The organism is Streptomyces sp. NPDC001492 (assembly GCF_053597275.1).
This window is the reverse complement of the sequence record NZ_JBSFHW010000054.1, coordinates 1-56,480: the sequence shown is the minus strand read 5'-3', so window position 1 is coordinate 56,480 and position 56,480 is coordinate 1. Positions and strand designations below refer to the sequence as shown.

Here is a 56,480-nt window from a genome sequence, read left to right as displayed (position 1 = left end):
GCCGGCCAGCAACGCGGCACGTCTCCTGCTGGTCCCTGTCTCCTGGTCGGCCGAAGGCTTGTAGACGGACATGAGCGACTCCACTCGGTTTGCATGAGGGCGGCTGGCGGCTCTGTCATTGCCGCCGCGGAAGAAATTAGCCGCCATGTCGAGAAGCTCGTCAAGAGGTGAGTATGTCTTTTTTTGGACGGGGGCGTAGACGATGCGGGGGTGATGCCAGGCTGAAGAAGCAGGTGAATCGGTACTTAAGCCCCAAACGGAGATCGATTCCGAGGCGAAGTCCGGTCGATGAGTACTACTTATCCTCGCCCTCCTGTACGATGACCGCGGCTTCAGGGCCGATCAGTCACCGTCGTCGCAGTCACCCCGGAGGCAGCACACATGAAGGACACGCCCGCCGTGGCAGCGGTGGTGAACGGTGCTGACGAGCGGCGCGACTACCGGCCCGGATACGAGGTCGTGGCGGAGCGGATACTCGAGTTCATCGCCGAGGCGCGCCTGGCCCCCGGTGACCGGATGCCCACGGAGAACGACCTGGCTCAGCGGCTGGACACCAGCCGAGCGGTGGTTCGGGAAGCCGTGAAGGTCCTCTCGGCGCTCGGCCGGGTCCGGGCGCACAAGGGGCGCGGACTGTTCGTCGCGAACGACGACGGCCTGCTGGTCACCAGCCGCTGGGGAGGTTTCTTCCGGCCTGTGGACCTGGATCACGTGTTCATGCTGTTCGAGTTCCGAAGGGTTCAGGAGACGGCCGCCGCCAGGCTCGCCGCCACCCGTGCCACGCCCGCCGAACTGCGCGCCCTTGAGGTCGCCATGGAGCAGTGTCGGCACGGGTATGTCCATGGCGAGGTCGGCGTCTTCAACCAGGCCGACGACGACTTCCATGCGGCGGTGGCCGCGGCCTCGCACAACACGTTCCTCGGCAGTGCGGTGCGGGACGCCCGCCGACTCCAGCGCCAGTCCAGCGCGATCGGCATACACGACAGCTTCGGTGAGGGCACCGCGGCCGCGGTGGAGGAGCACGAGGCGATCTACCGCGCCATTCGCGACGGCCGGCCCGAGGAGGCCGCCGAGGCCACCGCCGTACACCTCGACCGGACCCTGGAGGACTACCGGCGGGAGATCCAGCGCCGCCTGTTCGGATGACCTGCGGATTGGTACCTTCAACAGGCCCATCCCAGTCACCCGCGATCTCACCGCCGAGGAGTGTGCGAAGGGCTACGCGGACACACCGGCCGCGTCAGGCTATTCCTGTGCGGCCGCGTAACCGGCCACGGAAGGCCAGCGAACCGTCAGGACCACGGATTCCTCTTCCGCATACCACGAGTGGTCGACGCCGCGACCCCAGACGACATAATCTCCCTGCTTTTCAAGGACCACGCTGCGCTCCGGAAAGTCGACACGAAACCGGCCGCTGACGAGGACCAGGAGCGCCGTGCGCTGCTCCCCCTTCACCCACTCCAGCCGCTCGTCGCCGCGCGGATGGATGCCCCATTTGACCTCCACCGCTCGGGTGTGCCGAGGATCGTGGACCTCCTTGAAGTGGCCCAGAAGCCATCCCCGATCCAATGAGGCGTCATTTCCTGCATTCCCTACGTATATTCCATCAGTCATAAAGGGGATCTTATCGGCCGGGTTACTGAAAGTCCGGAGTGAGGAATTTCTCGGCAGTGCCTGGCATTGCGGGAACCGGTAAATGCCCGTGCCTGTGCCTCAGGCGCCGGGCTGTCCGAGAGGTCTTTCACCTGATCTGTCCCACATCCTCACGCCCCCCGTCATGGGGGCGGCCGTGAGAGATGAGAGGCTCTGACGAGTGAGCCAGACACCACCGATCACCCTGCAATACCGCTTTGACGGGCCGGACGACGCACCTGTCCTCATCCTGGGGCCCTCGCTGGGCACCACATGGCACATGTGGGACCGCCAGGTGCCCGAGCTGGCGAAGCAGTGGCGCGTCTTCCGCTTCGACCTGCCGGGGCACGGCGGCGCGCCCGCCCACCCGGTGGGCTCGGTGGCCGAACTCGCCACCCGGCTGCTGGCCACGCTCGACGGGCTCGGTGTGCAGCGCTTCGGCTACGCGGGCTGTGCGCTCGGCGGTGCGATCGGCCTCGAGCTGGCCCTTCGCCACCCCGAGCGGCTCGCCTCGCTCGCGGTGATCGCCGCCTCGCCCCGCTTCGGCACGGCCGACGAGTTCCGCCAGCGGGGCGTGATCGTGCGTACGAACGGGCTCGACCCCATCGCCCGTACCTCCCCCGACCGCTGGTTCACCGGCGGGTTCGCCGCCGCGCAGCCCGCGATCACCGACTGGGCCGTGCAGATGGTCCGCACCACGGACCCCGGCTGCTACATCGCCGCCTGCGAGGCTCTCGCCGCGTTCGACGTTCGGCCCGAACTCGGTCGCGTCGGCGTGCCCACCCTCGTCCTCGTCGGTTCGGAGGACAAGGTCACCGGCCCCGCCGAGGCCCGCACCCTGGTCGCCGGCATACCCGACGCACGCCTCGCCGTCGTCCCCGGCGCCTCCCACCTGGTGCCGGTCGAGCAGCCCGCCGCCGTCACCGACCTGCTAGTCCGGCACTTCTCCACCGCCTGGCAGCCCGGCTACGTCGAGTCGTCCACGGGGCAGATCGCCATCCCGGCGCTGCCCGCCAAGCCCGTGCTCGTCCCGTCCCCGCAGCCCCACCAGCCCGCACCGATCGCCGAGATAGCCCCCGCCGCGGTCGTGCCCCCGCCGGTGAACGGGCGTCCCGACCCCCACGACACGGGCATCAAGGTGCGCCGCGAGGTGCTCGGCGACGCACACGTCGACCGGGTGCTGGCGCAGGCCGACGAGTTCTCCGGGGACTTCCAGGAGTTCGTCACCCGGTACGCGTGGGGCGAGATCTGGGACCGGCCCGGTCTCGACCGGCGTGCCCGCAGCTGTGTGACCCTGGCCGCCCTGGTCGCGGGCGGCCACCTGGAGGAGCTCGCCGTCCACACCCGCGCCGCCCTGCGCAACGGCCTCACCCCGAGCGAGATCAAGGAAGTGCTGATGCAGTCGGCCGTCTACTGCGGGCTGCCGGCGGCGAACAGCGCCTTCAGGGTGGTCCAGCAGGTCATAAGGGAGGAAACGACCCCCACCGACTGACACCGGCTGATCGTCAACCGGGCAGCGAGAGCACCCGGCTCGGCTGCCCGAGCCTCCCGCGCACGGGGCAGGATGGGAGCCATGAAGCTCACGAAGAAGTCGCATGCCTGCGTCCGACTCGAGAAGGACGGGCGCACGCTCGTCCTCGACCCCGGCGGGTTCAGCGAGCAGGACGCCGCGCTCGGCGCGGATGCGATCCTCGTCACGCACGAGCACCCCGACCACTTCGACGAGGGCCGGCTGAGGGCGGCCATGGAGGCCGATCCGGCGGCCGAGATCTGGACCCTCGCCTCGGTCGCGGAACAGCTCTCCGCCGCCTTCCCGGGCCGCGTGCACACCGTCGGCCACGGCGACACGTTCACCGCCGCGGGCTTCGACATCCAGGTCCACGGCGAGCTGCACGCGGTCATCCACCCGGACATTCCGCGCATCACCAACGTCGGCTACCTCGTCGACGGCGGCAAGGTCTTCCACCCCGGCGACGCCCTCACCGTCCCCGACCACCCGGTCGAGACGTTGATGCTCCCGGTCATGGCCCCCTGGAACAAGATCGCCGAGGTCATCGAGTACGTCCGCGAGGTCAAACCGCAGCGTGCCTACGACATCCACGACGCCCTCCTCACGGACCTTGCCCGCCCGATCTACGACCGCCAAATCGGCGCTCTCGGGGGCTCCGACCACCTGCGCCTGACCCCGGGCGAGTCGGCCGAGGTCTGAGGACGGGATGCACGGCGGGCGGGCCGGCCGCGTTGTCAGTGCGGCCCGGTAGGTTGTGAGGCATGCGCATTGCGACCTGGAACGTGAACTCGATCACCGCCCGCCTGCCGAGGCTCCTGGCCTGGCTGGAGAGCAGCGGCACGGACGTGCTCTGCCTCCAGGAGGCCAAGCTGGCCGAGGAACAGTTCCCCTTCGACGCACTGCGCGACCTCGGCTACGAAGCGGCGGTGCACGCGACCGGCCGGTGGAACGGCGTGGCGGTGCTCTCCCGCGTCGGCCTCAAGGACGTGGTCAAGGGCCTGCCCGGCGACCCCGGCTACGACGGCGCCCCGGAGCCCCGGGCCATCTCGGCGACCTGCGGCCCGGTCCGCGTCTGGTCGGTGTACGTGCCGAACGGCCGCGAGGTGGACCACCCCCACTACGCCTACAAGCTCCAGTGGTTCGAGGCCCTCAAGGCCGCCGTCGCCGGCGACGCGGCCGGAAGCCGCCCGTTCGCCGTGCTCGGCGACTACAACGTGGCCCCGACGGACGACGACGTCTACGACGTGGCCGCCTTCGAGGGCCTCACCCACGTCACCCCCGCCGAGCGCGCGGCCCTGGCGTCCCTGCGCGAGGCCGGCCTCTCGGACGTGGTCCCCCGCCCCCTCAAGTACGAGCACCCCTTCACCTACTGGGACTACCGCCAACTCTGCTTCCCCAAGAACCGCGGCATGCGCATCGACCTGGTCTACGGCAACGCCCCCTTCGCCAAGGCGGTCACCGACGCCTACGTGGACCGCGAGGAACGCAAGGGCAAGGGCGCTTCGGACCATGCGCCGGTGGTGGTGGACCTGGACGTGTAGGCACCGGTCCGCGCATGCCGGGCTCAGCCACATCAGCCCGTCGCTCGTGCACGCACAAGGCCGTGCTCAGCCACGTCAGCCCGTCCGGCGTCTGAGGACGAGGCCGTTCAGGCCGAAGCCGGGTCTGGGGGCGCAGCCCCCAGGACGGTCACGGCACCAGAGCGCGCAGATCCACGGATCGGGCCATCGCGGCGAGCCCCGCATCCCCCGGATGCAGATGATCACCGCTGTCGTATGCGGTCAGCATCCGCCCCGGCTGCCGCGGATCCCGCACCACCGCATCGAAGTCGAGCACCGCGTCGAACACCCCGGAGCCCCGGATCCACGCGTTCACCGCGGAGCGCTCCGCATCGACGGCAGCCGTGCACCGCACCTCGCCCTCGCAGGGCAGGATCGTGCCGGCCAGCATCCGCAGGCCTCGCGCATGCCCCCGGTCCGCGATCTCCCGCAACCCGGCGACGATCTGCTGCGCCGTCGTCTGCCCCCGCAGGTCGTTCACGCCCTCGAAGACGACCGCCGCCCGTACCGAGGTCTGGGCGAGGACATCGCGGTCGAACCGGTGCAGGGCGCTGACCCCGGCCCCGTCCGTGGAGACCCCGTCACCGGGATACCGGTCGGTGACCACACGGTTCCCGGAGATCCCCTGGTTGAGCACCCCGTAGCGCGGGACCGCACGCTGCTTCAGCAGCCGTGCGGCCAGCACGTCGGGCCACCGCCGGTTCGCGTCCGTCGTGGACCTGTCCCCGTCGGTGATCGAGTCGCCGAGCAGCACCACCGACCCCGGCCCGCCGCCCACGTCCACACCGGTCAGCAGCGGCCACCTGGTCAGGGTCGTGGTGTACGCCGCCCCGGAGCCCTCCGCCGTGTGGTCGCCCGCCGTGCTCACATACGACCGCTGCACCGCCAGCTGGTGGACGGGCGCCGCCGCCACCGGCCCGGGCAGATGGAAACTGACCAGCAGATTCGCGTTCGAGGGCACCACGAAGCCGAGCGGATCGCTGAATGCCTGGGCCCCGGCCGGGATCTCCGTCCCTCCCGCCCCCCGGAACGACAGCGGCACCGGCACGCCCCGCGCCGTGGCCCCCTCCTCCTGCACGGCCACCGTCGCGCCACCGATCCGTACCGGCGCCGCCGCGAAGGTGTTGTCGAACCGCAGCCGCACCCGCGACCCGCCCACCGACGTGTGCACCACCAGCCGTACCGTCCGGTCACTCCACGGCCCCACGGCCCGGACACCGGAGGTCGCGGCCGCCCAACTGCCACTCCAGCCCGCGCCCGAGGACCGCACGGCCAGCGCGAAGACATGCAGACCGGCAGCGCGCGGCAGCTGCACGGAGGCCACCTGGAGCCCCCGGACCAGCGGCACGGTCACCACGTACAGCCGTGCCTGCTCGGCGAGCCGGCCGCCGGGTGTGTTGATGTGCGGCAGCGCCACCGCCTTCGTGGCGAGCGGTCCGGCGCGCCAGTCGGGAGCGGTCAGGTCGTACGAGGAGCGGGTGCCGTCCCGGTACGCGACCGAGCCCGTGCCGCTCGCTCCGGCCCCGCCCGTGCCCGCCACCAGGAAGGCGAGCGCGTCGCCGCGTCCGCCCACGCGCACGGACTGTCCGGCGGCGAGCACGTTGTCCCGCTCGCCCGGCAGCCGCCGCGGCCAGGTCAGCCGGGCTCCCTGCACGGTGAGGGCGCGTCCGGGCGTCCAGCCCGCGGCGGTCAGGTCCTGTGCCGACAGGGAACCCCCGTAGCCGTCGAGGTTCGCCAGATCCGGACGGGCGTCGTCGCTGACGGCAACGTTGTCGAAGAGCCGCTCCAGCGGCTGTGGTTGTGCCCCCTCGGCTGTGGCCCGTGCCGACACGGCAGGTGCCAGGAAGGCGAACGAGACGATGGCAACCGCGAATCCCCGCACACGTCGACGCACGGCCGACTCCTCCCGCTCACCGGTGGGACGAAAGACGCATCGCGAAGCTAGAGAGACGTGAGGGACCCGTCAACGCGCCATGCACGAAGTGGACGCGAAATCGCCCCGAAGTGACCGCCCGCGCGCCTGTGGTGCGCACGCCGGTGCGAATGACACGCTGGGGGTATGAAGATCCCTTTTCTGGGCCACCGGCATGAGAAGCACGGCATCCCCGACCCGGAGGGCATCGCCGAACTTCTCTCCGAGTGCGAACTGCTCCGCTCGCAGGCGTCCCAGGAGGGCGTCCAACTCGACGATTCCGCCGCCTCGTTGGAGGCGCTCGACCAGCTGCTGCCGCGCTGGCGGGACGACCCCGAGGTGCTGCACTGGCTCGGCAACGACGCCGGGCTCTATCTCGGCACCGTCATCGTGCGCACCGTGCCCGGAGCGGCCTGGGAGATCTGGCCGGACGGCCAGCCCGTCGTACGGCTCGCCTCGGGCCGCGAGTTCGACGTCGTGACCTCCGGCCACGAGTGGGCGGCCAGCGGAGTGCCCGAGCTCTCGCAGCTGTACGCCGAGGTCGCGGAGACCTGAGCGGAGCGCCCGACTTAAGATCGACGTAAATACGGCTTATGCCCGAAAAGTGCGTGTCGTGACGTAAGTCAACTCACGTCCGGATAGTTTGCGGCAACCACGACACAGCTGAGAGTGAGTAGGGCTGCGAATGGCCGTCGATCCACTGATCGAGCCGCATGACGTCAACAAGTACTACGGGGAGTTGCATGCCCTGCAGGACATCGACCTCACCGTCGGCAAGGGGGAGGTGGTCGTGGTCATCGGCCCGTCCGGGTCGGGAAAGGCGACACCGTGCAGGACGATCAACCGGCTGGGGACCGTCCGGTCCGGCACCATCCTGCTCGACGGGCAGCCGCTGTCCGAGGAGGGCAAGGCCCTCGAGCGGCTCCGCTCCGACGTCGGCATGGTCGTCCAGCCGTTCCACCTGTTCGCCCACAAGACCGTCCTGCAGAACGTCTCGCTGGGGCAGATCAAGGTCCGCGGAGGCAAGAAGGAAGAAGCCGACGCCCGCTCCCGCCGGCTTCTCGACCGCGTCGGACTCGCCGACCAGGCGCCCAAGTTCCCCGCGCAGCTCTCCGGCGGCCGGCAGCCGGGGGTACCTCCCGGGCCCTTCGGGCGCCGGGGGAGCGCGGCCGCCGCCCGCGCCCTCGCCACGGAGCCCCAGGCGCCCCTGTTCGACGAGCCCACCCCCGCCCGTTCTGCCGCGGGCCGCGTCGTCTTCATGTCCGACGGCCGCATCATCGAGGACCGCGCCCCGGAGGAGTCCTTCACCGACCCGCACGGCGAGCGCGCCGAAGACTTCCTGTCCAAGATCCTCAAGCACTGAGCGAGAGAGCCATGCCCGGCCGGCGGCAGCCGGAGATCACTGCTCGCGCAGCGGAATCGACACGTACGACGGGTCGTTCGCCGGCGAGGAGAAGGTCAGCTGAGCGCCGGACGGGTTGTGCTCGATGTAGAGCGGGTCGACCGTGTCGACGACCAGGGCCAGCCGGTGCCCTGCCGGGACGTCGTAGGCCGTGGAGAAGAGATCCAGGTCGAGACCGAACGGCTCTCCGGGCGTGCGCCCGTGGAAGGTGTACGGCGCGTTGCTGACCAGCTTGCCGAGGCCGAGCGGCCCCACGTCGTAGAGATAGGCGACGAGGGTGCCGCTCTCCTTGGTCGGGGTGACCGTGGTGTGCAACTCGGCCGTACCGCGGATCTGCTGGGCGGCGGCGTACTTCTCCGACTGCCAGACGGCCGCCCAGCGGCGGGGGAGCAGCGGGATCGAGGCCATCGGGGGCAGCTGGGCGATCTGGTCGAGGATGCTCGACAGGAAGACAATCCCGCCGTCGGCCCCCGAGTCGACGTTGGTGTGGATCGTGGTCGTGCCGGCGAGGGCGATCTTCCGCTCGGTCGCGGCGATCGACTTCCAGTCCGGGTAGCCCTCGTAGCCGCCCGTGGAACGGGACTTCAGCTGCACCGGCTCCTCGCGGTTGATGCCGTTGTCCTCGCCCTTGAGGTAGTGGTCGAACCAGCGCTCGGTGTCCGTCCACACATCGTTGGGCAGGCCGAACAGGCCGGTGAGCTCGGCGGTCGCGTGGTCGCCGGGGCGGAACTCCAGTCTCTTCGGACCGGTCAGCTTCTCGTAGAAGTCCGCGTACTGGTTGGGCGCGAAGACCGTGTCCCCCCAGGCGTTGGCCATCATGACCGCGGGGCCGTTCTCGTTCAGTTGATCCACGTATGTTGCGGCCGAACGTTTCTTCCCCCAATCGATCATCTCCTGTTCCTTGGAGAGGTTGGAGGCGTAGAAGTTGTCGAAGATCTCGCGGATTTCGGGGCTCTGTCGGCCGGTGACCAGGCTCGCGCCGTCCAGCAGGGCCCCGGCCTGGACGTGCTGGGTGCGGCCGGAGTAGATCGAGTCGATCAGGTCGGCCCAGCCGCTGAGGGAGGCGACCGCCTTGATCCGCTTGTCGTGCGCGGCGGCGATCAGGCTGATGCCTGCGCCGTACGAGACGCCTGCCATGCCGATGTGGGCCGAGTTCGCGGGGGTGTTGGCGAGCGCCCAGTCGATGACCTTGGACGCGTCGGCTATGTCCGGAGGTCCCGCCACTTCTATCTCCCCGCCGGACTGCCAGAAGCCCCGCACGTTGTAACTGACCACGATGTAACCGGAGTCGGCGAGCTTCTGGGCCTGGGCGAGGTACTCGACCTGGGGCAGGCCCCAGCTCGTGGGGAGCACCAGCAGCGGGTAGCGCCGGGTGCCGTCGGCGCCCGCGGGCATGAGGACGTTCGCCTTGAGGACGGTGCCGCCGTCACCGGTGATGTCGACGAAGCGGACGGCGTCCGCGGCCTGTGCGGCGGGGGCGAGCCCGAGGGCGCTACCGGCGATCAGAGTCGCGGAGACGGCGCCCACGGCGGTCGTGCGCAGGGCCTTGCGTTGGGTTCCCACGGGTCACTCCTCACTCGTGTCAGTGCAAAGTGACCAGACGGTAACCTCGTCTCTTTACCGGAGGTAACCCGTCGGTAAGTTACGTGCCAGTAACGATTGTTGTCGTGTGAATGAATTCAGGAGGCGCGGTGGGAGTTGCGGGGAGCGGCGGGCGTCGGCAGGGGTGCCTGTGCCGCGCGGGTCACGTCCGCGACGAGCTCGGCGACGTCCGGGCCGTACGCCTGTGAGTTGACCACCTTCAGCAGCAGGACGAACGTGTTGTTGCCGTACTTGCGGGCCAGTCGCTCGTGGTTGCGGGCGAGGTAGCGGGTCGCGGCCTGGTTGGTGATCGCGGTCTGGCCGCTGAACAGGAAGACGGGGCGGCTCAGGCCGGGCTGTCCCGCCGTCAGCCGTGCCAGCAGCACGTATTCGGACAGGCCCTTCTCCATGCGGTAGCGCTCGCTGCCGATCTGGAAGGCCAGCCGGTCCGGGCCCGGCTCCGGGTCGGTGTTCACCCGCACTCCGGGCAGCATGGCGTGCAGGTGGGCCGCCATGCGCCGGTTCGAGCCCGGCCCTCCGACACAGAACTCGGTCCGCTCGCCGAAGCCCTGCCGGGCCGCGTCCTGGGTGATCACCTCGGCGTGCGCGCCGCAGTCCTTGATGAGGGCGGCGAGTTCAAGGAGCGCGAACACGTCGTAGCGGTGCACCGCGAGATCGGGGCTGCCGGCGTCGCGGTTGACGACGAGCAGCGACTCGGAGTGGTCGGGCAGCCCGAAGAACGCCTGCTTGCGGCGGAGCTTCCGCTTCCACAGATAGGTACGGGCCAGCCAGCCGAGCGCGGCACTGATGCCCGCCGCGACCACGCCCAGGACGATGTTGCGCACGTCGTCATTCATGGGCGCGCATGCTAGCGGGCCGACATGGCTGGTACGTACCGGTGTTCGATCCATGGCATTCGTATGACAGCTGCCGGAATGGGGGTGTTGGGGCCCAGGAGGATACGGTTACGCTGCGCGGACGTCCCTGACTGGAGGTACGGATGCGTCGCCCTGTCGCGCGGAAACTCTCGGTCCTGGCGGTCTCGGCCGCCGTGGTGTCGGTGGGGGCGGCAGCACCGCCGACCGCCGCCACGACACCGCAGAAGGTGCCCGTCGCCGTCGGCTACGGCGGCGCCGTCGCCAGCGTCGACGCGGACGCCTCCGCCGCCGGCATCGAGGTCCTGAAGAAGGGCGGCAACGCGGTCGACGCGGCCGTCGCCACCGCGGCCGCGCTCGGCGTCACCGAGCCCTATTCCTCGGGCATCGGCGGAGGCGGCTACTTCGTCTACTACGACGCCAAGTCCCGTACGGTGCACACGATCGACGGCCGCGAGACCGCGCCGCTGACCGCCGACTCCAACCTCTTCGTGGAGAACGGCAAACCCCTCGCCTTCGCCGACGCCGTCAGCAGCGGACTGAGCGTCGGCACTCCGGGCACGCCCGCCACCTGGCAGACCGCGCTCGACCACTGGGGCAGCAGAAGACTCGGCACGGTGCTGGGGCCCGCCGAGCGGATCGCCCGCGACGGCTTCACCGTCGACGACACCTTCCGCTCGCAGACCGCCTCCAACGAGACCCGGTTCCGCTACTTCCCGGACACGGCCAAGCTGTTCCTGCCGGGCGGGCAGCTCCCGGTGGTCGGCTCCACCTTCAAGAACCCCGAACTTGCCAAGACCTACGAGGAGTTGGGCAAGAAGGGCGTCGGTGCGATCTACCACGGCGACCTCGGCGACGACATCGTCCGCACGGTGAACCACCCGCCGGTGGACCCGGCTTCAGGATGGAACGCCCGCCCCGGCAAGCTGTCCGACAAGGACCTGGCTGCCTACCGCGCCAAGCCCCAGGCGCCCACCAAGACCTCGTACCGCGGACTCGGCGTCTACTCCATCGCGCCCTCCTCCTCCGGTGGCACGACGGTAGGCGAAGCCCTCAACATCCTTGAGAAGACGGACCTTTCGAAGGCGAGCGAGGTCCAGTACCTGCACCACTACATCGAGGCCGGCCGGATCGCGTTCGCGGACCGCGGGCGCTGGGTGGGCGACCCGGCCTTCGAGGACGTACCGACGAAGGAACTGCTCTCGCAGAAGTACGCCGACTCGCGGGCGTGCCTCATCAAGGACGACGCGGTGCTGACCAGCCCGGTGGCGCCGGGGGACCCGCGCCACCCGGCGGCGTGTGCCTCCGGAGGCACGGCGGCCCCGACGACGTACGAGGGGGAGAACACCACGCACCTGACCGTGGCCGACAAGTGGGGCAACGTCGTCTCCTACACGCTGACCATCGAGCAGACGGGCGGCAGTGCGATCACCGTGCCCGGGCGTGGGTTCATCCTCAACAACGAGCTGACCGACTTCTCCTTCACTCCGGCGAACCCGGCGGTGCACGACCCGAACCTGCCGGGGCCGGGCAAGCGGCCGCGGTCGTCGATCTCGCCGACGATCGTGCTCGACAAGCACAACAAGCCGGTGGTGGCGCTCGGTTCGCCCGGTGGGGCGACGATCATCACCACCGTGCTCCAGGTGCTGACCGAGTTCCTCGACCGTCATCTGCCGCTGGTCGACGCGATCGCGGCGCCGCGGGCCAGTCAGCGGAATGCCGCGCAGACGGAGCTGGAGCCCGCGCTGTACAACGACACCAGTGCGGGGTCCCTGCGGGCGCGGCTGGAGGCCATCGGGCACTCGTTCAAGTTGAACCCCGAGATCGGGGCGGCTACGGGTGTGCAGCGGTTGGCCAACGGGGAGTGGCTGGCGGCCGCTGAGAAGGTACGGCGGGGCGGGGGCTCGGCGATGGTGGTGTATCCCGCGCCATAGTCGTCCGCGGGTGCGTGGGGGCTGGTCGCGCGCACGCGGCGGAGCCGCATATCGATACTGCCCCGCGCCCCTTCAGGGCGCGTCACAACTCGGGGGCGATGGGCAGGTCCTCCGTCCGGAAAGCCAGTCGCCCGTCCTCGACATCCACCGTCACGCGGCCGCCCTCCCCGACCCGGCCGTCCAGCAGCAGTCGCGACAGCTGGTTGTCGACCTCGCGCTGGATGGTGCGGCGCAGGGGGCGGGCGCCGTATTCGGGCTCGTAGCCGCGTTCGGCGAGCCAGTCGACGGCGGGGTCCGTGAACTCGACCGTGACGCCCTGCGCCTGCAGCAGGCGGCGGGTCTTCTCCAGCAGCAGGTCGGTGATCTGCCGCAGTTGGTCACCGGTGAGCTGGCGGAAGACGACGATCTCGTCGATGCGGTTGAGGAACTCGGGGCGGAAGTGCTCGCGCAGCGGACGCAGGATCTGTTCGCGCCGCGCCTCCTCGTCGGCGTCGGCACCGCCCGCCCCGAAGCCGATGCCGGCGCCGCGCCGGGTGATCGCCTCGGAGCCCAGGTTGCTGGTCATCACGATGACGGTGTTGGTGAAGTCGACGGTGCGGCCCTGGGAGTCGGTGAGACGGCCGTCGTCGAGGACCTGGAGCAGGATGTTGAAGACGTCCGGGTGCGCCTTCTCCACCTCGTCGAGCAGCAGGAGCGAGTACGGGTGGCGGCGGACGACCTCGGTGAGCTGGCCCGCCTCCTCGTGGCCCACATAGCCGGGCGGGGCGCCGACCAGGCGGCTGACAGTGTGGCGTTCCTGGTACTCGCTCATGTCCAGGCGGACCATGCGTTCCTCGCTGCCGAAGAGGGCCTCCGCGAGGGCGCGGGCCAGTTCCGTCTTGCCGACGCCGGTCGGGCCGAGGAAGAGGAAGCTGCCGATCGGCCGGTCGGGGCTGGCGAGTCCGGCGCGGGAGCGCATGACGGCCTCGGCGACCACGGCGACGGCCTCCTCCTGACCGACGACCCGCTTGTGGAGGTGCTCCTCCAGGCCGAGCAGCTTCTCCTTCTCCTCCTGGGTGAGGCTGGCGACCGGGATGCCCGTCTGCCGGGACACCACCTCGGCGATCGCCTCGGCCGTCACCTCCAGCTGTCCCTCGTCGGCCTCGTCACCGCCCGTGGTGTCCGCGATGCGCTTCTTCAACTCGACGATCCGGTCGCGCAGCTGGGTCGCCTGCTCGTACTGCTCGTCGGCGACCGCCTGGTCCTTGTCGCAGGTCAGCTGCTCGACCTCGCGCTCCAGGGCTCGTACGTCGGTGCCCTTCGTCCGGGCCCGCAGCCGTACCCGCGCGCCGGCCTGGTCGATGAGGTCGATGGCCTTGTCGGGCAGGCGGCGGTCGGTGAGATAGCGGTCGGACAGCTCCACGGCGGCCACCAGGGCCTCGTCGGTGTAGCGGACCTGGTGGTGGGCCTCGTAGCGGTCGCGCAGACCGCGCAGGATCTCGATCGTGTCCGGTACGGAGGGTTCGGGCACCAGGATCGGCTGGAAGCGGCGGGCGAGCGCCGCGTCCTTCTCGATCCGCCGGAACTCCTCCAGTGTGGTGGCGCCGACGATGTGGAGTTCGCCGCGGGCCAGCGCCGGCTTGAGGATGTTTCCGGCGTCCATCGCCCCGCCCTCGCCGCCTCCGCCGGCGCCGACCACCGTGTGCAGCTCGTCGATGAAGACGATCAACTGGTCGGAGTGGGTGCGGATTTCGCCGACGATGTTGTTGAGGCGCTCCTCGAAGTCACCGCGGTAGCGGGTGCCCGCGACCACACCGGTGAGGTCCAGGGCGACCACCCGCCGCCCGATCAGTACGTCGGGGACGTCGCCGTCGGCGATGCGCTGTGCGAGACCCTCCACGATGGCGGTCTTGCCGACGCCCGCGTCACCGATCAGCACCGGGTTGTTCTTGCCGCGCCGCGACAGCACCTCGATGGTCTGCTCGATCTCGTCCTCCCGGCCGATCACCGGGTCGATACGGCCCTCGCGGGCCAGCTCGGTGAGGTCGCGGCCGTACTTGTCCAGGGTGGGCGTGCCGGTGGCGCGCGCGTGCTCGGTACGGGTCTGGGTGGCGTCCGGCGCCTCGGGCGGCAGCCCGGTGGGCGCGAAACGGGCCGAGTTGAGGATGTGCCCGGCCGCCGAGTCGGGGTTCGCGGCCAGGGCGCTGAGCACGTGCTCGGGGCCGATGTAACCGGCGCCGCTGGCCCGCGCCAGGTCGTGGGCGTCGAGCAGCGCCCGCTTGACGGCCGGCGTGAGGGAGAGCGACGTGGGCGGCGGCGCCTCCTCCGCCGTGTGCTGGACCGGGCCGGAGCGCTCGTCGATCTCCGAAGCCAGCGAGTCGGGATCGGCGCCGGCCCGGCTGAGCAGACTCCGGGTCGGCTCGCTGGCCAGGGCGGCCCGCAGCAGATGCTGGGTGTCCAGGTCACGGCTGCCGTGCTCGGCCGCGTACTGGGCGGCCCCACGGACCAGTTCCCGGGCGGGCTGACTGAGCAGCCTCCCTATGTCGATCTGCCGGGGGCCCGGGCGCGGGCCGCCGAAGAAGCGGGCGAGGAATTCTCCGAAGGGGTCGTAGCCCTCGGGGCTGCTGAAGCCGCTGGTCATGGCCTTCCCATCCGGCGTCCCTGCGGGGCCCGGGACGCCCTCGCTGATCGACGTGCCGCAGTCGGGTAACCCGGGTGGCAGCCGGTTACACCCTGGCGCACGCCCGTAGAACACCTTCGCACGAAGGCAGGCCCGGGGCACCTCCAGCGCCCGCCCGGCAGGCCTTTCTCAGGCGTTCGTCCCACGGCCCCCGCGGCCGGTGGACGGTGTGCCGGGGCGCAGCATCTGGCTTGTGGCCAGGTCGCGGTACAGGGGGTTGTGGGCGAGCAGTTCCTCGTGGTCGCCGGCGGCGACGCTGCGGCCCTCATGGAGCACGACGATGCGGTCGGCGTGCTGCACGGTGGAGAGGCGGTGGGCGATGACCAACAGGGCGCATTCCTGGGCGATGTCCTTCATCACGGTGGTCAGCGCGGCTTCGTTGATCGCGTCGAGATGCGAGGTGGGCTCGTCCAGCAGGAGCAGTGCAGGGCGGGCCAGCAGGGCGCGGGCCAGGGCGACGCGTTGGCGTTCGCCGCCCGAGAGGGTGCTGCCGCGTTCGCCGATGACGGCGTCCAGGCCGCCGGGCAGCCGGTCGACGAGTTCCTCCAGCCGGGCCAGCGCGAGGACCCGCCGCACCTCGGCCTCGGGGGCGTCGGGGTCGGCATAGGTGATGTTCTCCCGCAGGGTGCCGTGGACGACATGGGTGTTCTGGTCCACCACGGCGATGCGCCGGCGGCAGGCGTCGCGGCCGAGCTCGGCGGCGGGGCGCCCGTCGAACAGCACGGTTCCCGCGTCCGGTTCGTAGAACCCCGCCACCAGCGCGAAGACCGTGCTCTTGCCGGCTCCCGACGGGCCCACCAGGGCGACGTGCCGGCGGTGGGGTACGGCGAAGGTCACGCCGGACAGCACGGGACGGTCCGGGTCGTAGCCGAACCGGACGTCGTGCAGCGCCAGCGCGGGCCGGTCGGCGGGCACGGACGGTACGGGCCGGTGGCGGGGGCGCGCCTGCGCGACCGGCGGCCCCGTGTGCTCCACGGGGAGGCACAGCGCCTGGTCGACGCGCCGGTATGCGCCCATGCCGCGCTGGACCAGACCCACCGCGTGGAAAACGCAGGACAGCGGCAGGACGAGATACGAGGCGTACAGCAGGAACGCGACGAGATCCCCGAGAGAGCCGGCGTGACCGCTGACGCGCAGGCCACCGACGACGAGCACGATGAGGAAGGAGCCCTGGACGGCGAGTTCGACGGCGGGACTCATGACGGAGGCGAGCTTCGCCGTGCGGACCCCCGCGTCGTAGGCCTCCTGGACCCGGCCCCCGATGCGGGCGGCCTCGCGGTCCTCGGCGCGGTGCACCCGGACCATGGGCAGGGCGCCCAGGGCCCGCTCCAGGTCGGCGGCGACGGCACCGACCGAGTCCTGCATATGCTCGGACGCTTTCCGCAGGCCCTGGAGCAGCGAGGTGACCACGGCCGCGGCGACGGCCACGGTGAGCGCGACCAGAAGCAGCAGCAGCGGGTCGAGCCACGCCATGAGGATCACCGCTCCGGCCGCGACGAGGCTTCCGGTCACCAGGTCGACCAGGGCCTGCGAGACGACCTCGCGCAGCAGGGTGGTGTCGGCGGTGACCCGGGAGATGAGGTCGCCGTTGCGGTGGCGGTCGTACTCCCGCATCTCCAGCCGGAGCAGCCGCCCCACCAGGCCGAGCCGGAGCTGCCGTACGACGCCCTCGCCCATCCGCTCCAGCAGGAAGCGCCCCGCCGACCCGATCGCCGCCTCTGCGAGGAACAGTGCGCCGAGGAGTGCCAGCAGAGGCCAGATGACCTGGCCGCGGCCGCTCGCGTCCACGGCGTGCCGGGCCACCAGCGGCTGGGCGAGCCCCAGCGCGGAGCCGGCCAGCGTCAGCGCGGTGGCCACGGCGGCGGCGGTCCGGTGCCCGGCGGTGAGCCCGTACAGCGTGGCCACGGCCGCGCGGGTCGACCGGTCCTCGTCGGCGGCCTCGTCGGACCTGTGGTCCGCGACCGTGCTGCCCGCCGCCGGCCCGGTGTCCGCAGCCACCCCGCCGCTCATCGGTCCGCCGGCTCGACGGCCACCAGCCGGGCGAAATAGCCGTCGGGCAGGCCCTCCCCCACGGCGTGGCCCTCCGCTTCGATCCAGGCATGCGCGGTGAAGGGCGGGACGACGCGGACTCCGGTGCACCAGGTCGGCCACGTCCCCCTCATCCGGCACAGCAGAGCGGCCCCCAGAGAGCGCGGCAGGCACCCCTTCGGGCCGGCGCAGCGCAGGCTGGCGGCGCACATGGCGTCGCGTGCGTCCTGGGCCTGCGCGGTGGTGGCGGGCGCGGCCCCGCGGCGCAGGAATGCGAGGACGGCGCGGATACGGCGCGGCGGCAGCAGGGCGAGCCCCACGGCGGGGAGCAGCACCAGGCGGGCGGCCAGCCGGCGGCCGAGCGGCACACCGGTGGGGCGTTCCAGCGCGCTGGGTGTCGTCATGAGGCCAGTCCCGCCTCACGCAGATGACCGACGAGCGCCTCCACGTCCCGCTGGGCCTGTGCCCGGTCGATGTCGAACTCGCGGACCAGTGCGGCAGTCGCGTCCGCCTCCTCGCCGCCGTCGAGCAGGGTACGGACCACAAGGGTGGCGGTCGGGTTCAACTCCCAGTAGGTTCCGGCTCGTTCGTCCAGCAGTACGGTGCCGTAGTCGGTCTCGGCCGTGGAGATGTGCGCGTCGAACCGCAAGGGCATGTGCTCGCCTTTCTGACGGGGTTCTCAGGGAGTGCGGGCACGGCTGTGGGACAGCCCCCGCAGCCACACCTCGGCGGCGATGGTCGAGTAGAGGATGGCGTCGGAGAGGCCCGGTGAGGTCGGGCGCTGGGCGAGGCGGCGCAGCTCGGCGCCGTCCACCAGGCCCAGCGCCTCCAGCCGTGAGCCCTCCCACAGGGCCAGCAGGTCGCCGCGGTGCTGGCGCAGTCCGTTGGCGGCGTCCATGGCGGCCGTCGCCTTGTTGGCCCGCCGCAGGCAGTCTTCGGGCACGATTCCGCGCATCGCGGCGCTCAGGACGGGCTTGTACTGCCAGGGAGTGACGCGCTCGCTCGGACGGACGGCGAGAAACGCCTCGATGACGTGGTCGTCGAAGAAGGGGGAGGCCATCGGCAGGCCCGCGCGCGCCGCCATCCGGTCCCACTGCCGGATGACGCGGGTGCACGAGCGGATCTGCTCCAGGTCGGTGTGCAGTCCACGGTCCGGGTGCAGCGGCGAGGCCGTGGCCGCCGCGTCGAGCAGTGCCCGGCGAGCCATCCGCTCGGCCTCGGGGGTCACCCAGTCGAACAGGCGCGGGGCCATGCCCCAGCCGAGACTCGTCGTGACGGACGAGGGCAACGGGCCACGCAGCCGGCCGGCTCCGTCGGCGAGCCACTTCCCGTACGGCCGGGAGTCGGCGAGGGCGCGGGCCGTGTCGCCCAGTGGCCACTGCCACAGCGCCCGGTACCCGCGCAACTGGCGCAGGGCGAACAGCGGACGGGTGCGCAGCAGCCGGTGGTAGTACGCGTCGGAGCACCATGCCACGTGGTCGCCGCCGATTCCGGTCAGGTGCAACCGGCTGCCGCGTGCGGCGAGGCCCGGCAGGTGGTGCAGGACCCGGGAGCGGTCCATGACGCCGATGGTGGGTTCGTCGAGGAGGTCGTCGATGCCGAGCAGATCCTCGTAGACCAGCGGCGAGGCGTCGGCGTCCCACACCACGTGCTCGACGTCCGGGAGGTGCGCCATGGCCCGCTGAGCCCAGTGCAGGTCGGTGTCCGCCGGATCGCGGCCCGGCCAGGTACTGGCCACCACGTGGGCGGGGGAACGGTCGGCCAGGAAGCAGATGGAGGTGGAGTCCAGGCCGCCGGACAGATCGCAGCTCACCACGCCGCCCTGCCGGGTCCGCGCGCCCACGGCCTCCTCCAGCGCCGTCCGGATCAGGGACGCCGCCTCGGCGAGTGGCCGCACCGGCTCCGGCGGCGTCCACCACCGGGTGTGCCGTACGGTGCGCCCGTCCGCGGCGACGATCACGGCGTCCTGCGGGGCCACAGCGGTGACCGGGCGCCACAGGGAGGTCTCGAACAGGGGGTAGGGGGCCGGCCACAGCAGCCGGACGGCCAGCTCCTGCGGATCGGGGTCGAGGCCGAGCACGGCGGCGAGCGTGTCGGCGCGGCTGGCGGCCACCCGTACGCCGTCGATCTCCGCGTGGAAGACCAGCCGCAGTCCCGAGGCGGTGCCCTGCACCCGGACCTGCCCGTCGAGGGCGGCGACGAGATGGAAGCTGCCGGGGAGCGAGCGGGCCAGCGCGTCGAGCTCCGCGAGGTCCCTCAGCCGTGCGGCCCTGCGCCGCAGTTCGCCCGCCTCGACGGGGCAGCAGCCGATGACCGCGAGGGCGGCGTCACCGGCGCTCGCCGTGACCATGTCCTCGTCGTGCCAGCGGCCGACCAGCCAGGGCCGGCCCGACTCGTGGGTGAGAGTGCGGCAGCCGGGCCGGGCGAAGGAGCGGGCCACGGCGGCCGCGTCCGCACGGTCGGTGAAGACCGCGAAGTCCGCGTCGCCGGGGCCCGTCCCCGCACTTTCGTGCAGTTCAGTCATGACGTCGGGTCAGTGCCGTCGCCCGTCAGTTCTTGCTGAAGATCAGCCGGTCGTTGCCGGAGCGCTGAAGGAGCCCCGTCTCCTTGCGGAACGTACCGAGCCGGACGAGCGTCGGCGCTTCGTATGCCTTCTTCATGACTTCTCCTCACTGCGGGTGTGTCCCAGATCCCCGGACGGGGAGTGGGCGCAGCACCAGCTAGCTGCGGAACCGGAGGGCGGGGCAAGTCGCAGCGCTAAAGTATGACGGTATGAAAAGGCAGATGCCGCTGGCCTGACGTCGGCGCACGTGCCCGGCGCGAGCGGGCGTGACTCTTGGCGATTTGCCGTATGCGTGCGCGAAGAAACGTTCCCATCTGCGCCTCCCCCCGACCGGCGCGTACCGCGCACAGAATCCGGCAAGGGAGCCGCCGGGGCGCGCGGCCTCACACTCCGCACGCACCACCTCCGGCGTCGGCGGGGCTGCCGGACGCCTCGCTCAGAGGGCTTCCCGGGCGGTGAGGATCCGGGGGCCGTCCTCCGTGATCGCCACCGTGTGCTCCACATGGGCCGCGCGGGAGCCGTCGTTCGTGCGCAGGGTCCAGCCGTCCGCCGCCGCGTGGTAGTCGTCCCGGCCGCCCGCGATGAGCATCGGCTCGATGGCGAGGGCCATGCCGTGGCGCAGGGGCAGGCCCCGCCTCGGGCGGCCCTCGTTCGGGACCCCGGGGTCCTCGTGCATACGGCGCCCGATGCCGTGTCCGCCGAAGCCGTCCGGGATGCCGTAGCCCGCCGCGCGGCACACCGTGCCGATCGCGTGCGCGATGTCGCCGATGCGGTTGCCGACCACGGCCGCCTCGATGGCCGCCGCGAGTGCCCGCTCCGCCGTCCCGATCAGCCGTACGTCCGCCGGGCGCGGCTCGCCGACCACGAAACTGATCGCCGAGTCGCCGACCCAGCCGCCCAGTTCGGCGCCGCAGTCGATGGAGACCAGGTCGCCGTCGCGCAGCCGGTAGCCGGTCGGGATGCCGTGCACGATCGCGTCGTTCACCGACGCGCAGATGACGGCAGGAAAGGGGACGGGTGCGAAGGAGGGGCGGTAGCCGAGGAACGGCGAGGACGCCCCCGCCTCCCGCAGCACCCCCCGAGCCACCTCGTCCAGCTCCAGCAGCGAAACGCCCACGTCGGCGGCTTTTCGTACGGCCGTCAGGGCACGTCCGACCACCTGCCCCGCCTCGTACATGGCGTCGATCGATGTGTCTGTCTTCAGCTCCACCATGCCAATTACTATACCGGTATTAGAATGACGGCATGGTGCGCACCCCTCTCACCCCCGAAGAACGTGAACGCGGCGAGCGGCTCGGACGGCTCCTCCGCGAGGCCCGCGGCGGACGGAGCATGACGGACGTCGCGGCGGACGCCGGCATCTCCGCCGAGACCCTGCGGAAGATCGAGACGGGCCGAGCCCCGACGCCGGCCTTCTTCACCGTCGCGGCGCTGGCCCGCGCGCTCGGCCTGTCGATGGACGAACTCGCGGGGGCCTGCGCACCGGTCGCGGTGTGAGTCCGGTAGGAGCCACCCCCGCGCACGTCACGTTCCGGCAGGAAGGGCGTACTCTGCGTCCCGTCGGAAAACTTCTCGTAGCGCTCCTGTAACGCGGCTCGTGTTGTCTAACGGACCGGAGTGCTCCGGTCTGGCAGGAGTTGGGCGATGGCTGTGGATCAACTCCCGGGCCGGGTACGGGAGTTCGTGAACTACCTGAATGGCCTGCTGGCGCGCCTTGACCAGGGCGGCGGCTGGTGCGCCGTCTTCTGGCAGCGCGACCCGGACGGGATGCGGGACTGTCTCGAGGGACGTGAGGTGCCGCCCTGGGACGTGGTGGAGGCGCTTTTGCAGGACCTCGCCGCGGAGTACGGTGCGGGGGCCGCGGCCCAGGAGAGGGAACGGGCCCGCGGGCTGCACAGCGCAGCGCTCGCGGCCCACGACGCCCGGCCCGGCGGCCGGGACGCCCTCGGTGACCGGCTCGACGTCATGCTCCGCGAGCAGCGCTACGCCGCCGAACGCCAGGCGGAACTGGGGCGCAGGCTCGCCGCCGCCGCCACCCGGCAGGAGGCCGACGCCCTCCGCCTGGACCTGGCCTGGGCCCGCGACGACCACGAACGGGCCACCGCCCGCTGCGCCGAACTCCGCGCCCGAATGGCCGACTTGGACAGCCGCACGGCAGACGGCCGGGCGGCGGCGATGCGCCGGGCCCGCATCGCGGAAGGTGCGGTCTACCGCATCGACAGGGAGTTCACCCCGGACGAGCCCCTGCCGACCGACACCCCGACGGACGCCGGCGGGACCCACTTCCCGCACCAGCGCGGCCCGCACACCCCGGCCGCCGCAGAAGGGCAACGAGGGCTGTTCGAGGCCGCCACCCCGGCCGGCCCCCAGCCCACGGACGCACCCGGCGGCGGCCCCGCGTGGGCCCGCAGCAACCCCTACGAGCCGGCTGCCTCCACCGAGGCGCGTCCGTACGAGCCGCACGATCGCGGTCCGGCGGGGGCGGCGCAGGGCTCGCACGGCTCCGGTGGGCCGCGTGGCGGATCGCATGATCGTGGTGTTCCGGAGGGGCAGCAGGGCGGCTCCTATGAGGTGCGGTCGTACGACTCGTACGGCTGGGGGCCCCTGGGGGCGGGGCACGGCGTGCGGGACTCCGGTTCTCAGGGCCCGCGCGCAGGTGCCGCAGACGGGATGCCCGGTTCTTTCGAGTCCGGTCTCCGCGGTGCGGCACAGCACCGTGGCCCGTTCGAGGCGGCGCGTCCTGTCTCGTCCGACGGCGGCTTCCCGAGCCCGCCCCAGCAGGGCGACGCGCACGCCAACCCCTCCGGCGAGGCACAGCCCGCCCCTGAACCCCAGGCCTCCGAACCTCCCGCCCCCAAACAGCGCAAGCGTCGTCGGGGCAGTGCACGGTTTGCCGGGATGGCCGAGGAGGAGGCCGCCCCCGTCGCCGTGCCGCCGACCGCCGCCCCCGCCCCGCCCACTCCGAAGGCCGCCGGACGCACCCCGCGCGGAGCGCGGTTCGCCGGGGCCGCCGAGGTGGCGGAGCGGCCGCAGCAGCCGGCGGCCGAGCCCTTGGACACGGCGGGGCCGCGGGAGGTCGCCGGGGCCGTCGAGCAGCTGGTGCGGCTGCGCGCCGAGGGGCGCAGCGGCGAGGCCCACGCCCTGCTCGTCGACGCCGCCCACTGGCCCGCCGCCCGCTTGCCGCTGCTCGCCGCGGCACTGCAGCGCGCCGGGCTCGGCGCCGACTGGGCGACCCTGCTGTGGGAGGCCGCCTCACTGCCCGCCGAGCGGCTCGTGGCCGCCGCGGACGCCCTGGTCGCGGCCGGGCGTGGCGAGGACGGCGAGCAGATCCTGCGGCAGGGCGTCGCCCGGCCCGCCACCGAGATCGGACAGGCCGTACTGGGACTGTCCGGCGAGGGACGCCACCGCGAGGTGCGCGCGCTGCTCGACGCATACGTCCGCGTCCGCACCCCCGAGGAGGCGGCCCGCAGCGCCGAGCCCGACCCCGGGGCTCTCGTGCCGCTCCTGCTGGAGGCCGCGCGGGGCGTCTCCGAGGAGCGACACTGGGATCTGGTGCACGCCCTCCGGGTCGCCGGCTTCACCGCCTGACACACCCCGCCCACCGGCCCCTGCGCTCCTCCACCGGAGTGCGAAACGTGATCGACTCCGCGGGTTAACGGCGATGGTCTTGGCAAGGCTCTCCCGGAGGCTTACGTTCATCCCTCTACGGCCTGTTCTACGGGCGTAGAGGCTCTGACGACCCGCCGAAGGAGCAGCTCATGGCCAACGTCGTTCGTGCCGCTCTGGTCCAGGCCACCTGGACCGGCGACACCGAGTCCATGGTGGCGAAACACGAGGAGCACGCCCGCGAGGCGGCCCGACAGGGTGCGAAGATCATCGGGTTCCAGGAGGTCTTCAACGCTCCCTACTTCTGCCAGGTCCAGGAACCCGAGCACTACCGCTGGGCCGAGGCGGTGCCCGAGGGGCCGACCGTGAGTCGTATGCAGGACCTCGCCCGCGAAACGGGCATGGTGATCGTCGTGCCGGTCTTCGAGGTCGAGCAGTCCGGCTTCTACTACAACACCGCCGCCGTGATCGACGCCGACGGCACCTTCCTCGGCAAGTACCGCAAGCACCACATCCCGCAGGTCAAGGGCTTCTGGGAGAAGTACTACTTCAAGCCCGGCAACGTCGGCTGGCCCGTCTTCGACACGGCCGTCGGCAAGGTGGGCGTCTACATCTGCTACGACCGCCACTTCCCCGAAGGCTGGCGTCAACTCGGGCTCAACGGCGCCCAGTTGGTCTACAACCCCTCCGCCACCCACCGCGGACTCTCCTCCTACCTCTGGCGGCTGGAGCAGCCCGCCGCGGCCGTCGCCAACGAGTACTTCGTCGCCGCGATCAACCGCGTGGGCGTCGAGGAGTACGGCGACAACGACTTCTACGGGACCTCGTACTTCGTCGACCCGCGCGGCCAGTTCGTCGGTGACACCGCGAGCGACAAGACCGAGGAACTCCTCGTCCGCGACCTCGACTTCGACCTGATCGAGGAAGTGCGGCAGCAATGGGCGTTCTACCGTGACCGACGACCCGACGCCTACGAAGGGCTGGTGCAGCCGTGACCGACCTCTACGCCCGCCACAGGTCGGTACTGCCCGACTGGCTCGCCCTCTACTACGAGGACCCGCTGGAGATCACGCACGGCGAGGGCCGGCACGTCTGGGACTCCGACGGCAACAAGTACCTCGACTTCTTCGGCGGCATCCTCACCACGATGACCGCGCACGCCCTGCCCGAGGTCACCAAGGCGGTCAGCGAGCAGGCCGGGCGGATCCTGCACTCGTCGACCCTGTACCTCAACCGGCCGATGGTCGAACTCGCCGAGCGCATCGCCCAGTTGAGCGGCATCCCGGACGCTCGTGTCTTCTTCACCACCTCCGGCACCGAGGCCAACGACACCGCCCTGCTGCTCGCCACCACCTACCGGCAGAGCAACACGATCCTGGCGATGCGCAACAGCTACCACGGCCGCTCCTTCAGCGCGGTCGGCATCACCGGCAACCGCGGCTGGTCCCCGACCTCGCTGTCCCCGCTGCAGACGCTGTACGTCCACGGCGGCGTCCGCACCCGCGGCCCGTACGCCTCCCTCAGCGACGACGACTTCATCGCGGCCTGCGTCGACGACCTCAAGGACCTCCTCGGCCACACCCGCCCGCCCGCTGCCCTGATCGCCGAGCCCATCCAGGGCGTCGGCGGCTTCACCTCCGGTCCTGACGGCCTCTACGCGGCCTTCCGCGAGGTCCTCGCCGAGCGCGGCATCCTGTGGATCGCCGACGAGGTGCAGACCGGCTGGGGCCGCACCGGCGACCACTTCTGGGGCTGGCAGGCACACGGGCAGAGCGGCCCGCCGGACATCCTCACCTTCGCCAAGGGCATCGGCAACGGCAGCTCCATCGGCGGGGTCGTCGCCCGCGCCGAGATCATGAACTGCCTCGACTCCAACAGCATCTCCACCTTCGGCGGCACCCAGATCACCATGGCGGCCGGTCTCGCCAACCTCACCTATCTGCTGGAACACGACCTGCAGGGCAACGCCCGGCGCGTCGGCGGGCTGCTCATCGAGCGCCTGCGGGCCGTCGCAGCCCAGGTCCCGCACGTACGGGAGGTGCGCGGCCGCGGCCTGATGCTCGGCGTCGAGCTGGTGAAGCCGGGGACCGACGAGGCCGACCCGGACGCCGCGTCCGCCGTCCTCGAAGCGACCCGCGCGGACGGGCTGCTCATCGGCAAGGGCGGCGGCCACAACACCAGCGCCCTGCGCATCGCCCCGCCCCTGTCCCTGACGGTCGCGGAGGCCGAGGAGGGCGCCGCGATCCTCGAACGCGCTCTGAGGAGCCTTACGCAGTAGTGCACCGAGCAAGGGGCGACCGCCATGACCACCACCTTCGGGACCTTCGAACCGGCTCTGTCGGTGCGCCAGGTACTGGCCCTGGAAAGGGTCCTCGCCGGCGAGCCCGAGGTGGTGGCGGGCGCCGCCCAGCTCGACCGGCCGGTGCGCTGGGTGCATGTCGCCGAGGCGCCCGACGTGGGCGTCATGCTCAGCGGCGGCGAGATGGTGCTCACCACGGGGGTGCTGCTGGCCGGCGACGAGGAGAAGCAGGCGGAGTACATCCAGTCCCTGCACCGCGCGGAGGCCGCGGCCGTCGTGCTCGGCCTCGGGCGGGCCTTCCCCTCCCCGCCGGACGTGATGCGCCGGGCCGCCGAGCGGTGCGGACTGCCGATGGTCGTCCTGCACCGCCCCTTCCCCTTCGCGGAGCTGACGGAGGAGGTGCAGGCCCGGCTGGTGCGGCGGAAGTTCGCCGCCGTGAGCCTTTCGGAGTCCGTCCGCACGGCGCTCACCGGGCTCATCACCGCGGGCGCCCCGCTGCAACGGCTCCTCGACGAGATCGCCCAGCACAGCGCCTGCCCGGTCGTCGTCACCAACCTCGCCCACCGCGTCCTCGCCACGGCGGGGGAGCGGCCCGCCGTGGACGACGTGCTGCGCGACTGGGAGCGCATCGCCCGGCAGGCCGGCGGCAGCGAGGGCGACGGCTGGATCCGCGCCGAACTCGGAGGGCGCGGCGAACGCTGGGGCCAGATCATGCTGTGCGGCTACCGAGGCGACACGGCCACCGGACGCCTGCTCGCCGACCGGGCCGCCGAGTCACTCGTCCTGCACCGCATGCTCGGCGGCAACTCGGCCCACACCTGGGAGGAGCAGTCCGCGCAGAGCCTGCTCACCGACCTGGTCAGCGGGGTCGTACCGGCGAGGCAACTGCTGCCACGTGCGCGTGCCGCAGGGCTGCCGGTCAACCGGCGCACCTTCGTGCCACTGGTCGTGCGGGACGGTGAGCCTGCCCAACTCGACCGAGTCCTACGGATGTTGGGGATGTCCGGTCTCGTCGCCGAGCTGGCCGACGCGGCCACCGCGGTCCTGCTCAGCCTCGCCCGCGACCAGGACGCCGAGGCGCTCACCGTGCACTTCGCGGCAAGGCTGCGTACGGAGTCGGGATCCACGAAAGCCGTGGTGGCCGCCGCCGACCCGCGCACCGCCTGGGACGACGTGCCCGCCGGACTGCGCGAGGCCCAGCATGTCGCCGACGCCGTCGCGGACTCCTCGGCCGTCCTCGACCTCCCGGCCGTGGTACGCCTCAGGGACGTACACCTGCGAGGTCTGATCCGGCTGCTGCGGGACGATCCGCATGTGCAGTCGTTCGCGGAACGGGAGCTGGACGGGCTGCTGTGCTCGGCCGACGAGGACCTGCTGTCCGTGCTGCGCACCTATCTCGCCACCGGTCGCAACAAGTCCCGTACCGCCCAGCTCCACCATGTCTCCCGGCCCGCCCTGTACCGCCGGCTTGAGGCCATACAGGGCCGTCTCGGGGTGGACCTCGACGACTTCGAGCAGGCCGCCTCGGTGCACATCGCGCTTCTCGCGCACGACGCGCAACAGGGCTGAAACATGCCACGACCTGGGAAAACGGCGGTGAAACATGGGCTCGGAAGAGGGTGACACCGTGGCACGCGCGAGGCCCGCAGACGTGACAGCGTGCAACTCAAAGCCGGTTTTCGGACTTCCTAGTCTTCTCGCACACCGAGCGACCGGAGGTCCCGATGAGCAGAGTGATTCGTGCCGCCCTCTTCCAGACCGCGTGGACGGGCGACAAGGAGTCGATGATCCAGGTACACGAGCAGGCGGCCCGGGACGCGGCCGCGCAGGGTGCTCAGGTCCTGTGCTTCCAGGAGCTGTTCTACGGGCCCTACTTCTGCCAGGTCCAGGACAAGGCGTTCTACGAGTACGCGGAGGCGATCCCGGACGGCCCGATCGTCAAGCGCTTCCAGGCGCTCGCCAAGGAACTGGGCATCGTCCTGATCCTGCCGATGTACGAGGAGGAGCAGCCCGGCGTCCTCTACAACACGGCCGCGGTGATCGACGCGGACGGCTCGTACCTCGGCAAGTACCGCAAGCACCACATCCCCCAGGTCCCGGGATTCTGGGAGAAGTTCTACTTCCGCCCCGGCAATCTCGGCTGGCCCGTCTTCGACACCAAGGTCGGGAAGATCGGCGTCTACATCTGCTACGACCGCCACTTCCCGGAGGGCTGGCGGGCGTTGGGCCTGGCCGGTGCGGAGATCGTCTTCAACCCGTCGGCCACCTCGCGCGGCCTGTCCGCCTACCTCTGGCAACTGGAGCAGCCGGCGGCGGCCGTCGCCAACGAGTACTTCGTCGGCGCCATCAACCGGGTCGGTGTCGAGGAGCTGGGCGACAACGACTTCTACGGGACGACGTACTTCGTCGACCCGGAAGCCCAGTTCGTGGGCGAGGTGGCGAGCGACAAGGAGACCGAACTCGTCGTGCGCGACCTGGACCTGGCCAAGCTCCGCGAGGTCCGCGACCGCTGGCAGTTCTTCCGGGACCGCCGTCCCGACGCGTACGCACCGCTGACCGCTCCCTGACCGACGCCGTGAGCCTGAGTGGGCCCGGTGCACGGGGATCGGGCCTGCGGGGCACAAGGGGCTTTCAGCACCGTCCTTCATAAGGAGAGGGAGAATGAGCAGCCGTACCGTCATCCGTGGTGGCCTGGTCATCACGGCGTCCGACGAACTCCATGCCGACGTCCTGATCGAGGACGGCCGCATCGCCGCCCTCGCCGCGTCCGGCACCCCCGCCGCGGAGGCCTGGACCGCCGAGCGGACCATAGACGCCACCGGCAAGTACGTCATCCCGGGCGGCGTCGACGCCCACACCCACATGGAACTGCCCTTCGGCGGCACCTTCGCCTCCGACACCTTCGAGACCGGCACCCGGGCGGCCGCCTGGGGCGGTACGACCACGATCGTCGACTTCGCCGTGCAGAGCGTCGGCCACTCCCTGCGCGAGGGCCTCGACGCCTGGCATGCCAAGGCGGAGGGCAACTGCGCGATCGACTACGGCTTCCACATGATCGTCTCCGATGTGAACGAGGGGACGCTCAAGGAGATGGACCATCTCGTCGAGGAAGGCGTCACCTCCTTCAAGCAGTTCATGGCCTACCCGGGTGTCTTCTACTCCGACGACGGCCAGATCCTGCGCGCCATGCAGCGCTCCGCCGAGAACGGCGGCCTGATCATGATGCACGCCGAGAACGGCATCGCGATCGACGTGCTGGTCGAGCAGGCGCTGGCCCGCGGCGAGACCGACCCGCGCTACCACGGAGAGGTCCGCAAGGCCCTGCTGGAGGCCGAGGCCACCCACCGTGCCATCAAGCTCGCGCAGGTCGCGGGTGCCCCGCTCTACGTCGTGCACGTCTCGGCCATGGAGGCAGTGGCCGAGCTGGCACGCGCCCGTGACGAGGGACTCCCGGTCTTCGGCGAGACCTGTCCGCAGTACCTGTTCCTGTCCACCGACAACCTCGCCGAGCCGGACTTCGAGGGTTCGAAGTACGTGTGCAGCACCCCGCTCCGTCCCAAGGAGCACCAGGCCAAGCTGTGGCAGGGCCTGCGGACCAACGACCTCCAGGTGGTCTCCACCGACCACTGCCCCTTCTGCTTCGTGGGCCAGAAGGAGCTCGGCCGGGGCGACTTCTCCAAGATCCCCAACGGTCTCCCCGGCGTCGAGAACCGCATGGACCTGCTCCACCAGGCCGTCGTCGAGGGCCGTATCTCCCGCCGCCGCTGGATCGAGATCGCCTGCGCCACCCCGGCCCGCATGTTCGGCATGTACCCGAAGAAGGGCACGATCGCGCCCGGCGCCGACGCCGACGTCGTCATCTACGACCCGCACGCCGAGCAGGTCATGTCCGTCGAGACGCACCACATGAACGTCGACTACTCGGCCTACGAGGGCAAGCGCACCACCGGCCGGGTCGAGACGGTCCTCTCGCGCGGCGAAGTCGTCATCAACGAGCGGGAGTACACCGGACACGCCGGGCACGGCGTCTACACCCCGCGCTCCACCTGTCAGTACCTCAACTAGGAGTGGCGCCCATGGACTTCGGACTTGTCCTGCAGACCGACCCGCCGGCCTCGAAGGTCGTCAGCCTGATGAAGCGCGCCGAGCGCAACGGCTTCACCTACGGCTGGACCTTCGACTCCGCCGTGCTGTGGCAGGAACCGTTCGTGATCTACAGTCAGATCCTGTCGAACACCACGAAGCTGACGGTCGGCCCGATGGTCACCAACCCGGGCACCCGCACCTGGGAGGTCACCGCCTCCACCTTCGCCACCCTCAACGACATGTTCGGCAACCGCACCGTCTGCGGCATCGGCCGCGGGGACTCCGCGATGCGTGTCGCGGGCCGCACCCCGAACACCCTCGCCCGGATCAGCGAGGCGATGAAGGTGATCAGGGCGCTCGGCTCCGGCAAGGAGGCCGACCTCGGCGGTACGGTCATCAAGTTCCCCTGGATCAAGGAGGACGCCGAACTCCCCGTCTGGATGGCCGCGTACGGCCCCAAGGCGCTGAAGATGACCGGCGAGGAGGCCGACGGCTTCATCCTTCAGCTCGCCGACCTCTACCTCACCGAGTACATGGTGAAGGCGGTCAAGGACGCGGCGGTCGCGGCAGGCCGGGACCCCTCCGACGTCAAGATCTGCGTCGCCGCCCCCGCCTACGTCACCGAGGACGACTCGCCCGAGGCGCTCGCCCACGCCCGCGAGCAGTGCCGCTGGTTCGGCGGCATGGTCGGCAACCACGTCGCCGACCTGGTGTCGAAGTACGGCGAGCACTCCGCGGCCGTACCCGACGAACTCACCGACTACATCAAGGCACGTGAGGGGTACGACTACTCCCACCACGGGCGCGCCGACAACCCCGACACCGCCTTCGTGCCCGACGAGATCGTCGACCGGTTCTGCATCATCGGCCCGGTCGAGAAGCACATCGAGAAGCTGAACGCGCTGCGCGAGCTGGGCGTCGACCAGTTCGCCGTCTACGACATGCACGACGCGCAGGAGACCACGATCGACGCCTACGGCGCGCAGGTCATCCCGGCCGTCAACGCCTGAGAACCGTCATCACCGCTCAACTCCCCATCCCCCCACTCCAGTTCTCCCCTCCCCACCTCCCCGGGGAGGGGACCGGAGACCCGCACGGCCTTTCCGGACCCACCCCTGATTGATTGGCCTGCCCATGACCGACACCGCTCCCACGGCCATACCGCCGACAGCCCAAGTCACCCTCGCCGACGGGCGGGTGGAGATCGCCCCCGGGTCCCCGCAGCCCAGCGGCCCGTACGCCAACGAGGACCTGCTCCCGGTCCCGGTCGAGAAGCGCACCTGGACCACGTACAACTTCTCCGCCCTGTGGGTCGGCATGGCCCACAACACGGCCTCCTGGACCCTGGCCTCCGGTCTGATCGCCGTCGGCATGGACTGGAAGCAGGCGGTGCTCACCATCGCCCTGGCCAATGTGATCGTGCTGATCCCGATGCTGCTCACCGGGCACGCGGGACCGAAGTACGGCATCCCCTTCCCGGTCTTCGCGCGCGCCTCCTTCGGCATCCGCGGCGCCAACCTCCCGGCCGTCGTACGGGCGCTGGTGGCGTGCGGCTGGTTCGGCATCCAGACCTGGATCGGCGGTGAGGCGATCTACTTCCTCGCCGGCAAGCTGATCGGCAACGGCTGGTCCGACGCCGGGAAGGTCGGCGGCTACGCCTGGACGATGTGGCTGTCGTTCGCGATCTTCTGGGTGATCCAGGTGGCCATCATCTACCGGGGCATGGAGACGATCCGCCGCTTCGAGAACTGGGCGGCGCCCTTCGTCATCGTCGGCGCGCTGGTGATGCTGATCTGGATGAGCAACAAGGCCGGCGGCTTCGGCCCGCTGCTCGACCAGCCGTCCAAGCTGGGCTGGGGCGGCGGCTTCTGGAAGCTGTTCTGGCCGTCCCTCATGGGCATGATCGGCTTCTGGTCCACGCTGTCGCTGAACATCCCGGACTTCACCCGCTACGGAAAGTCGCAGAAGGCGCAGACCTGGGGTCAGGCCCTCGGCCTGCCCACCACCATGACGCTCTTCGCGCTGCTGTCCGTGCTGGTCACCTCCGGTTCGCAGGCCGTGTACGGGCAGGCGGTCTGGGACCCGGTACAGCTCGCCGCCAAGACGGACAACGTCTTCGGCCTGCTGTACGCACTGGTGACCGTGCTGGTGGCGACCCTGTCCGTGAACATCGCGGCCAACCTGGTCTCGCCGGCCTTCGACTTCTCCAACATCGCGCCCCGGAAGGTCAGTTTCCGGGCCGGTGCGCTCGCGACCTGCGTCATCGGCGTGCTGATCTTCCCGTGGAAGCTGTACTCCGACCCGCAGGGCTACATCTTCACCTGGCTCGGTCTGGTCGGCGGACTGCTCGGCACGGTCGCCGGCATTCTCATCGCCGACTACTGGATCCTGCGCCGCGGCAAGCTGGACCTGGTCGACCTGTACCGCGCGGGCGGCCGCTACTGGTACGAGGGAGGCTGGAACTGGCGGGCCGTCGTCGCCTTCGTGGCGGGCGGTGTCCTGGCGATCGGCGGCGCCAGCTTCAAGCCGCTGATCGACGGCCGCCCCATTCCGGCGCTGGAGCCGCTCGCCGACTACGGCTGGGCGGTCGGCCTCGGCACTTCGATGGTCCTCTACGTGGTGCTGATGCTGCTGCGCGGAAGGGACCGCCTCAAGGTCTGAGCCCGTGCTCCTGCCTGCGCCTGCGGAGGGCAGCCGGTCCTACTGGCTGCCCTTCAGGGCCGTCACGGCGTCCCTCGACGCCTTGATCGCACCCTTGTTGATCTCGTCCGTGCTGGGCGCCTTCTTCGTCTCGAAGTCGCTGCCGTTGTACGTGACGACCACCAGCACATTGGAGACCTGGGCGAACACCACGCCCTCGCGGGTCTGCTGCTTGTCCTCGGTGGTGAGGTTGACGATCGAGTAGGCCTGGTCACCGAGTCCGGGAACCGCCCCTCCGCCACCCTTCTCCGTAATTCGCTGCTTATAGGTGGTCTGTGCCGCTTCGTCCGACTTCATCACCTCGAAGGAGACGTCGAGCCACCGGTAGTCATAGCCCTTGAGCGCGTTCCAGGAGCAGGTGCGGCGCAGTTTCGTGTCCGTCGACTGGATTTCCTTGCCCGCCGTCTTGGCCCCCGGTACGAGGGACTTGAGCGTCTTCACGGCCACGCTGCCGCAGGGTGCAGGGGCGGCGGCGTACGTCTTGGTCTGCGCGGTCGTGGAGGGCGCGGAGGCCGACTGGTTGCCGGTCTTCGGTGCGTCCTTGTGCTCTGCGGTCGGCGTCGCCGCGGGGCCGGACGTCAGCGCCCAGCCCGCCGCGGCCAGCACGACGACCGGGGACAGACGCGCGGTCAGGGCGAGCGGCAGAGGAAAATCGCGCACGGCACACTTTTCGATGGGGGACGGTGTGCGGAGGGGGTCCGCACTGCGGACGGGGCGCCAGTCTCACATGAGTCCCTGTGAGACGGAAGTGTCAACTCGCTCCGTGGCCGCGCGGTTACTGTTCAGTCACCATCGGTCGGCGTCCGGCGCAGTCGGCGGGCGGTGACGAGCCGGACACCGTCATACAGCTCGACCTCGGCGTTCTCCCAGTCGACGAGCACCGCCCGGATGCGGTCGGGGCCCGAGCGGGGCCGGGGCCACATCAAGAACGGGTAAAGGCGTTGGCCGAGGCGCGGCGGGTGGTGCGGCAGGGCGGGCCCGTGGTGGCGGCCACCATCAACCGTTACGCGGGGCTGCACGACCTGCTCCGGCACGAGCGCTGCTACGGCCTGGAGGGCCTCGCCTGGCTGATGGGCGGTGTGGAGGACTGGCTGGACGACCCGGAGCGGCGCGAGGCCGTGCCGGCGGCGCCCCGTCGCATCGAGTCGGAGCCGACGCTCCTCGGTGCGAGCGGACACCTGCTCACGGTGGGCAGGCGGCAGCCGTGAGCAGGTGTCCCGATGTCACTACGCCGCCGCGCCGCCCGCATAGTCGCTGTTGAACGTCGTCTCGACTGTCGTGGCCACTGACTGGGCCACCCCGGTTCCGGTGAGGATGATGCCCAACTCGCGGTTGTTGGAGAGGGAGTTGCTGCTGATGTTCATGGAGCCCGCCTCCACCTCCTGGGTGGACAGGCCGTAGTCGGCGACCATGGCCTTCGCGTGGATGTAGAAGCCGTTGGGGTCGGAGTAGCCGACCACCTTGCCGCCCGCCGCCTCGATCTCGGAGACCTCGCTGGAGTAGCTGGACGGACTCTCCAGCACCACCCGCACGGCCACCCCCGCCTTCGCTCTCGCCGCGATGGCGTCGACCACCGTGCTGTCGCTGAACTCCAGTTCCTCGACGTCGAGCGTCTTGGTGGCGGCGTTGACCACGGACAGCAGGCGGTTGCGGGAGTCGGTGGGCGACCAGAGCAGATGGTCGCCGTCGGTCGGGGTGATCGAGGTGCCGGCGTAGTCGGCGTTGAAGACCTTCTCGATCGCGGCGACGTCACGGGTGTCGTCGGTGAAGACGCCGTAGTCGCGGCCGGTCGCGTAGTACTGCGAGGTGAGATTGCCCGTGAGGACCAGCGACTTGGTGGCGTCCGCCGTGATCGTCTTCTGGTGGGTGTAGACGAAGCCGGACGACGACCACACCACCCCCACACCCGCGTTCGTCAGGGCGGTGTAGGCCGAGTTGTTGGCCGTCTTGTGCTGGCGGTCGAGGATCACCCGCACGGTGACGCCCTTGTTCTTCAGCGCTATGAGGTCGTTGACGGCCGTGGTGTCCTCCAGCTCGTACATGGTCATGTCGAGGGAGGTGGTGGCCGAGTCGATGAAGTCGTAGATGTTCGGCTGGCTGCCGCTCCGGGAGAAGGCGAACGCGGAGTAGCTCGCGGCGTTCGCGGGGACGGCGGTGGCGACGACGGCGGCGCCGGCCGCCAGGGCGACACCCGCGCGCCCGATGGCCTTCCACAGCATGCGTGACTCCTGGTCGAGTTGATGCCCACGTGGGGGGTGGGTGAGCGTGGGCATGACACCACGCGCGTAGAACGCCCAGGAAGAGAAGGTCGGTGAACACGGGATTACCGGCCCGGAGCACGAGCGGACAAAGGGGACTCCAGGCAGGTGGGAGGCGGTTCATGCGGGCCCCGCGAGTTCGCAAAATCTTCGTAGGGTGCCCGCGGGGGAATGCGGCGCGCATGGCGTCGCCGGCAGGAGATCCCGCAGGACGCCATGCGACCCGTACCCGGCAACTCAGCCCTTGACGGCCGAGCTTGCCACGCCCTGCACGAACCAGCGCTGGAAGAACGCGAAGACGATCAGGACGGGCAGGACGAGGAGGACGCCGAAGGCGAGGACCTGGCCCCAGTCGACGGGCATCTGGCCCTGGAAGACGCTCATCTCCAGCGGCAGCGGGCGCACCGACGGGTCGGAGATCATGAGGACCGGCCACAGGAAGGCACCCCACTGGGTGAGGAAGGTCAGGATCGCGACCGAGGCGAACACCGGCTTCGACATCGGGACGATGATCGCGAAGAAGGTGCGCCAGGGCCCGGCGCCGTCGATACGGGCGGCCTCCTCGATGCTGGGCGGGATCGCGCGGAAGAACGTGGCGAACTGGTAGATGGAGAAGGCGTTGGCGATGAAGGGGACGGCCTGGATGTAGATGGTGTTGCGCTGCTCGTTGAACATGTAGAAGAGCGGGACGGCGACCGCTTCGAACGGCACCAGCATCAGCAGCAGCACGAGGGTGAAGACGGCACGCTGGCCGCGCCAGCGCAGTCGGGTGAGGCCGTACGCGGCCGTGGAGTTGACGATCAGGTTGCCGAGCACCACGACCGTGGCCACCAGCAGCGAGATGCCCATGAAGCGCCAGAAGTAGCCGGTGGCGTCGGAGTCGAAGCTGTTCAGTACGGCGCGGTAGTTGTCGAAGGACAGATGGGTGGGCAGGAAGCCGGTCAGCCCGTTCAGGACCTGGTCGGACGGCTTGAAACTGCCGAGGACCAGGTAGAGGACCGGCAGGACGAAGACGAACGCCAGGACGCTGAGGACGGCGTAGTCGAAGAAGCGGCGCAGGGGTGTGCTGGTCATGATCAGTCCTCGTTGCCGGAGCGGACGACGCGGCGCTGGATGAGGGTCAGGACGACGACGATCAGGAAGAACACGACGGTGATCGCGGACGCCTGGCCGATGTTGTTCTGGTCGAAGGCGGTGGTGACGGCCTGGTACATCACCGTGCGGGTGGCGTCCTCGTCGAGTCCGCCGCCGTGGACGAGGACGTAGACCTGGTCGAAGACGCGGAAGGACAGCACCGAGGTGAGCATGGCGACGAAGACGAGGGTGCCGCGGATGCCGGGCAGGGTGACGTTCCGGAACTGCTGCCAGGGCGAGGCACGGTCGAGCTGGGCGGCCTCGTAGAGTTCGCCCGGGATCTGCTGGAGGCCGGCGAGCAGAATGACCATCTGGAAGCCGACGCCCTGCCACACCGACAGCACGATGACCGAGGCCATGGCGGTGAGGCCGTCGCCGAGCCAGTCGAAGGCGCCCCAGTTGCCGAAACTCACCGCGTGCAACGCGGAGTTGAGCAGGCCGTCGCCGCTGCGGGCGAGGATGAGCCGCCAGATGACCGCGACGAGGGCCATGGGGAAGACGACCGGCAGGAAGAACAGCGACCGGAAGACGCCGATCGCCTTCAGCTTGCGGTTGAGCAGGATCGCCAACCCCAGCGCGAGCCCCGTCTGCAGGGGTACGACGACTACGGCGAAGGTCAGGTTGTTCAGCAGGGCCCGTAGGAACGGGCCGGACATGTCGGGGTCGGTGAAGATGCGCCGGTACTGCTCGATGCCGAAGAAGCGCGGCGGGAGCGGGGAGCCGAGCCGCACGTTGTAGAAGGACAGGACGACGGCGTACACGAACGGCACGGCGACGAAGGCGATGAGTCCGCCGAGCGCGGGTGCGGACATCAGCAGTCCGTGCACCCGGTCGCGGTTCACGCGGCGAGGCCGTACGGGCTCGGGGGACGGCGGTGGGGGTGGGCTCGGCTTCCGCCGGTCGGGTGCGGCGGGTGCGGGTTTCACGGTGGTCACGGTGGGTGTCCTCTTCCGGGCCGGGAGGGACGGGCGCTGTCAGAGTGGGTCCGTCCCTCCGGCTGCTGGATGCCGCTACTGCAGCTTGTAGCCGTCGTTGTCCGAGAAGTCCTGGTCGATGGCGCGGGCGGCCTTGTCCAGGGCGGACTTCGGGTCGGCGCCGCCGTAGACGTCGCTCAGCGCCTGGCTGAACTTGGCGGTGACCGTGGGGTATCCGGCGGTGACCGGGCGGGTCACGGCGACGCAGGACTTGTCGATGTTCGTGTCACCACAGGCCTTGGCGAGCTGGTCGGCGAAGAGCTGCAGCGGGCCGCCCTGCTTGTACAGGCTGCTCTTGGCGAGCGCGCTCCTGGTGCCGGGAGGGGCTCCGTTGGCCGTGGTCATCGCGGTGACGTTGGTGTCGTCAAGCAGGGAGTCGAGGAAGGCGCCGGCGGCCTTGCCGTTCTTGGTGTCGGCTCCGATGCCCCACGCCCAGGAACCCTGGCCGGTCTTGGGGCCGTTGCCGAAGTCGGGCAGCGGCAGCACGACCAGGTCCTTGCCGAGCGCCTTGCCGTAGGCGGGGTACATCCAGTGGCCGACCCAGCTGAGGGCGACGCGGCCCTTGGCGAAGGCGTTGCCGTCGGTGTTGGGGTCGACGTACTTCTTCCAGGACTGGAGGGTCTTCAGCGCCGAGACCACGGCCGGGGTGTCCACGGCGCCTTCGGCCTTGCCGTTCTTCAGCAGGGAGCCGCCCGCCGACCACACGACCGGGGCGAAGCCGTAGGTGCCCCACTCGTTGGCGAAGCCGTTGCTCTCCTGGAGGTCCAGGCTCTTGCCGTCGGAGTCCTTGGCGGCCAGCTTCTTCACGGCGGCGGTGAACTCGGCCGCGGTCCAGTCGTCGGACAGCCCGGTGGGGTACTTGACGCCGGCCGCGTCCAGCAGCTTCCTGTTGCCGTAGACGCCGAGCCCGGAGTCGTACATGCCGAGCCCGTACTGCTTGCCCTCGAACCGGCCCTCCGCCTTGATCGCCGGGGTGGCGTTGGCCAGCGTCCTGGCGGAGACGTAACTGTCGATCGCGGTGAGCTTCTTGTTGTAGACGAAGTTCGCCATGGTCGGGCCGTCGAACTCCATCACGTCCGGCAGCTTGGAGGCCTCGGTGGCGGTGATGGTCTTGGTGTAGTCGGTGTCGGGGATCAGCGTCAGCTTGACCTTGACCTTCTTCTGCGAGGAGTTGAAGGTCTTCACCGCGCTCTGCAGGGCGGCCGCCTCACTCGCCTGTCCCTGGTGGGCCCAGACGGTGATGGTGCCCGTGCCGCTGCCCTGCTCGGCGGAGGTGCCGGTGCCGCTGCCCCCGCCGCAGGCGGCGAGCGCGGCCAGGGGAAGGGCGAGGGCCAGGGCCGTAGAAGCCGTCCGGCGGGCTCTTGTGGTGCCGGCGTTCATCGTGGGTGCCTCCGGTGTGTGGTGCGGGCGAGGGTGGGCGGTGCTTCGGTGCATGGGGGGATTCGGGACCGGCACGCGCCGGTAGGGCGACGTGGGCGATGACTCCGTCATGTGGGCTGCCCCTGCGGCAGCTCGGGACCGGCGCTCGGCTCCTTGACCACGAGGGGCAGCAGCTCCCAGGCGTCGACCGTGTGGCGCAGGTGCGCGCCCGGCGCGGTGTGGGCCTGCAACCGCCAAGGGCCGTCCCCGGTCGGGTAGAAGCGCAGGGAGAGCACCTGGCCGGTGGTGGTCAGGAAGACTTCGACGAGGGAGTGGTCGACGACCATGCGCAGTTCGACCGGCTGCCCGGTGGGGCAGGGCATGCGGTAGGAGCCGCCGTACGCGCGGGGATCCAGCGAGGCATGGTCGCGGTCGACGACCAGCTCACCCGCGGCGGCGTCCAGGCGGATGTCGAGATACTCGTCGGGTCCGGTGATCAGCCGCAGGCTTGCGTCGCCGGTCGTCTCCAGACGGGCCGTCAGGTCGAAGGCACGGCCCGCACTGCCCAGTTCGACGGGCTGCGGGCCGTGCGCCACGCCTTCCGTGTGGAACGCCAACTCGCCACGCAGGGAGAGGAGTTCAGCGGCGGGCCGCTGATGCAGCGTGCCGTCGGCAGCGACCGAGATCTCGCGCGGGATCGTCAGTACGCCGGCCCATCCGTCCGCGACCGCCCAGTCCCCCTCGCGGGCCTCCGGGGACCAGCCCCACAGCAGCCATCGGCCGCCCGGTGCGCGCAGCAGGGCGGGGGCGTAGCAGTCCGGGCCGTGGTCCACGAAGGCGGGCGCGCCGGCCTCGAACCTGTTGCCGTGTTCCTCGCCGACCAGGACCGTGACGCAGCGTGCGCCGTCGTGGTCGTTCCAGGCGCTGAAGATCAGGGCACCGGGCCGTCCGGAGTGCGGCGGCAGGTACTGGGGGCACTCCCAGCCCTCCCCGGTGTGCAGGTCCGTGCCGGCCACCGGCTCCTGTGCTCGGGCGTCGAAGGGGCCGAGGTAGGTCCAGGTCTCCAGGTCGGGCGACTCGTACAGCAGGGCCGCGCCACGGCCGTCCGCGAGGGCGGCGCCGACCAGCATCCGCCACCGCTCGCCGTCCCGCCACACATAGGGGTCGCGGTACATGGTGCAGTCCTCGGGCCAGGCGCCGACGGCCGGTTTGCCCCGCCGGCCGAAGGTCCGGCCGCCGTCGCGGGAGACGGCGGTGGCGACCGGCTGGTGCTGGGGCGAGCGGTCCCAGCGGTGCGCGGAGTAGAAGGCGACCAGGCGGTCGCCGTCGGAGACCGCGTTGCCAGAGAAGCAGCCGTCGGCGTCCACGCCGCCCGGGGTCGGGGACAGGGCGATCGGCAGTTGTTCCCAGCTCAGCAGGTCGGGGCTGCGGAAGTGGGCCCAGTGCATGTTCGCGTGCGTCGCGCCGGAGGGGTTGTACTGGTGGAAGACGTGGTAGTGGCCGTCATGGAAGACCAGTCCGTTGGGGTCGTTGATCCAGTTCCGGGGCGGGCGCAGATGCGCGACGGGCCAGTACGGATCGCGGGGCGCGGTGGACACACGCGTGCCTTTCGGTATGGCAGCAGAGCATGCGAGGACGGACGGTCACCGGACACGGCCGGCCACGATCGCCTCGGGGGACTCGATGGAGGCGCCTTTCCCCCTGCACCCGCCGGCGGCCCTCGCGGCATGGCGAGGGAAGCCGGGGCCGGCGCGCGGCCGGCGGCGGGATGCGGGAAGGCTGTCTGAAGCGCCGACGGTTCGTCGGCGGGAGATACGCGGCTCAGTACTCCGCGGCGCCGTCGGACGTCAGGCGGAAGTGCCACCTCGACCGCTCGTTGAAAAACCGCTCATTGAAAAGCCCGGGGGACATATGTGTACCCTCACTGTGTTCCGCGTACTGGCAGGACCGACGACCGGTTGCGACGGTCGCCTGTCACGGTGCGATTGCTTCGCCGTCCCGGGGTCAGAGTCGGGGCGGCGAAGTGACCGATGCCCGCGCCACCAGCGGGCAAGGCAGCAATTCCTGGGTGTCCGGGCCCGGTGGCCGGCCCGGAGTCCTGGTGAGCGCGAGCAACTGGGCCACGGCCCGTGCCCCCATCTCGTAGTGCGGGAGCTGAACCGTGCTCAGCTGCGGGTGCACCGACTCGCAGACGAGTTCCTGGTTGTCGAACCCGATGACCGACAGATCGCCGGGGATGGACAGCCCCAGCTCGGCGGCGGCCCGGTAGGCGCCGGCGGCCATCCGGTCGTTGAAGCAGAACAAGGCCGTGGGGCGCTGCTCGGCCGTCAGCAGCCGGCGCGCGGCCCGGTAGCCGGTGTCGACGTCACCGCCGACCGTGTTGAACGGCACCGCCGTCTCCGCGGCGACCAGCGACGGGTCGTAGGCGACACCGGCCTCGGCCAGCGCCTTGCGGTAGCCCTCCAGCCGGCCCTGCCGCGCGGGCAGGTCGACGGTCTGCACGGTCACACCGATCCGGCGGTGGCCGTGATCGAGCAGCTCGCGCACCGCCGCGTAACCGCCCTGGACCTCGTCGGGCACCACGGACGGGACGGCGGGGTCGGCCGAGCCCGCGTCGAGCAGCACGGTGGGCGTCGAGCGCAGCGCCTCCGGCAGTTCCACGATGCGGTGGTACATGGCCGCGTACACGATGCCGTCCACCTGCCGCTGGAGCAGCATCTCGATGCTGGTGCGCTCCAGTTCGGCATCGCCGCTCGTGTTGACCAGCAGCAGGACCAGTCCCTCGGCCGCGGCGGCCTCCTGGGCACCCAGGATCATGCGGCCCGCGTGCGGGGTGGTGGCGATCTGGTCGCTGACGAAGCCGATGGTCTGCGACCGCTGCGTCCGCAGCCCGCGGGCCAGTCCGTTGGGCGCGTACCCGAGCTCGTCGGCGGCCTTCCAGACGCGCCGGCGCGTCTCCTCGCTGATCCGCTTGCCCTCGACCCGGTTCAGGACGTGCGACACGGTCGCGGTCGACACACCTGCCGCCGCAGCCACGTCCTTGATCCCGATCCGGCGCGCCATTGCCCCTGCCCAAAGTGGTTGATTCCGGGTTGCCTAATCGTTTAGCCAACCGTGTGGACATGAGAGTGCCCGCGCCGGAAGCCACTGTCAATGGCTCGTTACGAACTCGTGGCCGCGACATGTCCCGGAGGGCGGCGGGAGAGCGGACGGGCCGACGGGCATCGGCGCACCCTTCCGTACTCTGCTGTTTTCTGTCCCTGTTTCTCCCTGTTCCACCAGGTCCGAGGGGTTCGCCTCGCTAACATGGCTCTCCCGACGGGCCGTTGGCCTGCGGTGGGGCGCGCGCCAGGGGGAGGCGGCTCATGGCTGAGGCGGCGGACGTGGCCGGGCCGACCGGGCGCTGGGGAGTCCCGGGCGGACGGCTGCGGCTCGCGCCGGAGGCCGAAGCGGTCGGACTGGCCGCGGGCGGGCTTGTGTTCGGGGCGTATGTGCTGGTCGTGAGCGCGCCCGGACGGTATGTCACCACCACCACGACATGGTTCTCGGGCGCGGTCGGCGGTCTGTATCTCGCGGCGGGGCTGCTCGCGCGGATGCGGCGGCCGAGCAACCCGGTCGGGCTGATGATGCTGTGGGTGGGCATCGGCTGGTTCGCCGAGGACCTGCAGATCAGCCCGGATCCGGTGGCGCACACCGTCGGGCTGCTGGTGCGGTCGGCGTCGAGCGGATTCCTGATCCCGCTGCTGCTGATGTTCCCCGACGGGGTGCTGCGCTCGCGGCTGGAGCGGCTCCTGGTGGCCGCCGGCTGTGCGACGGCGTTCGGGCTGATCCCGCTGAGCACCCTCTTCTACGACTCGCTGGTACGGAACCTGCTGCTGGTGCGCCCCGTGCTCTGGCTGCCCGAAGCGGTCGACCGGGTCCAGTTCGTCATGAGCGCGGCCGTCGTCGCCGTCCTGCTGGGCCGGTGGGTGAGGGCCACCCGTCCGGCGCGGCGGGTGCTCGCGCCGCTGTTCGGCGTGGGACTGGTCGGCGGGCTCGCGTCCACGCTCGACGCGATCCTCGGGACGGGGCCCGACTCGCCGACCCATCCACCGCTCATCGCCGTCGCGCATGTGGCGGTGCTCGCGCTGCCGGTGGCCTTCCTGGCCGGCGTCTGGCACGTCCGCATGGGCCGTACGGCCGTGGCCGACCTGCTGCGCCGCATGCCGACCGCCACCCGGGCGCAGTTGCGCGACGCGCTGGCGCGGGCGCTGCGCGACCCGTCGGTGCAGGTCGGCTACCCCGCCCCCGAGGGGTACGTCGACAGTGGGGGCACCGCGCTCGCCGTGGCACCGGGGCGGCAGGTCAGCCCGCTGGAGCGGGACGGCCAGCGGGTCGGGGTGCTCGTCCACGACCCGGCGCTGCGCGAGGACCGCTACGTTCTGGAAGCCGTCGTCTCCGCGGCGGCGCTGGAGCTGGACAACCAGCGCCTCGCCGCCGAGGTGCGCGCCCAGCTGGCCGAGGTGCGCGCGTCACGGGCCCGTATCGTCGAGGCGGGCGACGAGCAGCGCCGGCGGATCGAGCACGACCTGCACGACGGGGCACAGACGACGTTCGTCACCGCGCTGGTGACGTTACGGCTGGCCCGGCAGAGGTGCGCGGGCCGGGAGGCGCCCGATCCCGAACTGGTCGGGCTGCTCGACCGGATCGCGGAGCTGATGGGCGAGGGCATCGAGCGGCTGCGTGACCTCGCGCACGGCATCCATCCCGCCGTACTGACCGAAACGGGCCTGGTGGCGGCCCTGGAGACGCTCGCCGCGCGCGCCCCCTGCCCGGTCGAGGTGACCGCGGGAGCGGTCCCCGCGCTGCCGCCGCCGCTCGCGGCCACCGTGTACTTCGTCGCCGCCGAGGCGCTCACCAACGCCCTGAAGCACGCCCATGCGCGGACCATCGGCATCGACGTCCGCCTCCGGGCCGAGGACGGGGTACTGCGGCTGACGGTCGCCGACGACGGTGCCGGCGGCGCCGACCCGGGCGGCGGCACCGGGCTGCTCGGGCTCAGGGACCGGGTGGCGGTGTTCGACGGCACCATGACGGTCCGCAGCGAACGCGGGCAGGGAACCGTGGTGGAGGTGGAACTGCCGCTCCGAACCCGGGACTTGGCCGTGACAGCGGCTGCGGCCGAGGCGTTGTCCGTAGCGGAGACGGCTTCCGGCGTTTCCGACGAGGGGGAGGCGGGGCGGGCGTGAGGGAGCACGAGTTGCCGGGAGGTTCCCCGCGCGGAGGCATCGCGAGCGTCCCGTCCTCGCCCAGACCCCTGCGGATCGTGCTCGCCGACGACGAGCGTCTCTTCCGGGGTGCGCTCGCCGCGCTGCTGGCGAGTCGGGGTCATGTGGTCACCGCCCAGGTGGGCGATGCGGACGCGCTGCGTGCGGCAGTCGCCCGGACGGTCCCGGACCTCGCGGTGGGGGAGGCGGGGCGGGCGTGAGGGAACACGAGTTGCCGGGAGGTTCCCCGCGCGGAGGCATCGCGAGCGTCCCGTCCTCGCCCAGACCCCTGCGGATCGTGCTCGCCGACGACGAGCGTCTCTTCCGGGGTGCGCTCGCCGCGCTGCTGGCGAGTCGGGGTCATGTGGTCACCGCCCAGGTGGGCGATGCGGACGCGCTGCGTGCGGCAGTCGCCCGGACGGTCCCGGACCTCGCGGTGATCGACATCAGGATGCCGCCGACGAAACGCCTGGAAGGGCTTCAGGCGGCCGTGGACATCCGCCGGTCCCACCACGGCGTGGGGATCCTGTTGCTGTCCCAGAGCGTCCAGGTCACCCACCTCGCCGAGTTGACGGCATCCGACGTCCGGGGCGTCGGCTACCTGCTCAAGGAGCGCGTCGCCGACGAGCACTTCCTCGACACCGTCGGCCGAATCGCCGACGGGGAGTGCGAGTTCGACCAGCGGGTGCTGCAACTGCTCCTCAACGGCCCGCGCCGGCGCGGCGGTCTGGCCACGCTCAGCCCCCGCGAACGGGACGTGCTCCGGCTCATGGCGCAGGGCCTGACCAACCAGGCGATCGCCGAGCAGCTCGTCGTCACCCTGAAGACCGTCGAGACCCACGTCGGCAGCATCTTCCGACGGCTCGAACTGCCCGACGAGAGCGAGGGGGAGTACCACCGCCGGGTCCTGGCCGTGCTCAAGTACCTCCAGTCCAGGGACTCCTGACCTGCGGTCCCGGCTCACCCTCCGCGGCCGACGAGGTCCGACAGGGCCCTGACCGACAGCCGGTCCTTGGCCAGGAAACCGGTGGCCGGGGAGCGGGCGAGGCGCGCGGCGAACTCATCGGCCTCGCGCACCGAGCACAGCACGAGCACCATGTCGGCGGCCAGCGTGTTCAGCTCCCGCGTCACGGCGAAGACGTTCTCCCCGGGCAGCCCCAGGTCCAGGAGCACGATGTCCGGCCGCTCCCCCCGGGCGACCGCCGCGAGCGCCGCGGCCCCGGAAGCCGCCTCGGTCACGGCGTAGTCCCCGTCCGCCTCCAACAGGGCCCGTACGGCGGCCCGGTAGGCGGCGTCGTCGTCGACGATCAGCACGCTGCGGCTCATGACCCCATGCTGACGGGCGCGCGGTGGCCATGACATCAGGGCAGACCCTGAGAAGCCCCCGCCGGCGGACCGGTGCCCGCCTGGATGTCCGCGGCCCCTGCCGCGCGAAGACTGGGCGGACCACTCATCAGGGAGTCGGAAACCGGAAGTCGGGGGAATCGGGGGAACATCATGCGGGGGAAGACACGCGGAAAGGCGTGGGGGAAGCCTGCCAGGCCGCTCGCTTTGGTCGTGCTCGCGGCGCTGCTCGCGACCGGCCTGGCCGGCTGCAAGGAACCGGGCGAGGGCTCGGTGACCGTCAAACCGGCCTTCCTGCCGGTGTCGTTCACGATCGACTCGGCGGGCAACATCAGCGTCTCCGCCGACGCGAAGATCGTCACGCCGCTCGGCGAGGTCTCCGTCGGCGGATTCCAGCAGCGACTGGTCAGCGGAAAGAACCTGGTGGTCCTGATCCGGCACCTGGCGCACTCCGCGACGACCACCCGGAGCGCAGCGTTCGTCCAGGCACGGGACGCGCAGGGGACGGGATACGTCTACTCCGCCTACGAGATCCACACCAAGGGCCGCCATGTCCGGCCCTCCCTGGACGGGCGGGACCTCGCGCTCGCGCAGGGCGGCACGGTACTGGTCGACGCGACCCGTACGCAGCCCGGCAAGGTGACGCGTCTGCAGATCGCCGACGCCCCGAAACAGCAGGACTCTCCCGTGCCGACCAGTTCGGCATCCTCCTGTGCCGCCGGAACCGGCGACATCGGCATCACCCTGCCCGAGGTGAGCGCAGGCGCCGACGTCGACGCCACCGTGGCGCAGCTGGCCGCCGACTGCCTCCAGGTGCAGTACGCGGCCGAGCCCGCGGACGGCGTCGAGGAGGGCACCGTCTCCCGGGTCGTCATCCCGACCGCCGACGCCGCCGGCACCGTACGACTGCCACCCGCCGACGACACCGCGCCCCAGCCCGGCGACCGGGTGACCGCAAGCCGCCGTACGCCGACGACGGTGTACGTGACCGCGACGCCGTCCGCGCCCTCGGACCCGCCGACGGACTCGCCGACCCCCACACCGACGGACACGCCCACCGACACCGGACCTTCCGGGAGCGCGACCGTCACCGGCGCCGTGGCGGCACCCGTACGCACCGGGCCCACCACCGCCGACACGCAGATCAGCTACATCGAGGCGGGCGGCTCGTACCAGGCGCTGTGCGCGGCGCACGGCGACCCCGTGCAGGCACACGGCTACGACAGCGACCTGTGGGTCGAGCTGCTCCGCGCCACCGGTGGCACAGGCTGGGTCACGGCCACCGCGCTCACCGGCGGCCCCGACGCCCTGTCGCTCCCCGACTGTGCCGAGCCGTCCGACCCGGCGACGGTCACTCCGTCCGACGGCACCCCCACCCCCATCCCGACCTCGACCGCGACCGAATGAGGACGACGAACAGCGATGAGCAGAACGAAGAAGAAGGTCGGCGAGATCCGCATCGCCAAGCGGATCGTCACCATCGGACACGAGACCTACCCGCTCGCCAACATCTCGCGGGTCCAGACGCTGCGCGTGGTCTGGCGAGGCAAGCTGGCGACGTTCCATCCGCTCCGAGAGATCGCCGCCCTGCTCCTCCTGGGCGGCGCGATCAGCCTGGTCCTGCAGCGTGCCGGGTCCCGGCTCGCAGGCGCGGACGCCGAGACCGTACGACGGATCGGCACGGCCTTCGTCGTGCTGCTGGCCGTCCGGACCGCCTACCTGCTGGGCGTGCTGCTCTACCGGCTGCTGCTGCGGCGCAAGCGGTACGCGCTGCTCATCGAGACGGCGGGCACGCAGTACACGGCGCTGTCCGGGACGGCCCGCGACGAGATCCACCGCATCCAGGCGGCGATCGTCGCCGCGATCGAGGACCCGCCGGCCACGGAACGGATCCTGCACGTGGGAGGGGATCTCGTCGTCGGGGACAAGTTCGGCGGCGACAAGGTCGGCCGGGACAAGAACGTCCGGAGTGGATCTCCCGCCTAGCCACCACCCTCACGAAGAGAACAGAAGAGAACAGAAGAGAAGGAGCCATGGATGTCCGACTACGTCCACGGGGACAAGTTCGGCGGCGACAAGATCGGCCGCGACAAGAACGTCCAGACCGGCGGCAGCGGCAACACCTTCAGGATCGACAACTCCCCGGGAGTCTCACCCGCCGAGCTGGACGCGGCCGTCGGTGAACTGCGCGCCTTCGTCGCCCAGTTGACCCGGGAGGGAGTCGTGGCGCCGGACGGCAGCGTCACCGACGCCGGTGCGGTCGTCACGGCGGTGCGTTCGCGGCCCGAGCGTCTGCGGGCGCTCGCCGGTGCGGTCGCGGGCGGCGCCTCGGACGCGGTGCTGGCTGTGGTGCGGGGCGGGGTGGCCACGCTGGTCACGGCGCTCGTCGGGGGGATGTGAGGGGCGGGGATGGTTCGCGGCGGGGAAGACGCGGAACGTCCTCCAACTGCTCTTAGCAGGGCGGTAGTTTGGCGCTGTTCATCGGGGGCCGTGTGGTCGGTCGGTGGTACGCGGCGCCGGCGCGTTGGTAGCGGACGCGCGCCTTCCGCGCATCTGTCCGAGCAGCCCCTGCTCGGGATGTACATGACCGTCAGGCACAGGGCCTATCTGCACCTGGGCAACACGGCCCGCCGCTTTGAGGTGACTTACACCGACGGGTACAGCGAGGTGCTGACGGACGACGACCGGCAAGCGGTGCACGAGGCGTTCACGCGCAAGCTGGAGACGGACCGGCCGGCGTACGTCCGCAGCATGGTGCGAAGCGGACGCCTCACCGTTGGCTGGAGCCGTGGAGCACCGTCAGGCCACAGCGTCGGCTTCAGGTCGCAATCAGTCCGCAGCCGTACCGGGATCGAGGTGCCGGGCGGCGAACGAGCCCGGTGCCTGGCCGTCATCCCGGGCCACCGTAGTCAGCGGGACGCCGTCTGGTGGATCCCGGGGACGTCCAGTTCGTCTGCGCTGAGGAACTGGTTGTACGCGGTGACGTTCGTGAAGAAGATCGGGATGGGAAGGGTGAGCCCCGGTGGCAGCGGGGGCGGCATGCTCGGGGTGAACGTGACGGGGAGCAGGCCGAGGAGGTTCCCGCTGAGGACCTTGGTCAGCAGGACCACGGGCCGCCCGGTGGCCACCGTCGTGCTGGAGGGAGCGTCCGTCTCCAGCGTGCCCTGACAGGGATACCAGGGGCCGGGGGCGGACGGGTCCACGCGGCCGATGCCGGGAATGCCCATGTCGAGCAGGGGCAGCCGGAGGCCGGGCAGACCGTGGAAGGGCGGGGCCGGCGGCGGGGGCTGGTGACGGCCGCATCCGGGGGCGAGCAGCGGAGCCGTCTGCCGCAGGCTCGCGATGTCGACCCGGTACGCGGTGAAGACCAGCACCTCCTGGGGGCCGTACGCCGTCGGCACCTCGGTGATGCCGTGGTAGGTCAGCCCGGTGAGCACCAGCAGCGGGGTGACGACCCGGAACGGCTGGGCGGCGGTGCGTACGCGGTACGCGGCGGCATCGACACCCAGCCTGAGGGAGATCAAGGGCTGCGGAAGGCACCAGGGCGAGTGCTCGTCCCGGTCGGAGCCCGTGCCCAGATCGATGTGCAGCGGCAGCAGCGACAGGGGCCCGTTCATCCGCCCGTCGGCAGGCAGGGGCGGGATGTCGAGGCGCAGGACGGACGGCGGGGCGTTGCCGTCCGACGTGCTCGGCTGCTTGTCCGGCCTGCCCGGCCCGGCGACGTGGTCGGGCTTGCTGCGCTGGGGCCGGTCGGCGGGGCGGGTCGGCCGTGACGTCTCATGGTCGTTCTGGGCAGCGGGGCCCTTGTCCTGCTTGTCGCGTGCGTCGTCCGAACCGTGCAGGCCGAGCAGGTCGGAGACCGAGCCGAGAAGGCCCGCTCCGGAGGAGGGAGCGGGAGCGGGTGCGGGCTTGACGGAGGCCGGCCCGCGTCCGGGCCTGGTGTCGTTCGTCTCGGTGCGCGGCTTCGGCACAAGAGGGACGAGGGGTGTGTGCGGGCCGTCCACCGCGGAGCCTGAGCCCGGGATGCGGCCTCCGGTGCCGCGCGCGGGGGGTGCCGCCCCGGCCAGCAGTCCGCCGAGCAGGGAGCAGACGGTCAGGTGCGGGGGAGCGGTGTCGGCGGCGGTGCTCCCGAGCACGCTGGGCGGATCGACGCGGTTCGGCACCGCTCGCGGCAGGTGCGCCGGGGCCGGTTGCAGCCCGCCGGTCAGCAGAGCCCCGATCGGCAGCACACCGAGCGCCCGCATACGGCTGGTACGCCAGGTCAGACCGTTCGGGCGCGGGGTGCCGCCGGCTGGTCCGCCGCCGACCGCATGACCTCCGCTGCCTCCCCAGCCGTCCGGTTCGCCGGAGCCGCCGGAGCCTCCGGCCCCACCGGGGCCGCCCGAATCACCAGGGCCGTCGGGACCATCCGGCCCCTCCGGGCTGCCCGGCTCTCCGGAGCCGCCCGAGCCGTTCCCGCGACGCCAGTCCGGCCAGACCGGCGGCCGGACCGGAGGCCTCGCGTACGGCACCCAGCTCACCGCCATCGCACCGCCGGTGATACCGAGCAGAAAACCGATCAGGAAGCCGCCGAAATTGGAGAGCACGAGCGAGGCGACCGCGAGCACCAGCGTGGCGATGCCCGCGAACACCCGGTGCCCGGGCGACAGCCACAGGCTGAGCGCGAGGACCACCAGGAAGATCCCCATGAGCGACCCGGCCACACCGGCGACGCCCTCATGCATCATGACCGGCAACGGCGCGAACGGGATGGAGAGGATCTCGACCCCCGCCAGCAGCGTCCACACTCCGGCCCAGAACGGGCGACTGCGCCGCCAGTCACCGAAGGCGTTCCACCATCCGTGCCGCTCCCCGTCGTCCTCTCCCTTTCTCCTGCCTCCGAGGCGCAGCCACGCACTACTCACTGCGATCCTCCGGAGTGTGGCGGTGTCCGTGATCCTCATCGGAGGAGTGGTGACCTTCGTGATCCGTATCTGACGAGTGGTGACCTTCGTGATCCCCGTCGGAGGAGTGGTGACCTCCGTGATCGCCACCAGAAGGGCCGTGACCTTCGTGACCCGCACCGGAGGAGTCGTCGTCCCCCTGATCCGCGTCGGCGTCGAAACACGGGTTCGAGCCGACCTGCACGCTGAGATGGAGTCCCGGCAGCCGGAACGTCGCCGCACTCACCGAACGCGTCTGCTGCCGCAGGTTGTCGATGCGTACGGTGTCGGCCTGCTCGCCGAAGCCGCCGGGCTCGCCGTGCACGCCCGGCACACCCTGCACGGTGGCGGCGTCCTGACCGATGTTGATGTTGTGGAAGAGCGCGTCGCCCTGCAGGTCGTGGCTGTCGGCCACGAGCCGGTCCGCGTGCGCGGGACTCCCGCCGCTGCCCGAGGTCAGCCGCAGGGTGACGGGCCCGAGCAGGGGCACGTCCTGGACGACGGACTGGCACAGGTCGTACAGGTCCGCGGACCGGATGCCGGAGAGAGCCTCCGGGTACGAGGCATGAGCGCCGCGGTCCAGCACACCGAACTGAACGAACCCCCGCCCGTCGAGCGTGCTGGCCGAGATCTGGAAACTCTCGCCGGAAACCGTGAACGAGTTGGGTGAGACTCCGAAGGACGCGGCCAGGGCGCCACGCGCCATCGCCGTGCACAGCCCTGCGGACGCCAGCAAGGTGGGCACCATGGCCACGGCCAGGCGCCTCCATCGGGTGTGGCCCGTGAGACGTCTGCTCACAGTGGTCTGGGTGGCACTGTCGACGTTGGTCGTCATCCCTCTCCCCGTCAGACGATCCGGGCCGGCCCATCAACGGGCCGAGAAGCCCCAAATTCCCGAGTCTCGGGCGGTACGCATCGCCAACTCCTGTGGGACCCGCGGGTGACTGAGAGAAACAGCAGCGGGACCCCAATGGACGGACGCATTCACCCACCTGGGTCAGGCAAGGGGGGAGGGACGTTCAGCGGATTCCTGCGAGGACTAGCAGGGCTTGGCTCCGGCCTTCACGCTGAGGTGCAGGCCCGTGAGGCGGAAGGTCGCCGCCTTCACCTCCCGGGTCGACTGCCGGAGGTGCTCGATGCGGACGGTGTCGGCCGACTGTCCGAAGAGTCCCGTCAGGGCATCAGAGCCGTTCTCGAAGGTCGAGGCGTCCTGGCCGATGACGATGTTGTGGAACACCGCGTCGCCGCCCAGGTCGTCGGTGTGGACGACGAGATGGTCCGCGTGCGCGGGCTTGCCGCCACCGCCGGCACCGATCCGCAGCGTGGTCTCGCCGACGACGGGGAGCTTGACGACCATCGACTGGCACAGGTTGTACAGGTCGGCCGAGTCGATCCCGGCGATGGCCTCCGGGTACGTCCGGGACTTCGACCGGTCGGTCGAGACGTACTGGGTGAACCCGGTGCCGTCCAGCCGGTCGGCGGTGATCTCGAGGTTCTGTCCGGAGATCGCCATGGACTGTGCGGTGACCGCGAGCGAAACGGGGAGTGTTCCGCTGCCGATCCCCACCAGGAGCAGCGCGGACACCACCAGAGTCGGCACCATCACCAGGCCGAGCCGACCCCACCGGGTGTGACCGGCGGGGCGGGGACCGGGCTCAGGGAACGTCATCACTGCCTCCCCGGCTCGAGCGGGGCCGAGCGGGGGCGGGACACCACCTGCGCCGCCGGCTGCGGCCGTCGGGCCACAGCCTCATTGCAACCTGCGGTGTGCAGGTCGGCAACCGGAACCGGTGCGGCGGTGATCAGCCCGGGCTTCGGTCGGCCCGGGATGTGCGGTGCGCCTGGCGTGCCCTTCTCCCCGGGTCTCGCCTGGGGTTGGATGAGCCTGGCCCCTGCCCGCAACCGTCGAGGTCAGACATGCGTTTCACCACTCGCCCCACCCTCCAGGGCACCTTCGGGATGGTGTCCTCCACCCACTGGCTGGCCTCGCAGTCGGCGATGGCCGTCCTTGAGGACGGCGGCAACGCGTACGACGCTGCCGTGGCCGGGGCGTTCGTGCTGCACGTCGTCGAGCCGCACCTCAACGGACCGGCCGGCGAGGTGCCGATCCTGCTCGCCCCTGCGGGCGGCGAGGTGCGGGTGCTGTGCGGCCAGGGCGTCGCGCCCGCCGGAGCGACGGTCGCGCACTACCGGGGGCTCGGGCTGGAGCTCGTCCCCGGCACCGGACCGCTCGCCGCCGCCGTGCCCGGCGCCTTCGACGCCTGGATGCTCCTCCTGCGCGACCACGGCACCAAGCCCCTCGCCGACGTCCTCAAGTACGCCATCGGGTACGCCGAGCACGGGCACGCGCCCGTGGAGAACGTCGGCGCGACCGTCGAGTCGGTACGGCAGCTGTTCGAGACGGAGTGGACCTCCTCGGCGGAGGTCTACCTGCCGGGCGGGAAGGCCCCACGCCCCGGTGAGCTGCTGCGCAACCCCGCCCTCGCCGCCACCTGGAAACGACTGCTCACCGAGGTCGCCGGTGCGGGGGACAGGATCGCGCAGATCGAGGCGGCGAGGGAGGTCTGGCGGTCGGGGTTCATCGCCGAGGCCCTGATACGGCAGGCGCGGCGGCCCACCATCGACACCAGCGGCGAACGCCACACCGGCACCCTCACGGCCGCCGACCTCGCCGGCTGGTCCGCGACCTACGAGGCCCCGGCGACGTACGACTGGAACGGCTGGACCCTGTGCAAGGCCGGCCCGTGGAGCCAGGGCCCCGCCTTCCTCCAGCAGCTCGCCCTGCTCCCGCCCGAGCTGCCCGAGTACGGGTCCGCCGACTACGTCCACCTGCTGATCGAGGGCTGCAAGCTGGCCATGGCCGACCGGGAGGCCTGGTACGGGGACGCCGCCGAGGTCCCGCTCGACGAGCTGCTGTCGGCGGACTACAACGCGGCCCGGCGCGCTCTCGTCGGCTTCAAGGCCTCGTACGAGCTGCGTCCCGGCAGTCCCGGCGGGCGGACCCCGCGGCTGAGCGGGCACGCGCGCGTGGTCGTCACCGACGACACCGGGTTCAACCCCATGGGCGCAGGTGAGCCGACGGTCGCCAAGCCGACCACGTCCCCGGTGCCGGGTGAGCCACGCGCGCGTGCCGCCGAACCGGGGGTGCGCGCCGACGGCGCCACCCGTGGCGACACCTGCCACCTCGACGTCGTCGACCGCTGGGGCAACCTGGTCGCGGCCACGCCCAGCGGGGGCTGGCTGCAGTCCAACCCCGTCGTGCCCGAGCTGGGCTTTCCGCTCGGCACCCGGCTGCAGATGACCTGGCTGGAGGAGGGCCTTCCGAACTCGCTGACGCCCGGCCGCCGCCCCCGCACCACCCTCACGCCCTCGATCGCCCTGCGGGACGGCGTCCCGGTCATGGCGTTCGGCACGCCCGGCGGTGATCAGCAGGACCAGTGGCAGCTGCACTTCTTCCTGGCCGTCGCCCTGCGCGGGCAGGTCCGTGGGGGCCTCGACCTGCAGGGCGCGATCGACGCTCCGAACTGGCACAACGACGGCTTCCCGGGGTCGTTCTACCCGCGCGGAATGCGCCCGGGAAGCGTGACGGTCGAGTCCCGCACGGACCCTGGCGTCGTCGAGGAGCTCCGAAGGCGCGGACACGACATCACCGTCGGTGACCCCTGGTCGGAGGGCCGGCTGTGCGCGGTCGCCCGGGACCCGGAGACCGGCATCCTGTCGGCGGCCGCGAACCCTCGGGGGATGCAGGGGTACGCGGTGGGTCGCTGATCACGTACACCGGGTCCGCTGAGCGGGCACGCCGAGTTCACGCCGATTCCAGCGGGGGTCCACCGGCGCGGTGGGGATTGTCAGTGGCGCGTGCTCTCATGGAGTCATGATCGAAGACAAGGAAACCATCGACGAGTTTCTCGCCCGCCACTCGGCCGACGTGGAGGAGGCGGTCCGCAAGGCCGCCGCGGCCGAGATCATGCCCCGCTTCCGCCGGCTCGCCGCGCACGAGGTCGACCAGAAGGCCGGACCGCACGACCTGGTGACCGACGCCGACCGCTTCGCCGAGCAGTACCTCACGGACGCCCTCGGCGCGCTCCTGCCCGGTTCGGTCGTGGTCGGCGAGGAGGCGGTGCACGCCGACCCGGTGACATATGAGGCGATCCAGGGCGACGCCCCGGTCTGGATCGTCGACCCGGTCGACGGGACACGGCAGTTCGTGCGCGGCGAAGCCGGATTCTGCACGCTGGTCGCCCTCGCACACCGAGGAGTCCTGCTCGCCTCCTGGACCTACGCACCCGCGCGCGACCAACTGGCCACGGCGATAAGGGGCCAGGGCGCCTTCCTCGACGGCGAGCGGCTGTCCGCGGGCTCGCCCATACCCGGCCGGGACCTCCAAGTGGCCACCTCCCACCCGGACTACACGACCGAGGAGCAGAAGCGCACCCTGCTCGGCCTGCGGACCGACGGTATCGAGTTCCGCTCCTGCGGCTCGGCGGGCCTGGAGTATCTCGCCATGGCTCGCGGCCAGTTGGACGCCGTCGCCTTCTCCTGGGAGGCGGCGTGGGATCACGCGGCGGGCATCCTGCTGGTCGAGGAGGCGGGCGGCGCCCACCAGACGCTCACAGGAGAACCGTTCCGCATCACCGGTGGCAACGCCCTCCCCTTCACGACGGCCCGTGACGCCGCGACGGCAGAGAGGGTGGCGGCACTTCTGCGAAAGGGGTCGGCCTGACCCACGGCCGCGTACAACCGTTGGGCCCGAGCTCCTGGGCGGTCCTCATTCCCTGCCCCCGGCGCTGTCAGGCCCCCGGCTTATCCTGATCCTGAATGGCCGTCGGCTGACGAAGGGGTGCCGTCGATGCTCGATGCTGTCGTGGTGGGTGCGGGGCCGAACGGACTGACGGCCGCCGTGGAACTGGCCCGCCGCGGCTTCTCCGTGGCGGTTTTCGAGGCCCGTGACACCGTCGGCGGTGGAGCCCGCACCGAAGAGCTCACCCTGCCCGGCTTCCGGCACGACCCGTGCTCCGCGGCCCACCCCCTCGCCATCAACTCCCCGGCGTTCCGCGCCCTGCCCCTGGAGCGGTACGGCCTGGAGTGGCTGCACGCCGAGCTCCCCATGGCTCACCCCTTCACCGACGGCACCGCCGCCGTCCTGTCCCGCTCGGTCGCCGAGACGGCCGCGTCCTTCGGCCCACGGGACGCGGGCGCCTACCGCAGGCTGATCGCGCCCTTCCTCCCCAAGTGGGACACCCTGGCCCGCGACTTCATGTCCCTGCCGCTCACCGCCCTCCCGCGCGACCCGGTGACCCTCGCCCGCTTCGGCCTGGTCGGCCTGCCCCCGTCGACCTGGCTGACCCGCCGTTTCCAGGACGAACGGGCGAAGACCCTGTTCGCCGGCCTCGTCGCACACGTCATGGCCCCACTGAATGGCTTCGCCACCGGCGCCATCGGCCTGGTCTTCGCCCTCGCCGCACACGCCCGCGGCTGGCCCGTGGCCCGCGGCGGCTCCCAGTCCATCTCCGACGCGCTCACCGCGTACCTCAAGGACCTGGGCGGCCTGGTCCACACGGACTACGAGGTCAAGCGTCTCGACGACCTGCCGCCCGCCCGCGCCTACGTCTTCGACACCTCACCCACCGCCCTGGCCCGCATCGCGGGCTTCGGCCGCTACTACGAGGGCTACAAGTACGGCCCCGGAGTCTTCAAGGTGGACTACGCGCTGGACGGCCCGGTGCCGTGGGCCGCCGAGGAGGCCCGCGCCGCCGGCACCGTGCAGATCGGCGCGGACAGCGCGGAGATCGGCGCCGCCCTGACCGCGGCCTCCCGGGAGGGCAGAGCACCCGACAAACCCTTCATGATCACGGTCCAGCCGAGCGTCGTCGACCCCACCCGCGCCCCTGACGGCCAGCAGGTCTTCTGGGCCTACGGTCACGTCCCCAGCGGCTGGACCGGAGACCTCACGGATGCCATGGAGCGCCAACTGGAGCGCTTCGCCCCGGGGTTCCGCGACCGCGTCCTCGCCCGTGCCACCGCAGGGCCGCCCGAACTCGCCGCCCGCAACGCCAACTACATCGGTGGCGACATCGCCTCCGGCGCGGTCTGCGGACTCCAGATCCTGCTGCGCCCCAAACTCTCCCTGTTCCCGTACAGCACCCCCCACCCGGCCGTCTTCATCTGCTCCTCGGCCACCCCACCCGGCCCGGGGGTGCACGGCATGTCCGGGCACAACGCCGCGAAGGCCGTCTGGAGGAGGCTGAGACAGACATGACGCCGACCATCACCGTCACCAAGGGCGACATCACCCGCGAAAGCGTCGACGCGATCGTCAACGCCGCGAACTCCTCCCTGCTCGGCGGCGGAGGCGTGGACGGCGCCATCCACCGCCGCGGCGGCCCCGCGATCCTGGAGGAGTGCCGCAAACTCCGCGCCTCCCACTACGGCAAGGGCCTTCCCACCGGCCAGGCGATCGCCACCACCGCGGGCGACCTGGACGCACGCTGGGTGATCCACACGGTGGGCCCGGTCTGGCAGGTTGGCGGCGGCGATGCCTCGCTTCTCGCCTCTTGCTACCGGGAGTCTCTGCGCGTGGCGGACGAGTTGGGTGCGCGGACGGTTGCGTTCCCGGCGATCTCCACCGGCGTGTATCGGTGGCCGATGGAGGACGCGGCTCGTATTGCCGTCGAGACGGTGCTGAACACACCAACGGGCGTCGAGGAAGTGCGGTTCGTCCTCTTCGATCACCGAGCGTACGAGGCATTCGCCAAGCAACTCGGCTGAGGAAGCCGTTCTTGGGCATACCCATTGCGCCTGAGCCCCCGAAAACCGGAAAGGCCGACGTCCCAATCCGCTCCTCTATACGGCCTGGTACTCGCTGCACAACGTGCAGCTGTCCGGTCTGGACCACCAGAC

50 protein-coding genes and 1 pseudogene (1 of these 51 running past the window's edge) are annotated in these 56,480 nt (G+C 71.1%); 27 read left to right on the top strand and 24 right to left on the bottom strand.

Annotated features, from left to right (window positions below):
• Nucleotides 1-72, bottom strand: the 5' end (the start) of a protein-coding gene (locus ACWC1K_RS43160; protein ID WP_450838892.1) for an ABC transporter substrate-binding protein. 1,293 nt of this gene lie to the left of the window's left edge; only the first 72 of its 1,365 coding nucleotides appear in the window; it begins with the start codon at nt 70-72; the stop codon falls past the left edge of the window.
• Nucleotides 73-381: 309 nt separating this feature from the next.
• Between ACWC1K_RS43160 and ACWC1K_RS43155 the strand changes: the two genes are divergently transcribed.
• Nucleotides 382-1,143, top strand: a complete 762-nt coding sequence (locus tag ACWC1K_RS43155; protein WP_450838890.1) for a FadR/GntR family transcriptional regulator — start codon at nt 382-384, stop codon at nt 1,141-1,143.
• 99 nt (nt 1,144-1,242) lie between these two features.
• Here the strand turns inward: ACWC1K_RS43155 and ACWC1K_RS43150 are convergent, their stop codons facing one another.
• Complete coding sequence (locus ACWC1K_RS43150; protein WP_450838888.1) at nt 1,243-1,611, bottom strand: signal peptidase I; 369 nt, start codon at nt 1,609-1,611, stop codon at nt 1,243-1,245.
• A 199-nt stretch (nt 1,612-1,810) separates the two neighbouring features.
• Between ACWC1K_RS43150 and pcaDC the strand changes: the two genes are divergently transcribed.
• The 3 genes from pcaDC to ACWC1K_RS43135 all read left to right on the top strand — a co-directional run bounded on the left by pcaDC (nt 1,811) and on the right by ACWC1K_RS43135 (nt 4,680).
• On the top strand, nt 1,811-3,121 hold the full coding sequence (pcaDC, locus tag ACWC1K_RS43145) for a bifunctional 3-oxoadipate enol-lactonase/4-carboxymuconolactone decarboxylase PcaDC (RefSeq protein WP_450838887.1): 1,311 nt from the start codon (nt 1,811-1,813) through the stop codon (nt 3,119-3,121).
• A gap of 81 nt (nt 3,122-3,202) precedes the next feature.
• Nucleotides 3,203-3,838 (top strand): MBL fold metallo-hydrolase, encoded by a 636-nt coding sequence (locus tag ACWC1K_RS43140; RefSeq protein WP_450838885.1) that lies wholly within the window; start codon nt 3,203-3,205, stop codon nt 3,836-3,838.
• A 62-nt stretch (nt 3,839-3,900) separates the two neighbouring features.
• On the top strand, nt 3,901-4,680 hold the full coding sequence (locus tag ACWC1K_RS43135) for an exodeoxyribonuclease III (RefSeq protein ID WP_450838883.1): 780 nt from the start codon (nt 3,901-3,903) through the stop codon (nt 4,678-4,680).
• Between the two features lie 148 nt (nt 4,681-4,828).
• On the opposite strand, the gene ACWC1K_RS43130 is transcribed toward ACWC1K_RS43135, so the two are convergent.
• A complete protein-coding gene (locus ACWC1K_RS43130; RefSeq protein ID WP_450838881.1) occupies nt 4,829-6,592 on the bottom strand; it encodes an SGNH/GDSL hydrolase family protein in 1,764 nt (587 codons plus the stop codon).
• A gap of 165 nt (nt 6,593-6,757) precedes the next feature.
• Between ACWC1K_RS43130 and ACWC1K_RS43125 the strand changes: the two genes are divergently transcribed.
• Together ACWC1K_RS43125 and ACWC1K_RS43120 are read left to right on the top strand one after the other, a co-directional pair.
• A complete protein-coding gene (locus ACWC1K_RS43125) occupies nt 6,758-7,165 on the top strand; it encodes a DUF6278 family protein (protein WP_450838879.1) in 408 nt (135 codons plus the stop codon).
• Between the two features lie 130 nt (nt 7,166-7,295).
• A complete protein-coding gene (locus tag ACWC1K_RS43120; RefSeq protein WP_450838878.1) occupies nt 7,296-7,973 on the top strand; it encodes an amino acid ABC transporter ATP-binding protein in 678 nt (225 codons plus the stop codon).
• Between the two features lie 36 nt (nt 7,974-8,009).
• Here ACWC1K_RS43120 and ACWC1K_RS43115 read toward each other — a convergent pair whose 3' ends face one another.
• Nucleotides 8,010-9,575, bottom strand: a complete 1,566-nt coding sequence (locus tag ACWC1K_RS43115) for a CocE/NonD family hydrolase (RefSeq protein WP_450838876.1) — start codon at nt 9,573-9,575, stop codon at nt 8,010-8,012.
• Between the two features lie 116 nt (nt 9,576-9,691).
• Nucleotides 9,692-10,450 (bottom strand): hypothetical protein, encoded by a 759-nt coding sequence (locus ACWC1K_RS43110; protein WP_450838874.1) that lies wholly within the window; start codon nt 10,448-10,450, stop codon nt 9,692-9,694.
• 143 nt (nt 10,451-10,593) lie between these two features.
• Between ACWC1K_RS43110 and ggt the strand changes: the two genes are divergently transcribed.
• Nucleotides 10,594-12,402: a gamma-glutamyltransferase gene (gene ggt / locus ACWC1K_RS43105; RefSeq protein WP_450838872.1), complete on the top strand. Its 1,809-nt coding sequence runs from the start codon at nt 10,594-10,596 to the stop codon at nt 12,400-12,402.
• 82 nt (nt 12,403-12,484) lie between these two features.
• Here the strand turns inward: ggt and ACWC1K_RS43100 are convergent, their stop codons facing one another.
• The 7 genes from ACWC1K_RS43100 to map all read right to left on the bottom strand — a co-directional run bounded on the left by ACWC1K_RS43100 (nt 12,485) and on the right by map (nt 20,865).
• Complete coding sequence (locus ACWC1K_RS43100; protein WP_450838871.1) at nt 12,485-15,022, bottom strand: ATP-dependent Clp protease ATP-binding subunit; 2,538 nt, start codon at nt 15,020-15,022, stop codon at nt 12,485-12,487.
• Nucleotides 15,023-15,190: 168 nt separating this feature from the next.
• A complete protein-coding gene (locus ACWC1K_RS43095; protein ID WP_450838869.1) occupies nt 15,191-17,059 on the bottom strand; it encodes an ABC transporter ATP-binding protein in 1,869 nt (622 codons plus the stop codon).
• A gap of 8 nt (nt 17,060-17,067) precedes the next feature.
• The gene (locus ACWC1K_RS43090; protein WP_450838867.1) at nt 17,068-17,493 is read right to left on the bottom strand and encodes a lasso peptide biosynthesis B2 protein; all 426 of its coding nucleotides are present in this window, start codon (nt 17,491-17,493) and stop codon (nt 17,068-17,070) included.
• The gene (locus tag ACWC1K_RS43085; RefSeq protein ID WP_351194052.1) at nt 17,490-17,744 is read right to left on the bottom strand and encodes a lasso peptide biosynthesis PqqD family chaperone; all 255 of its coding nucleotides are present in this window, start codon (nt 17,742-17,744) and stop codon (nt 17,490-17,492) included. The genes ACWC1K_RS43090 and ACWC1K_RS43085 overlap by 4 nt, the downstream gene beginning before the upstream one ends.
• Before the next feature lie 24 nt (nt 17,745-17,768).
• Complete coding sequence (locus ACWC1K_RS43080) at nt 17,769-19,613, bottom strand: lasso peptide isopeptide bond-forming cyclase (protein ID WP_450838865.1); 1,845 nt, start codon at nt 19,611-19,613, stop codon at nt 17,769-17,771.
• Between the two features lie 25 nt (nt 19,614-19,638).
• Nucleotides 19,639-19,749: a keywimysin-related RiPP gene (locus tag ACWC1K_RS43075; protein WP_023549519.1), complete on the bottom strand. Its 111-nt coding sequence runs from the start codon at nt 19,747-19,749 to the stop codon at nt 19,639-19,641.
• A 339-nt stretch (nt 19,750-20,088) separates the two neighbouring features.
• Nucleotides 20,089-20,865: a type I methionyl aminopeptidase gene (gene map / locus ACWC1K_RS43070; protein WP_450838864.1), complete on the bottom strand. Its 777-nt coding sequence runs from the start codon at nt 20,863-20,865 to the stop codon at nt 20,089-20,091.
• 32 nt (nt 20,866-20,897) lie between these two features.
• Between map and ACWC1K_RS43065 the strand changes: the two genes are divergently transcribed.
• From ACWC1K_RS43065 to ACWC1K_RS43025, 9 genes are all read left to right on the top strand, one after another.
• On the top strand, nt 20,898-21,149 hold the full coding sequence (locus ACWC1K_RS43065; RefSeq protein WP_030947047.1) for a helix-turn-helix domain-containing protein: 252 nt from the start codon (nt 20,898-20,900) through the stop codon (nt 21,147-21,149).
• A 147-nt stretch (nt 21,150-21,296) separates the two neighbouring features.
• Entirely contained in the window at nt 21,297-23,240 is a 1,944-nt protein-coding gene (locus ACWC1K_RS43060; protein ID WP_450838862.1) for a hypothetical protein, read from the top strand.
• A gap of 170 nt (nt 23,241-23,410) precedes the next feature.
• Nucleotides 23,411-24,253, top strand: coding sequence for a nitrilase-related carbon-nitrogen hydrolase (locus ACWC1K_RS43055; protein WP_450693904.1), 843 nt, complete (start codon nt 23,411-23,413; stop codon nt 24,251-24,253).
• Complete coding sequence (locus ACWC1K_RS43050) at nt 24,250-25,536, top strand: aspartate aminotransferase family protein (RefSeq protein ID WP_450838860.1); 1,287 nt, start codon at nt 24,250-24,252, stop codon at nt 25,534-25,536. The genes ACWC1K_RS43055 and ACWC1K_RS43050 overlap by 4 nt, the downstream gene beginning before the upstream one ends.
• A gap of 24 nt (nt 25,537-25,560) precedes the next feature.
• The gene (locus tag ACWC1K_RS43045; RefSeq protein WP_450838858.1) at nt 25,561-27,126 is read left to right on the top strand and encodes a PucR family transcriptional regulator; all 1,566 of its coding nucleotides are present in this window, start codon (nt 25,561-25,563) and stop codon (nt 27,124-27,126) included.
• Between the two features lie 155 nt (nt 27,127-27,281).
• On the top strand, nt 27,282-28,124 hold the full coding sequence (locus tag ACWC1K_RS43040) for a nitrilase-related carbon-nitrogen hydrolase (RefSeq protein WP_344397978.1): 843 nt from the start codon (nt 27,282-27,284) through the stop codon (nt 28,122-28,124).
• A 94-nt stretch (nt 28,125-28,218) separates the two neighbouring features.
• Nucleotides 28,219-29,622, top strand: coding sequence for a dihydropyrimidinase (gene hydA / locus ACWC1K_RS43035; protein ID WP_450838856.1), 1,404 nt, complete (start codon nt 28,219-28,221; stop codon nt 29,620-29,622).
• Between the two features lie 11 nt (nt 29,623-29,633).
• Nucleotides 29,634-30,653: a TIGR03842 family LLM class F420-dependent oxidoreductase gene (locus tag ACWC1K_RS43030; RefSeq protein ID WP_450838855.1), complete on the top strand. Its 1,020-nt coding sequence runs from the start codon at nt 29,634-29,636 to the stop codon at nt 30,651-30,653.
• A gap of 124 nt (nt 30,654-30,777) precedes the next feature.
• Nucleotides 30,778-32,304 carry an NCS1 family nucleobase:cation symporter-1 gene (locus tag ACWC1K_RS43025; RefSeq protein WP_450838854.1) on the top strand — a complete coding sequence of 509 codons (1,527 nt, stop codon included), beginning with the start codon at nt 30,778-30,780 and terminating at the stop codon, nt 32,302-32,304.
• Nucleotides 32,305-32,343: 39 nt separating this feature from the next.
• Here ACWC1K_RS43025 and ACWC1K_RS43020 read toward each other — a convergent pair whose 3' ends face one another.
• Nucleotides 32,344-33,003, bottom strand: coding sequence for a hypothetical protein (locus tag ACWC1K_RS43020; RefSeq protein ID WP_450838852.1), 660 nt, complete (start codon nt 33,001-33,003; stop codon nt 32,344-32,346).
• A gap of 122 nt (nt 33,004-33,125) precedes the next feature.
• Nucleotides 33,126-33,266 (bottom strand): hypothetical protein, encoded by a 141-nt coding sequence (locus tag ACWC1K_RS43015; protein WP_450838902.1) that lies wholly within the window; start codon nt 33,264-33,266, stop codon nt 33,126-33,128.
• Nucleotides 33,267-33,269: 3 nt separating this feature from the next.
• Between ACWC1K_RS43015 and ACWC1K_RS43010 the strand changes: the two are divergent.
• Nucleotides 33,270-33,551: pseudogene (locus ACWC1K_RS43010) on the top strand (class I SAM-dependent methyltransferase); the annotation flags it as partial.
• A gap of 18 nt (nt 33,552-33,569) precedes the next feature.
• Here the strand turns inward: ACWC1K_RS43010 and ACWC1K_RS43005 are convergent.
• The 6 genes from ACWC1K_RS43005 to ACWC1K_RS42980 form a co-directional block, all read right to left on the bottom strand.
• The gene (locus ACWC1K_RS43005; RefSeq protein WP_450838851.1) at nt 33,570-34,562 is read right to left on the bottom strand and encodes a phospholipase D-like domain-containing protein; all 993 of its coding nucleotides are present in this window, start codon (nt 34,560-34,562) and stop codon (nt 33,570-33,572) included.
• A gap of 276 nt (nt 34,563-34,838) precedes the next feature.
• A complete protein-coding gene (locus ACWC1K_RS43000) occupies nt 34,839-35,675 on the bottom strand; it encodes a carbohydrate ABC transporter permease (RefSeq protein ID WP_450838850.1) in 837 nt (278 codons plus the stop codon).
• A gap of 2 nt (nt 35,676-35,677) precedes the next feature.
• Nucleotides 35,678-36,670 (bottom strand): carbohydrate ABC transporter permease, encoded by a 993-nt coding sequence (locus tag ACWC1K_RS42995; protein WP_450838849.1) that lies wholly within the window; start codon nt 36,668-36,670, stop codon nt 35,678-35,680.
• Nucleotides 36,671-36,745: 75 nt separating this feature from the next.
• Nucleotides 36,746-38,143 (bottom strand): ABC transporter substrate-binding protein, encoded by a 1,398-nt coding sequence (locus tag ACWC1K_RS42990; RefSeq protein ID WP_450838847.1) that lies wholly within the window; start codon nt 38,141-38,143, stop codon nt 36,746-36,748.
• Between the two features lie 53 nt (nt 38,144-38,196).
• A complete protein-coding gene (locus ACWC1K_RS42985) occupies nt 38,197-39,666 on the bottom strand; it encodes a glycoside hydrolase family 32 protein (protein ID WP_450838846.1) in 1,470 nt (489 codons plus the stop codon).
• 406 nt (nt 39,667-40,072) lie between these two features.
• On the bottom strand, nt 40,073-41,131 hold the full coding sequence (locus tag ACWC1K_RS42980; protein WP_450838844.1) for a LacI family DNA-binding transcriptional regulator: 1,059 nt from the start codon (nt 41,129-41,131) through the stop codon (nt 40,073-40,075).
• Between the two features lie 302 nt (nt 41,132-41,433).
• On the opposite strand from ACWC1K_RS42980, the gene ACWC1K_RS42975 reads away from it, so the two are divergent.
• The 3 genes from ACWC1K_RS42975 to ACWC1K_RS42965 are packed head-to-tail and all read left to right on the top strand — an operon-like array spanning nt 41,434 to nt 44,260.
• Nucleotides 41,434-43,296 (top strand): sensor histidine kinase, encoded by a 1,863-nt coding sequence (locus tag ACWC1K_RS42975; RefSeq protein WP_450838842.1) that lies wholly within the window; start codon nt 41,434-41,436, stop codon nt 43,294-43,296.
• On the top strand, nt 43,293-43,535 hold the full coding sequence (locus ACWC1K_RS42970) for a hypothetical protein (protein ID WP_450838841.1): 243 nt from the start codon (nt 43,293-43,295) through the stop codon (nt 43,533-43,535). The genes ACWC1K_RS42975 and ACWC1K_RS42970 overlap by 4 nt, the downstream gene beginning before the upstream one ends.
• Nucleotides 43,532-44,260, top strand: a complete 729-nt coding sequence (locus tag ACWC1K_RS42965; protein WP_450838839.1) for a LuxR C-terminal-related transcriptional regulator — start codon at nt 43,532-43,534, stop codon at nt 44,258-44,260. Before ACWC1K_RS42970 ends, ACWC1K_RS42965 begins: the two co-directional genes overlap by 4 nt.
• A gap of 14 nt (nt 44,261-44,274) precedes the next feature.
• Here ACWC1K_RS42965 and ACWC1K_RS42960 read toward each other — a convergent pair whose 3' ends face one another.
• Nucleotides 44,275-44,640 (bottom strand): response regulator, encoded by a 366-nt coding sequence (locus ACWC1K_RS42960; RefSeq protein WP_450838837.1) that lies wholly within the window; start codon nt 44,638-44,640, stop codon nt 44,275-44,277.
• Between the two features lie 171 nt (nt 44,641-44,811).
• On the opposite strand from ACWC1K_RS42960, the gene ACWC1K_RS42955 reads away from it, so the two are divergent.
• From ACWC1K_RS42955 to ACWC1K_RS42945, 3 genes are read left to right on the top strand one after another with little or no spacing between them, the layout of a single operon-like run.
• A complete protein-coding gene (locus ACWC1K_RS42955; protein WP_450838836.1) occupies nt 44,812-46,065 on the top strand; it encodes an SH3 domain-containing protein in 1,254 nt (417 codons plus the stop codon).
• 15 nt (nt 46,066-46,080) lie between these two features.
• On the top strand, nt 46,081-46,644 hold the full coding sequence (locus tag ACWC1K_RS42950) for a DUF6232 family protein (protein WP_450838835.1): 564 nt from the start codon (nt 46,081-46,083) through the stop codon (nt 46,642-46,644).
• Between the two features lie 51 nt (nt 46,645-46,695).
• The gene (locus ACWC1K_RS42945) at nt 46,696-47,058 is read left to right on the top strand and encodes a hypothetical protein (protein WP_450838833.1); all 363 of its coding nucleotides are present in this window, start codon (nt 46,696-46,698) and stop codon (nt 47,056-47,058) included.
• Nucleotides 47,059-47,567: 509 nt separating this feature from the next.
• Here the strand turns inward: ACWC1K_RS42945 and ACWC1K_RS42940 are convergent.
• The 3 genes from ACWC1K_RS42940 to ACWC1K_RS42930 form a co-directional block, all read right to left on the bottom strand.
• Nucleotides 47,568-49,562 carry a DUF6114 domain-containing protein gene (locus ACWC1K_RS42940; protein ID WP_450838832.1) on the bottom strand — a complete coding sequence of 665 codons (1,995 nt, stop codon included), beginning with the start codon at nt 49,560-49,562 and terminating at the stop codon, nt 47,568-47,570.
• Entirely contained in the window at nt 49,555-50,415 is an 861-nt protein-coding gene (locus ACWC1K_RS42935) for a DUF6230 family protein (RefSeq protein ID WP_450838830.1), read from the bottom strand. The genes ACWC1K_RS42940 and ACWC1K_RS42935 overlap by 8 nt, the downstream gene beginning before the upstream one ends.
• 204 nt (nt 50,416-50,619) lie before the next feature.
• Complete coding sequence (locus tag ACWC1K_RS42930) at nt 50,620-51,249, bottom strand: DUF6230 family protein (protein WP_450838829.1); 630 nt, start codon at nt 51,247-51,249, stop codon at nt 50,620-50,622.
• A 248-nt stretch (nt 51,250-51,497) separates the two neighbouring features.
• Between ACWC1K_RS42930 and ACWC1K_RS42925 the strand changes: the two genes are divergently transcribed.
• The 4 genes from ACWC1K_RS42925 (at nt 51,498) to ACWC1K_RS42910 (ending at nt 56,348) form a co-directional block, all read left to right on the top strand.
• Nucleotides 51,498-53,348: a gamma-glutamyltransferase family protein gene (locus ACWC1K_RS42925; RefSeq protein ID WP_450838827.1), complete on the top strand. Its 1,851-nt coding sequence runs from the start codon at nt 51,498-51,500 to the stop codon at nt 53,346-53,348.
• Between the two features lie 106 nt (nt 53,349-53,454).
• Nucleotides 53,455-54,303, top strand: a complete 849-nt coding sequence (locus ACWC1K_RS42920) for an inositol monophosphatase family protein (RefSeq protein ID WP_450838825.1) — start codon at nt 53,455-53,457, stop codon at nt 54,301-54,303.
• Between the two features lie 126 nt (nt 54,304-54,429).
• Complete coding sequence (locus tag ACWC1K_RS42915; RefSeq protein ID WP_450838823.1) at nt 54,430-55,839, top strand: phytoene desaturase family protein; 1,410 nt, start codon at nt 54,430-54,432, stop codon at nt 55,837-55,839.
• Nucleotides 55,836-56,348 (top strand): O-acetyl-ADP-ribose deacetylase, encoded by a 513-nt coding sequence (locus ACWC1K_RS42910; RefSeq protein ID WP_450838822.1) that lies wholly within the window; start codon nt 55,836-55,838, stop codon nt 56,346-56,348. Before ACWC1K_RS42915 ends, ACWC1K_RS42910 begins: the two co-directional genes overlap by 4 nt.
• Nucleotides 56,349-56,480: the final 132 nt, after the last annotated feature.

Bases quoted from the DNA above. Each gene is read 5' to 3' on its own strand.
- ACWC1K_RS42960 (WP_450838837.1), bottom strand. From the start codon at position 44,640: ATGAGCCGCAGCGTGCTGATCGTCGACGACGACGCCGCCTACCGGGCC.
- ACWC1K_RS42975 (WP_450838842.1), top strand. From the start codon at position 41,434: ATGGCTGAGGCGGCGGACGTGGCCGGGCCGACCGGGCGCTGGGGAGTC.
- ACWC1K_RS43125 (WP_450838879.1), top strand. From the start codon at position 6,758: ATGAAGATCCCTTTTCTGGGCCACCGGCATGAGAAGCACGGCATCCCC.
- ACWC1K_RS42930 (WP_450838829.1), bottom strand. From the start codon at position 51,249: ATGACGTTCCCTGAGCCCGGTCCCCGCCCCGCCGGTCACACCCGGTGG.
- ACWC1K_RS43060 (WP_450838862.1), top strand. From the start codon at position 21,297: ATGGCTGTGGATCAACTCCCGGGCCGGGTACGGGAGTTCGTGAACTAC.
- ACWC1K_RS43140 (WP_450838885.1), top strand. From the start codon at position 3,203: ATGAAGCTCACGAAGAAGTCGCATGCCTGCGTCCGACTCGAGAAGGAC.
- ACWC1K_RS43075 (WP_023549519.1), bottom strand. From the start codon at position 19,749: ATGAAGAAGGCATACGAAGCGCCGACGCTCGTCCGGCTCGGTACGTTC.
- ACWC1K_RS42920 (WP_450838825.1), top strand. From the start codon at position 53,455: ATGATCGAAGACAAGGAAACCATCGACGAGTTTCTCGCCCGCCACTCG.
- ACWC1K_RS42945 (WP_450838833.1), top strand. From the start codon at position 46,696: ATGTCCGACTACGTCCACGGGGACAAGTTCGGCGGCGACAAGATCGGC.
- ACWC1K_RS43135 (WP_450838883.1), top strand. From the start codon at position 3,901: ATGCGCATTGCGACCTGGAACGTGAACTCGATCACCGCCCGCCTGCCG.
- hydA (WP_450838856.1), top strand. From the start codon at position 28,219: ATGAGCAGCCGTACCGTCATCCGTGGTGGCCTGGTCATCACGGCGTCC.
- ACWC1K_RS42955 (WP_450838836.1), top strand. From the start codon at position 44,812: ATGCGGGGGAAGACACGCGGAAAGGCGTGGGGGAAGCCTGCCAGGCCG.
- ACWC1K_RS43055 (WP_450693904.1), top strand. From the start codon at position 23,411: ATGGCCAACGTCGTTCGTGCCGCTCTGGTCCAGGCCACCTGGACCGGC.
- ACWC1K_RS42910 (WP_450838822.1), top strand. From the start codon at position 55,836: ATGACGCCGACCATCACCGTCACCAAGGGCGACATCACCCGCGAAAGC.
- ACWC1K_RS42990 (WP_450838847.1), bottom strand. From the start codon at position 38,143: ATGCACCGAAGCACCGCCCACCCTCGCCCGCACCACACACCGGAGGCA.
- ACWC1K_RS43025 (WP_450838854.1), top strand. From the start codon at position 30,778: ATGACCGACACCGCTCCCACGGCCATACCGCCGACAGCCCAAGTCACC.
- ACWC1K_RS43080 (WP_450838865.1), bottom strand. From the start codon at position 19,613: ATGACTGAACTGCACGAAAGTGCGGGGACGGGCCCCGGCGACGCGGAC.
- ACWC1K_RS43040 (WP_344397978.1), top strand. From the start codon at position 27,282: ATGAGCAGAGTGATTCGTGCCGCCCTCTTCCAGACCGCGTGGACGGGC.
- map (WP_450838864.1), bottom strand. From the start codon at position 20,865: ATGGTGGAGCTGAAGACAGACACATCGATCGACGCCATGTACGAGGCG.
- ACWC1K_RS43030 (WP_450838855.1), top strand. From the start codon at position 29,634: ATGGACTTCGGACTTGTCCTGCAGACCGACCCGCCGGCCTCGAAGGTC.
- ACWC1K_RS43110 (WP_450838874.1), bottom strand. From the start codon at position 10,450: ATGAATGACGACGTGCGCAACATCGTCCTGGGCGTGGTCGCGGCGGGC.
- ggt (WP_450838872.1), top strand. From the start codon at position 10,594: ATGCGTCGCCCTGTCGCGCGGAAACTCTCGGTCCTGGCGGTCTCGGCC.
- ACWC1K_RS42980 (WP_450838844.1), bottom strand. From the start codon at position 41,131: ATGGCGCGCCGGATCGGGATCAAGGACGTGGCTGCGGCGGCAGGTGTG.
- ACWC1K_RS43155 (WP_450838890.1), top strand. From the start codon at position 382: ATGAAGGACACGCCCGCCGTGGCAGCGGTGGTGAACGGTGCTGACGAG.
- ACWC1K_RS42915 (WP_450838823.1), top strand. From the start codon at position 54,430: ATGCTCGATGCTGTCGTGGTGGGTGCGGGGCCGAACGGACTGACGGCC.
- ACWC1K_RS43120 (WP_450838878.1), top strand. From the start codon at position 7,296: ATGGCCGTCGATCCACTGATCGAGCCGCATGACGTCAACAAGTACTAC.
- ACWC1K_RS42950 (WP_450838835.1), top strand. From the start codon at position 46,081: ATGAGCAGAACGAAGAAGAAGGTCGGCGAGATCCGCATCGCCAAGCGG.
- ACWC1K_RS43090 (WP_450838867.1), bottom strand. From the start codon at position 17,493: ATGACGACACCCAGCGCGCTGGAACGCCCCACCGGTGTGCCGCTCGGC.
- ACWC1K_RS43000 (WP_450838850.1), bottom strand. From the start codon at position 35,675: ATGACCAGCACACCCCTGCGCCGCTTCTTCGACTACGCCGTCCTCAGC.
- ACWC1K_RS43085 (WP_351194052.1), bottom strand. From the start codon at position 17,744: ATGCCCTTGCGGTTCGACGCGCACATCTCCACGGCCGAGACCGACTAC.
- ACWC1K_RS43065 (WP_030947047.1), top strand. From the start codon at position 20,898: ATGGTGCGCACCCCTCTCACCCCCGAAGAACGTGAACGCGGCGAGCGG.
- ACWC1K_RS42925 (WP_450838827.1), top strand. From the start codon at position 51,498: ATGCGTTTCACCACTCGCCCCACCCTCCAGGGCACCTTCGGGATGGTG.
- ACWC1K_RS43150 (WP_450838888.1), bottom strand. From the start codon at position 1,611: ATGACTGATGGAATATACGTAGGGAATGCAGGAAATGACGCCTCATTG.
- ACWC1K_RS43045 (WP_450838858.1), top strand. From the start codon at position 25,561: ATGACCACCACCTTCGGGACCTTCGAACCGGCTCTGTCGGTGCGCCAG.
- ACWC1K_RS43015 (WP_450838902.1), bottom strand. From the start codon at position 33,266: ATGTGGCCCCGGCCCCGCTCGGGCCCCGACCGCATCCGGGCGGTGCTC.
- ACWC1K_RS42935 (WP_450838830.1), bottom strand. From the start codon at position 50,415: ATGACGACCAACGTCGACAGTGCCACCCAGACCACTGTGAGCAGACGT.
- ACWC1K_RS43005 (WP_450838851.1), bottom strand. From the start codon at position 34,562: ATGCTGTGGAAGGCCATCGGGCGCGCGGGTGTCGCCCTGGCGGCCGGC.
- ACWC1K_RS43100 (WP_450838871.1), bottom strand. From the start codon at position 15,022: ATGACCAGCGGCTTCAGCAGCCCCGAGGGCTACGACCCCTTCGGAGAA.